Source organism: Pseudarthrobacter sp. TE3704 (genome assembly GCF_056279405.1).
Window position 1 is genome coordinate 1 of sequence record NZ_JBWCCJ010000010.1, and the last position, 54,946, is coordinate 54,946.

Annotated in this window: 54 protein-coding genes and 1 pseudogene (1 of these 55 cut by a window edge); 34 read left to right on the forward strand and 21 right to left on the reverse strand. The window is 66.3% G+C overall.

All coding sequences use genetic code 11. The annotated features are described in order from the left end of the window. Positions 1-315 precede the first annotated feature (315 nt). From ACZ9BC_RS20665 to ACZ9BC_RS20675, 3 genes are all read left to right on the forward strand, one after another. On the forward strand, positions 316-825 hold the full coding sequence (locus ACZ9BC_RS20665; protein ID WP_476247571.1) for a DUF3592 domain-containing protein: 510 nt from the start codon (positions 316-318) through the stop codon (positions 823-825). Between the two features lie 207 nt (positions 826-1,032). Then, entirely contained in the window at positions 1,033-2,433 is a 1,401-nt protein-coding gene (locus tag ACZ9BC_RS20670; RefSeq protein ID WP_476247572.1) for a GmrSD restriction endonuclease domain-containing protein, read from the forward strand. 65 nt (positions 2,434-2,498) lie between these two features. Further along, entirely contained in the window at positions 2,499-3,236 is a 738-nt protein-coding gene (locus ACZ9BC_RS20675) for an excalibur calcium-binding domain-containing protein (RefSeq protein WP_476247573.1), read from the forward strand. A gap of 53 nt (positions 3,237-3,289) precedes the next feature. Here the strand turns inward: ACZ9BC_RS20675 and ACZ9BC_RS20680 are convergent, their stop codons facing one another. After that, complete coding sequence (locus ACZ9BC_RS20680) at positions 3,290-4,630, reverse strand: amidohydrolase family protein (protein WP_476247574.1); 1,341 nt, start codon at positions 4,628-4,630, stop codon at positions 3,290-3,292. 418 nt (positions 4,631-5,048) lie between these two features. Here ACZ9BC_RS20680 and ACZ9BC_RS20685 point away from each other — a divergent pair, with 418 nt between their 5' ends. Continuing rightward, entirely contained in the window at positions 5,049-5,699 is a 651-nt protein-coding gene (locus ACZ9BC_RS20685) for an alpha/beta hydrolase (RefSeq protein ID WP_476247575.1), read from the forward strand. Between the two features lie 8 nt (positions 5,700-5,707). Beyond that, positions 5,708-6,220, forward strand: coding sequence for an N-acetyltransferase family protein (locus tag ACZ9BC_RS20690; RefSeq protein ID WP_476247576.1), 513 nt, complete (start codon positions 5,708-5,710; stop codon positions 6,218-6,220). A gap of 99 nt (positions 6,221-6,319) precedes the next feature. Here ACZ9BC_RS20690 and ACZ9BC_RS20695 read toward each other — a convergent pair. Beyond that, a pseudogene (locus tag ACZ9BC_RS20695) lies at positions 6,320-6,598 on the reverse strand (DUF1801 domain-containing protein); the annotation flags it as partial. 116 nt (positions 6,599-6,714) lie between these two features. Between ACZ9BC_RS20695 and ACZ9BC_RS20700 the strand changes: the two are divergent. From ACZ9BC_RS20700 to ACZ9BC_RS20710, 3 genes are all read left to right on the forward strand, one after another. Then, a complete protein-coding gene (locus ACZ9BC_RS20700) occupies positions 6,715-7,227 on the forward strand; it encodes a mycothiol transferase (protein WP_476247577.1) in 513 nt (170 codons plus the stop codon). Between the two features lie 223 nt (positions 7,228-7,450). Then, on the forward strand, positions 7,451-7,834 hold the full coding sequence (locus ACZ9BC_RS20705; protein ID WP_079598505.1) for a VOC family protein: 384 nt from the start codon (positions 7,451-7,453) through the stop codon (positions 7,832-7,834). A 60-nt stretch (positions 7,835-7,894) separates the two neighbouring features. Continuing rightward, a complete protein-coding gene (locus ACZ9BC_RS20710; protein WP_476247578.1) occupies positions 7,895-9,223 on the forward strand; it encodes an aminotransferase class III-fold pyridoxal phosphate-dependent enzyme in 1,329 nt (442 codons plus the stop codon). Positions 9,224-9,254: 31 nt separating this feature from the next. Here ACZ9BC_RS20710 and ACZ9BC_RS20715 read toward each other — a convergent pair whose 3' ends face one another. After that, a complete protein-coding gene (locus ACZ9BC_RS20715) occupies positions 9,255-9,689 on the reverse strand; it encodes a nuclear transport factor 2 family protein (protein ID WP_476247579.1) in 435 nt (144 codons plus the stop codon). A gap of 20 nt (positions 9,690-9,709) precedes the next feature. Beyond that, positions 9,710-10,108, reverse strand: coding sequence for a DUF1304 family protein (locus ACZ9BC_RS20720; protein ID WP_476247580.1), 399 nt, complete (start codon positions 10,106-10,108; stop codon positions 9,710-9,712). Between the two features lie 120 nt (positions 10,109-10,228). Between ACZ9BC_RS20720 and ACZ9BC_RS20725 the strand changes: the two genes are divergently transcribed. Further along, a complete protein-coding gene (locus ACZ9BC_RS20725; RefSeq protein WP_476247581.1) occupies positions 10,229-11,278 on the forward strand; it encodes a helix-turn-helix transcriptional regulator in 1,050 nt (349 codons plus the stop codon). Positions 11,279-11,287: 9 nt separating this feature from the next. Here the strand turns inward: ACZ9BC_RS20725 and ACZ9BC_RS20730 are convergent, their stop codons facing one another. Beyond that, the gene (locus ACZ9BC_RS20730) at positions 11,288-12,025 is read right to left on the reverse strand and encodes a hypothetical protein (RefSeq protein WP_476247582.1); all 738 of its coding nucleotides are present in this window, start codon (positions 12,023-12,025) and stop codon (positions 11,288-11,290) included. Positions 12,026-12,183: 158 nt separating this feature from the next. On the opposite strand from ACZ9BC_RS20730, the gene ACZ9BC_RS20735 reads away from it, so the two are divergent. Then, on the forward strand, positions 12,184-13,053 hold the full coding sequence (locus tag ACZ9BC_RS20735; protein ID WP_476247583.1) for a DUF1295 domain-containing protein: 870 nt from the start codon (positions 12,184-12,186) through the stop codon (positions 13,051-13,053). A gap of 44 nt (positions 13,054-13,097) precedes the next feature. Here ACZ9BC_RS20735 and ACZ9BC_RS20740 read toward each other — a convergent pair whose 3' ends face one another. Next, on the reverse strand, positions 13,098-14,201 hold the full coding sequence (locus ACZ9BC_RS20740; RefSeq protein ID WP_476247584.1) for an NAD(P)H-dependent flavin oxidoreductase: 1,104 nt from the start codon (positions 14,199-14,201) through the stop codon (positions 13,098-13,100). A gap of 305 nt (positions 14,202-14,506) precedes the next feature. Between ACZ9BC_RS20740 and ACZ9BC_RS20745 the strand changes: the two genes are divergently transcribed. The 3 genes from ACZ9BC_RS20745 (at position 14,507) to ACZ9BC_RS20755 (ending at position 16,462) form a co-directional block, all read left to right on the forward strand. Beyond that, positions 14,507-15,127, forward strand: coding sequence for a hypothetical protein (locus ACZ9BC_RS20745; RefSeq protein WP_476247585.1), 621 nt, complete (start codon positions 14,507-14,509; stop codon positions 15,125-15,127). A gap of 52 nt (positions 15,128-15,179) precedes the next feature. Further along, positions 15,180-16,037, forward strand: coding sequence for a LysR family transcriptional regulator (locus ACZ9BC_RS20750; RefSeq protein WP_476247656.1), 858 nt, complete (start codon positions 15,180-15,182; stop codon positions 16,035-16,037). A gap of 89 nt (positions 16,038-16,126) precedes the next feature. Next, positions 16,127-16,462 carry a cupin domain-containing protein gene (locus ACZ9BC_RS20755; RefSeq protein WP_079598497.1) on the forward strand — a complete coding sequence of 112 codons (336 nt, stop codon included), beginning with the start codon at positions 16,127-16,129 and terminating at the stop codon, positions 16,460-16,462. 79 nt (positions 16,463-16,541) lie between these two features. Here ACZ9BC_RS20755 and ACZ9BC_RS20760 read toward each other — a convergent pair whose 3' ends face one another. Then, on the reverse strand, positions 16,542-17,609 hold the full coding sequence (locus tag ACZ9BC_RS20760; protein ID WP_476247586.1) for a glycerophosphodiester phosphodiesterase family protein: 1,068 nt from the start codon (positions 17,607-17,609) through the stop codon (positions 16,542-16,544). Positions 17,610-17,787: 178 nt separating this feature from the next. Between ACZ9BC_RS20760 and ACZ9BC_RS20765 the strand changes: the two genes are divergently transcribed. The 3 genes from ACZ9BC_RS20765 to ppsA all read left to right on the forward strand — a co-directional run bounded on the left by ACZ9BC_RS20765 (position 17,788) and on the right by ppsA (position 22,429). Next, positions 17,788-18,960, forward strand: coding sequence for a serine hydrolase domain-containing protein (locus tag ACZ9BC_RS20765; protein WP_476247587.1), 1,173 nt, complete (start codon positions 17,788-17,790; stop codon positions 18,958-18,960). A 76-nt stretch (positions 18,961-19,036) separates the two neighbouring features. Further along, a complete protein-coding gene (locus ACZ9BC_RS20770) occupies positions 19,037-19,855 on the forward strand; it encodes a pyruvate, water dikinase regulatory protein (protein WP_275727243.1) in 819 nt (272 codons plus the stop codon). A 144-nt stretch (positions 19,856-19,999) separates the two neighbouring features. Next, entirely contained in the window at positions 20,000-22,429 is a 2,430-nt protein-coding gene (ppsA, locus tag ACZ9BC_RS20775) for a phosphoenolpyruvate synthase (protein WP_476247588.1), read from the forward strand. Between the two features lie 110 nt (positions 22,430-22,539). On the opposite strand, the gene ACZ9BC_RS20780 is transcribed toward ppsA, so the two are convergent. Genes ACZ9BC_RS20780 through ACZ9BC_RS20790 form a run of 3 tightly spaced genes read right to left on the reverse strand, consistent with a single transcriptional unit; the run spans position 22,540 to position 25,100 of the window. Further along, complete coding sequence (locus ACZ9BC_RS20780) at positions 22,540-23,142, reverse strand: TetR/AcrR family transcriptional regulator (protein ID WP_476247589.1); 603 nt, start codon at positions 23,140-23,142, stop codon at positions 22,540-22,542. Positions 23,143-23,197: 55 nt separating this feature from the next. Beyond that, positions 23,198-24,058 carry an alpha/beta fold hydrolase gene (locus tag ACZ9BC_RS20785; RefSeq protein WP_476247590.1) on the reverse strand — a complete coding sequence of 287 codons (861 nt, stop codon included), beginning with the start codon at positions 24,056-24,058 and terminating at the stop codon, positions 23,198-23,200. 49 nt (positions 24,059-24,107) lie between these two features. Then, on the reverse strand, positions 24,108-25,100 hold the full coding sequence (locus ACZ9BC_RS20790) for an NADP-dependent oxidoreductase (protein ID WP_476247591.1): 993 nt from the start codon (positions 25,098-25,100) through the stop codon (positions 24,108-24,110). Positions 25,101-25,360: 260 nt separating this feature from the next. On the opposite strand from ACZ9BC_RS20790, the gene ACZ9BC_RS20795 reads away from it, so the two are divergent. Both ACZ9BC_RS20795 and ACZ9BC_RS20800 read left to right on the forward strand, forming a co-directional pair. After that, positions 25,361-26,200 carry an alpha/beta fold hydrolase gene (locus tag ACZ9BC_RS20795; protein WP_476247592.1) on the forward strand — a complete coding sequence of 280 codons (840 nt, stop codon included), beginning with the start codon at positions 25,361-25,363 and terminating at the stop codon, positions 26,198-26,200. A gap of 47 nt (positions 26,201-26,247) precedes the next feature. Continuing rightward, positions 26,248-27,144 carry a diacylglycerol/lipid kinase family protein gene (locus tag ACZ9BC_RS20800; RefSeq protein WP_476247593.1) on the forward strand — a complete coding sequence of 299 codons (897 nt, stop codon included), beginning with the start codon at positions 26,248-26,250 and terminating at the stop codon, positions 27,142-27,144. A gap of 42 nt (positions 27,145-27,186) precedes the next feature. Here the strand turns inward: ACZ9BC_RS20800 and ACZ9BC_RS20805 are convergent, their stop codons facing one another. Continuing rightward, positions 27,187-27,453 carry a hypothetical protein gene (locus ACZ9BC_RS20805; protein WP_476247594.1) on the reverse strand — a complete coding sequence of 89 codons (267 nt, stop codon included), beginning with the start codon at positions 27,451-27,453 and terminating at the stop codon, positions 27,187-27,189. Positions 27,454-27,567: 114 nt separating this feature from the next. After that, positions 27,568-28,116 carry a hypothetical protein gene (locus ACZ9BC_RS20810; RefSeq protein WP_476247595.1) on the reverse strand — a complete coding sequence of 183 codons (549 nt, stop codon included), beginning with the start codon at positions 28,114-28,116 and terminating at the stop codon, positions 27,568-27,570. 89 nt (positions 28,117-28,205) lie between these two features. Between ACZ9BC_RS20810 and ACZ9BC_RS20815 the strand changes: the two genes are divergently transcribed. From ACZ9BC_RS20815 to ACZ9BC_RS20830, 4 genes are all read left to right on the forward strand, one after another. After that, positions 28,206-28,898, forward strand: a complete 693-nt coding sequence (locus ACZ9BC_RS20815; protein WP_476247596.1) for an LmeA family phospholipid-binding protein — start codon at positions 28,206-28,208, stop codon at positions 28,896-28,898. Between the two features lie 149 nt (positions 28,899-29,047). Then, complete coding sequence (locus ACZ9BC_RS20820; RefSeq protein ID WP_476247597.1) at positions 29,048-30,070, forward strand: 3-oxoacyl-ACP synthase III; 1,023 nt, start codon at positions 29,048-29,050, stop codon at positions 30,068-30,070. After that, positions 30,064-32,796, forward strand: a complete 2,733-nt coding sequence (locus ACZ9BC_RS20825) for an alpha/beta fold hydrolase (protein ID WP_476247598.1) — start codon at positions 30,064-30,066, stop codon at positions 32,794-32,796. The genes ACZ9BC_RS20820 and ACZ9BC_RS20825 overlap by 7 nt, the downstream gene beginning before the upstream one ends. Next, positions 32,793-33,779: an NAD-dependent epimerase/dehydratase family protein gene (locus ACZ9BC_RS20830; RefSeq protein ID WP_476247599.1), complete on the forward strand. Its 987-nt coding sequence runs from the start codon at positions 32,793-32,795 to the stop codon at positions 33,777-33,779. Before ACZ9BC_RS20825 ends, ACZ9BC_RS20830 begins: the two co-directional genes overlap by 4 nt. Here the strand turns inward: ACZ9BC_RS20830 and ACZ9BC_RS20835 are convergent. Continuing rightward, positions 33,694-36,408: a PEP/pyruvate-binding domain-containing protein gene (locus tag ACZ9BC_RS20835; RefSeq protein WP_476247600.1), complete on the reverse strand. Its 2,715-nt coding sequence runs from the start codon at positions 36,406-36,408 to the stop codon at positions 33,694-33,696. The two genes, ACZ9BC_RS20830 and ACZ9BC_RS20835, sit on opposite strands and share 86 nt — an antisense overlap. Positions 36,409-36,506: 98 nt before the next feature. On the opposite strand from ACZ9BC_RS20835, the gene ACZ9BC_RS20840 reads away from it, so the two are divergent. The 3 genes from ACZ9BC_RS20840 (at position 36,507) to ACZ9BC_RS20850 (ending at position 38,998) form a co-directional block, all read left to right on the forward strand. Next, the gene (locus ACZ9BC_RS20840) at positions 36,507-37,352 is read left to right on the forward strand and encodes a hypothetical protein (RefSeq protein ID WP_476247601.1); all 846 of its coding nucleotides are present in this window, start codon (positions 36,507-36,509) and stop codon (positions 37,350-37,352) included. 156 nt (positions 37,353-37,508) lie between these two features. Continuing rightward, on the forward strand, positions 37,509-38,141 hold the full coding sequence (locus ACZ9BC_RS20845) for a dihydrofolate reductase family protein (RefSeq protein ID WP_476247602.1): 633 nt from the start codon (positions 37,509-37,511) through the stop codon (positions 38,139-38,141). Positions 38,142-38,203: 62 nt separating this feature from the next. Then, on the forward strand, positions 38,204-38,998 hold the full coding sequence (locus ACZ9BC_RS20850) for an alpha/beta fold hydrolase (RefSeq protein WP_476247603.1): 795 nt from the start codon (positions 38,204-38,206) through the stop codon (positions 38,996-38,998). A gap of 626 nt (positions 38,999-39,624) precedes the next feature. Here ACZ9BC_RS20850 and ACZ9BC_RS20855 read toward each other — a convergent pair. Together ACZ9BC_RS20855 and ACZ9BC_RS20860 are read right to left on the reverse strand one after the other, a co-directional pair. Then, on the reverse strand, positions 39,625-40,413 hold the full coding sequence (locus tag ACZ9BC_RS20855) for a DUF2382 domain-containing protein (RefSeq protein WP_476247604.1): 789 nt from the start codon (positions 40,411-40,413) through the stop codon (positions 39,625-39,627). An 89-nt stretch (positions 40,414-40,502) separates the two neighbouring features. Further along, the gene (locus ACZ9BC_RS20860; RefSeq protein ID WP_476247605.1) at positions 40,503-40,976 is read right to left on the reverse strand and encodes a hypothetical protein; all 474 of its coding nucleotides are present in this window, start codon (positions 40,974-40,976) and stop codon (positions 40,503-40,505) included. Between the two features lie 495 nt (positions 40,977-41,471). Here ACZ9BC_RS20860 and ACZ9BC_RS20865 point away from each other — a divergent pair, with 495 nt between their 5' ends. Beyond that, a complete protein-coding gene (locus tag ACZ9BC_RS20865) occupies positions 41,472-41,699 on the forward strand; it encodes a hypothetical protein (protein ID WP_476247606.1) in 228 nt (75 codons plus the stop codon). A 243-nt stretch (positions 41,700-41,942) separates the two neighbouring features. Then, complete coding sequence (locus ACZ9BC_RS20870) at positions 41,943-42,263, forward strand: GYD domain-containing protein (RefSeq protein WP_079598516.1); 321 nt, start codon at positions 41,943-41,945, stop codon at positions 42,261-42,263. 77 nt (positions 42,264-42,340) lie between these two features. Here ACZ9BC_RS20870 and ACZ9BC_RS20875 read toward each other — a convergent pair whose 3' ends face one another. From ACZ9BC_RS20875 to ACZ9BC_RS20890, 4 genes are read right to left on the reverse strand one after another with little or no spacing between them, the layout of a single operon-like run. Then, a complete protein-coding gene (locus tag ACZ9BC_RS20875; protein ID WP_476247607.1) occupies positions 42,341-42,853 on the reverse strand; it encodes a methyltransferase family protein in 513 nt (170 codons plus the stop codon). A 4-nt stretch (positions 42,854-42,857) separates the two neighbouring features. Continuing rightward, positions 42,858-44,465: a serine hydrolase domain-containing protein gene (locus ACZ9BC_RS20880; protein WP_476247608.1), complete on the reverse strand. Its 1,608-nt coding sequence runs from the start codon at positions 44,463-44,465 to the stop codon at positions 42,858-42,860. After that, positions 44,462-45,352, reverse strand: coding sequence for a potassium channel family protein (locus ACZ9BC_RS20885; RefSeq protein WP_476247609.1), 891 nt, complete (start codon positions 45,350-45,352; stop codon positions 44,462-44,464). Before ACZ9BC_RS20885 ends, ACZ9BC_RS20880 begins: the two co-directional genes overlap by 4 nt. A gap of 3 nt (positions 45,353-45,355) precedes the next feature. Beyond that, positions 45,356-45,985, reverse strand: coding sequence for a hypothetical protein (locus ACZ9BC_RS20890; protein ID WP_476247610.1), 630 nt, complete (start codon positions 45,983-45,985; stop codon positions 45,356-45,358). Between the two features lie 527 nt (positions 45,986-46,512). Here ACZ9BC_RS20890 and ACZ9BC_RS20895 point away from each other — a divergent pair. Then, a complete protein-coding gene (locus ACZ9BC_RS20895) occupies positions 46,513-47,889 on the forward strand; it encodes an FAD-binding oxidoreductase (RefSeq protein WP_476247611.1) in 1,377 nt (458 codons plus the stop codon). Between the two features lie 200 nt (positions 47,890-48,089). Then, entirely contained in the window at positions 48,090-49,907 is a 1,818-nt protein-coding gene (locus ACZ9BC_RS20900) for a calcineurin-like phosphoesterase C-terminal domain-containing protein (protein ID WP_476247612.1), read from the forward strand. A 70-nt stretch (positions 49,908-49,977) separates the two neighbouring features. On the opposite strand, the gene ACZ9BC_RS20905 is transcribed toward ACZ9BC_RS20900, so the two are convergent. After that, positions 49,978-50,874 carry a ketopantoate reductase family protein gene (locus ACZ9BC_RS20905; protein ID WP_476247613.1) on the reverse strand — a complete coding sequence of 299 codons (897 nt, stop codon included), beginning with the start codon at positions 50,872-50,874 and terminating at the stop codon, positions 49,978-49,980. A 167-nt stretch (positions 50,875-51,041) separates the two neighbouring features. Between ACZ9BC_RS20905 and ACZ9BC_RS20910 the strand changes: the two genes are divergently transcribed. The 5 genes from ACZ9BC_RS20910 (at position 51,042) to ACZ9BC_RS20930 (ending at position 54,279) form a co-directional block, all read left to right on the forward strand. Then, positions 51,042-51,386, forward strand: a complete 345-nt coding sequence (locus ACZ9BC_RS20910; protein WP_476247614.1) for a PadR family transcriptional regulator — start codon at positions 51,042-51,044, stop codon at positions 51,384-51,386. Then, complete coding sequence (locus ACZ9BC_RS20915; protein WP_476247615.1) at positions 51,383-51,787, forward strand: hypothetical protein; 405 nt, start codon at positions 51,383-51,385, stop codon at positions 51,785-51,787. Before ACZ9BC_RS20910 ends, ACZ9BC_RS20915 begins: the two co-directional genes overlap by 4 nt. Positions 51,788-51,897: 110 nt before the next feature. Further along, entirely contained in the window at positions 51,898-52,668 is a 771-nt protein-coding gene (locus ACZ9BC_RS20920; protein WP_476247616.1) for a type 1 glutamine amidotransferase domain-containing protein, read from the forward strand. Positions 52,669-52,887: 219 nt separating this feature from the next. Next, complete coding sequence (locus tag ACZ9BC_RS20925) at positions 52,888-53,484, forward strand: MBL fold metallo-hydrolase (protein WP_476247617.1); 597 nt, start codon at positions 52,888-52,890, stop codon at positions 53,482-53,484. Positions 53,485-53,619: 135 nt separating this feature from the next. Then, a complete protein-coding gene (locus ACZ9BC_RS20930) occupies positions 53,620-54,279 on the forward strand; it encodes a dihydrofolate reductase family protein (protein ID WP_476247618.1) in 660 nt (219 codons plus the stop codon). 434 nt (positions 54,280-54,713) lie between these two features. On the opposite strand, the gene ACZ9BC_RS20935 is transcribed toward ACZ9BC_RS20930, so the two are convergent. Then, on the reverse strand, positions 54,714-54,946 hold the 3' end of the coding sequence (locus ACZ9BC_RS20935) for a hypothetical protein (protein WP_476247619.1). It continues 481 nt past the right edge of the window; only the last 233 of its 714 coding nucleotides appear in the window; the start codon falls outside the window, past its right edge; it ends in the stop codon at positions 54,714-54,716.

The following is a 54,946-nucleotide window of genomic DNA, read 5'->3' on the forward strand; positions in this document are numbered from 1 at the left end:
GGGAGGGTGTGGGAGAGTAGGTCACCGCCGGACAACCATTAAGGTCGAGGCCCCGAACCAGGCAACTGGTCGGGGCCTCCCGCATTTAAACAACAACCCAGACACCCCTCCCACAAACCCGACGCCCCATCACCTCCCGCCCCCAAACCCCGGACGCTCTCTCAGCTCCTGCAGGGAAACCCGGGATGCTCCATCAGGTAACGCGCCCAAACACCCCGCATAGCGACCACCACTGATAGAGCAACGAGGGGCGGGGAGGGTTTTGTACGCGGTTCGTGTGCCATTGGGCTGGTAGTTGTCCGGCAGAATGGTGCAGTGACTGGGCGTAGAACTGCTGAAAACCGTAAGTCGAAGTTGTCGCTGGGGCAAGTGCTGAACCTCGCTGTGACGGTGCTGGTCCTCTGCCTGGGGCCCGCGATGATCGTCTTCGGGCAGCACCTCATCAACATCGACGAGGAATTGGCCCGAACCGGTACCCACACAACGGGGACCATCGTTGAATTTGACGACGTCACGAAGGCTTCCGAGCGCGACATTGAGGTGGAGTTCATGTCCCGGGACGGGACGTACCACGTTACCTGGGCAGCCGTAGACCATGACCAGCACCCCGAGGTCGGCTCGTACGTCACAGTGGTCTACCGGGAAGCGGATCCCAGCCACGCGATAGTGCTCGGCTACGAAAGCGACGGGGTGTGGTTCCGCGGGGCCGGCACTCTGATAACCGCCCTTTTCGTCATGATTGGCGTGATCGTGGCAATTTCCGTTGCTGTTGGCAGAAGCAAACGCCGGAAGAAAGCGGCTGTTGACGGCATGCCCGCTGTGTAAGTGCAATTGTTAAGCCGAAACTGCCCAGCCCGGACAGTTTCCTCAAGGCCTTATCAAGAGCTGCTCAATCTTAGGCGAGGATCACAGTAATCGTGCGTTAACCCCAAAAAAGAGAAATAGGCTCGTCGACGACACATTTGCCGGGCTAAGCAGAAGGCCCGGCAAATTGCCGGGCCTTTTTTGTGGGCCCACTTAATTGGGGAAAGAATGTCCGAATACGAGGCCCTTTTGGGTCCAGCACCATCCGTTCCGTCACCGAGGCCGCCGCGTAAACCGGGCGTCTGCTCGTTTATCGTCGGCGGCATCACCGCACTGTTTATGCTCTTGGGCGCGCTGAGCAGCGGGATTGGGCTCGCACTGGTCTTCGCGGCCATCTCGGCGGCCCTCACCGGTCTTTATGTCCTGCTCACCGGACGCCGATCCTGGGCATGGCTCCCCGCAAAGCGGAAGGCAGGCGCCGTTGCCCTCGCCACCGCTTTCGCGCTTTTCATCGCCGGCGGACTCGCCCTCCCTCGTGTGTCCACGCAGGATCTTGAGACAGCCGCATCTGATACGGCCGTGACAGCCGCATCCTCGAAGGCGAGCCCATCAGCCACAGCCAGCGCAACGCCGTCGTCCGCTCCTACCGCACAGGAAACGGGCGCCCCGCTGGATCCCGAGACGCCATCCCTGGTGGCGCAGGGTGTCTCCGTGACGTCGCCCAACCCGCAGCCCGCCTACGCAACCAAGGCGCTGGACCTGCTGGCCACACTGCCCATCAAGGGACGCGCGCCGAAGACGGGATATGACCGTGCGCTGTTCGGCCAGGCGTGGGCGGACGTTGACCGCAACGGCTGCGACACCCGGAATGACACCCTCAAACGCGACCTGACGGGAATCACGTTCACCAACAGCGTCCCGTGCAAGGTGCAGTCCGGTACGCTGGCGGACCCCTACACGGGCACGAACATCAGCTTCCTGCGGGGGACCGCAACCAGCTCGGCCGTGCAGATCGACCACGTAGTCGCCCTGAGCGACGCCTGGCAGAAGGGCGCACAGCAGCTGACCACTGACCAGCGGACAGCGTTCGCCAACGATCCGATGAACCTCCAGGCGACCGACGGGCCGACGAACATGAAGAAGGGCGACGGCGACGCCGCCACCTGGCTGCCGCCGAACAAGGGATTCCGGTGCGAATATGTCGCCCGGCAGATTTCGGTGAAGGCGACCTACGGGTTGTGGGTGACCCAGGCGGAGCACGACGCCATGGCTCGGATCCTCGCTGACTGCAGCGGACAGCTCGCGCCGACGACTTCCCAGGCTCCTGTAGCCTCACCGGCACCGGTGGCACCTGAGCCGGCACCCGCCGCTGTTGCACCTGCTCCTGCTGTTCAGGCTCCGGCCCCGGTTGCTCCTGCACCCGTGGCGCCTGCCCCGGCGCCTGCAGCGCCTGCTCCCGCCCCCGTGGCACCTGCCCCGGCGCCTGCAGCCCCGGCGCCCGCACCGGCGGCTGCTTATTACGCGAACTGTGCCGCGGCGAAGGCTGCCGGCGCCGCTCCGCTGTATGCCGGACAGGGTGGCTACCGGCCCGCGCTTGACAGGGACTCCGACGGCGTGGCCTGCGAATAGGCGCTCTCTTTACCCGGGTTTCGCACCCATCCGCATCACCCACACAAACATTCCCAGGGGGAAAATTGACACTCAATCCGCAGGCTCCGGGAGGAGCCCTGAAGAAGACGCTGGCAGTTGTTGTGCTCGCTGGCTTGATGCTCACAGGCTGCAGCAGCAAGCAGGAGGCAACGGAACCGGCGTCGGCGGCAACTGCTGTGGCCACCACTGCTTGGGCAAAGGTTGGCGTTCCCGGAGTCGTGGGTCTGACCCTCGATAAGGCGACGGAGCAGCTGGAAGACCTCGGGTTTGAGGTCGAGGCGAAGGACACAGTGGACGGCAAGTCGATCGTCAAGAAGAGCAACTGGCAGGTAATCTCCCAGGACCCGGCTGAGAATACCCAGGCGGAAGAGGGCTCCACCGTGAAACTCGGGGTCAAGTCCCTCGAGCTGATCGAGGCCGAGAAGGTTGCCGCCGAAAAGGCCGCTGCAGAAAAGGCTGCCGCCGAGCTGGCCGCGGCTCAAAAGGCAGCAGCCGAAAAGGCTGCTGCGGAAGCCGCCGCTGCCGCGCAGGCGGCGGCGGATCAGGCTGCACGGGATGCCGCAGCCCGCAAGGCCGTACCGGCACCGGCAGCTCCTGCTGCACCCGCCCCGGCACCGGCTCCCGCGGTTCCCGCGGCTCCGGCTGCCCCCGCTCCGGCTGCCGCCTACTACGCGAACTGCACTGCTGCGCGCGCTGCCGGCGCGGCACCTGTCTACGCAGGTTCACCCGGTTACGGGAAGCACCTGGACCGCGATGGGGACGGCATCGGCTGCGACAAGTAAGCCAAGCCAAAAATGCCGCGGACACCAGCAATGGTGTCCGCGGCATTCCGTCGTTAAAGCCCGTTCCGGACAACCGCTCCCTGCGCCACAACAACGCGGACCTGCTCAAGTGCGGACGCGCTGGCCAGCGGATCCGCGTCCACCACAATGGCGTCGGCGAAGCCGCCTCGGACCAGCCGGCCGGCATCGTCGCCCAGCCCGAGCAGCCGCGCCGCGTGGACGGTGGCTGACTGCAGCGCCTCCAGCGGGGACAGGCCGGCTTCGGCGAGCAGGCGGGCTTCGGTGCCGATCGGGGTGACGTCCGTTCCGAAGGAGTCGGTGCCGGCCACGATGGTCACGCCGGCCTCCTTTGCTGCCCGCACCGCGGCCTGCAGGATGGGGGCGTATTCCTTGCCGCGCGCCGCGAGGATGGGGTTCGGGGAGGCCGCCATGCTGGTGATCGCGTCCATGGTGGGCGTGAAATAGGTCCCCCGACGCACCATCTCCGCGATGGTGCCTTCGGAGACGAAGACGCCGTGTTCGATGCTGCGCACCCCAGCGCGGACCGCGCCGTCGATCCCCTCCGCACTGTAGGCGTGGCAGAGCACGCCCGCGCCCCTGGCAGCCTTCACAACAGCGGACAGCTGCTCCTGGTTGTAGACCAGTTCGCGCGGGTCCTGCTCCGGGATGCCCGCACGCGGGTTGGCGCGGGTCTTGATGACCTGGGCGCCGCGCGAAAGGTTCACGCGGGTGAGGTACGCCAGGTCAGCAGTTTCCCGAACGCCGGAGGACAGCGTGGCCAAGGGTGCCAGGTCCGGATCGGCAAGGAGCGAGTCGCCGAGGTCCGGGGAGATAAACAGTCCGGCAGGCGTCATGCGCGGGGAGACGCCGGGCGCCCAGGCCGGCAGCGCGGCCAGCGCCACGTCCTGGTAGAAACTGCTGGACCCGCTCCGGACGCTGGTGGCGCCGCCCTGCAGAATGGCCCGCGCGTCGGCAAGCGCGTTCGCGTGGACGTGGACGTCCACAAGACCGGGCAACACCCACCGGCCGGACGCATTCAGGACACGGGCACGGCCGGCGACGGCGGCAACGGCCTCGCGCGTCTCGTCGCGCGTTCCGACGGCGGCCACCTTGCCGCCGTCCAGCACCAGGACGCCGTCCTCGATGGCACCGCCGGTCTGGGGATCCACGATGGTGCCACCTTCGATGATCAGCGGCGGATGGGTCAGCGGGCTGCCGTGGTAGTTCGGGCCTGAGGGCTTTTCGCCGGCCTGCGCCGCCGAAGCGCCGCCGAGCTGCGCGGCGATGCTGGCCACGGAAATTCCGGCAAGCGCTGCGGCGCCGGCGAGGATGCCACGGCGCGGGAGGCTGGCCGCCGGTGTAGGGGCGGAGGTGTGGTCATGAAGGCACATCATTGTCTCCTTGGGGATGGCGCCCGGCGGGGAAAACGGGCTTCGTTGATGGTACTTGGTATTCCAAGCGTGGAACAACCCCTACTCCACGGTATCTCGATGCACATTTGGTATTCCAGATGGATATGCGACGACAGACGCGGGAGCTGATGCCATGCTGAAGGTGCTGCGTATCCGCACTTAGGAAGGGACCTGCAATGGCTGCTGAGCTGGAGGCCGTGCTTCACGATGGTTCCACCCTTCCCGTCACGGTCCACGGTCACGGTCCGGCACTGCTGCTGCCCGTCCGGCTGCAGCCGCATCCGCCCGCCGAGGCCGGGATCATCAGCAAGTGGGGCGGCGAGCCGGACCTCGGACCGGCCCTCGTGAACGGTCTGTCGCCGACGAACGGCGTGATCACGCCGACTATGAAGGCCACCGGATGGCTTACCCCGCCCCGGACACCCTCACGCCGGACAACCTCGCCGCCGACCTCCTGGCTATCGCCGACGCCGCCGGCGCGGACGCCTTTGGCTACTACGGCTACTCCTGGCTGGCGCTGGCCGGCCTCCAGCTGTCCCTGCGCACCGACCGTCTCCGGGCCCTTGCCATGGGCGGGTTCCCGCCGATGGACGGCCCGTACCGGAGCATGCTGGCCGTGACCCGGGCCGCGCACACCGCGTCCACCCAAGCCCCGGATCCTGCGTCGGTGCCGGTGGCCGAGGCCGAGCCGGGGGACTGGGACTCTGCTGCCGTCCAGACCACGGAGGCCCAGGCCCGCCAGTTCGTCACCCTCTACGAGGCGCTCCGGGACTTCAACGATTCGACGACGGCGGCCCCGGCTGCCTTGCCGCGCCTCGCCTTCGCCGGCGGAGACGACCAGATCGACTACAGCCCCCAGTGGGGAGGGGTGCAGGTGCGGATCGGCCCGCCGTTGGCTGAGCACCGGAATGAACTCGTGGCAGCCGGCTGGGATGTGCACGTCCTCCCCGGCCTCAACCACCTGAGCGCGATGCACAGTTCAGTGGTGCTGCCCATCCTGGCCGACTGGCTCGGGAGGATCGGATGGGTTGGGCAGGCCGCCACTGGTTAGGCTGGGGGATGGACTACGTTCTTCGCCAGGCTGTTCCTGGCGACGCCGAGGCGCTGGTGGAGATGCACACGCTGGCCCACGAGGAGTGCTACCCGCACCTGTTGTCGGCTGACTTTTTCCGTGCCCGCCGGGACGCCGTCCCGGAACGCGTGGAACGCCGTCGTCGTTTTCTTGCTGATGCCGCCCCGCGGATCGTCGCCGAGGACGCCACCGGCGCGGTGGTGGGATTTGCCGACGCCGGTCCGGGCCGTGACGAGGACGGTCCCGTGCCGCTGGAGCTGTACTCGATCTACACGCTGCGGCGGACGCACGGCACAGGGCTTGGGGCAGCGCTGCTGGCAGCCGCCGTGGGCGAGCAGCCCGCGTACCTGTGGGTGCTGGAAAGCAACCCCCGCGCGCACGCTTTCTACCGCAAGAACGGCTTCCGGCCCGACGGAAGGAGCGCGCTGCTGCCGCCGGAATGGGAAAGCCTGCCCGAGATCCGCATGGTCCGCCCGGGACCGGCTACTGGCCCGAAGTGACCCTCCGCCAGCCGCCGGCACGGTTGGTGGCGATGATCGCCGTGAAATGTCGCCCAAAGCCTGACCGTTGATGGGCTCGCCTTCTTTGATGGCGACGGTGCGGCCGGTCTTGTTGCCGTGCCCGCCGGTGATGATGCCCTGCGGGTCCGGGGAGAGCCCGCCGTCGTACAGGAAAACGTTCACGTGGTCCTTCGCCGCGAGGAGCGCACACACGTTGCCTTCCAGGACGAAGTAGGGCTGGACGGTCCGCTTGATGGTCTCCTCGACGTCGGGGTCGGCCGCGTGGACGAGGTCCCGCACCTGGTGGCAAATGTCCTGCTGCCACGGCGGAAGGGCATCAATGTACTGGTCCACCAGGGGATCCTTCCGGTAGCTCATGGAACCATTGTTCACCTTCCGCAGACCCGCCGCCCCTCAACGAAAAACAGCGCGCATAGGATGGCGCCAGGGTTCCTGATCCAGGGAACGACATGATGGCCGTGAGGGAGCTCAAAATGAAATCCAATGATTTGCTGCTGGACGCCTTCGGCAGGATCCGGGAGACGGTGGAAGGGGTCCTTGACGGGCTCGACGGCGGATCCCTCACCAACAGGCCGGCGGGCACCGGCAACTCGATTGCATGGCTGATCTGGCACCTGGGCCGGGTGGAAGATGCGCAAGTGGCGGACGCGGCAGGGCTCGAACAGGTGTGGACCGGGCAGGACTTCGTGGGCCGCTTCGGCCTTCCGTTGTCCCGGAAGGATACCGGCTACGGCCATTCCAGCGACCAGGTGGACGCGGTGCAGGCGCCGGCGGGCCTGCTGCTGGAGTACTACGACGCGGTCCACCGGCAGACCGTGGGGTTCCTGAAAACACTCGAGGGCGCAGACCTGGACCGCGTGGTGGACACCCGCTGGAACCCGCCCGTCACCCTCGGCGTACGCCTGGTCAGCATCCTCGCGGACTGCCTCCAGCACTTGGGCCAGGCTGCCTACGCCAAGGGTTTGAACCGGGCACCCGGCCACTAGGAATCGCCTATTTCCGTAGCCGCAATTCGGTTCCATAATGGGCCCATAAGCTTCGGGGACTCTTTCGCGCCGATGAAGGCTGGCGTTGCGCAGCAGGGTCCCAGGTGGCCAACCCGGCTTATGGCGGACAGGGTTGCCACGCGCCTCCGGAGTAGGGATATTCCGGGAACGTCAAAGGGGAGAGCATCGCCGCCGACGCGAACAATGCACAAAGGAATTCATCATGCTTAAGGATTCTGCAGTCATGGCCGTCCTCGCTGCGAAGGACATCAACAGGGCGAAGGAATTTTATCGGGACAAGCTCGGCCTTGAATCTTCAGAGGCCATGGAGGAGTACAGCCTCCTGTACCGCTGCGGCAACGGAACGAGTTTCCTCATCTACCAGACCGACAATGCGGGTTCGGCGAAGAACACGCAGATGGGCTGGGAATCGGACAACATCGAACGCGACATGGAGGAACTGAGGGGCAGGGGAGTGGTCTTCGAGGATTACGACATGCCCGGGCTGAAGACGGAGAACGGCCTTGCCACGGATGACTGGGGCAAATCGGCCTGGTTCCTGGACAGCGAGGGCAACATCCTCAACCTCTCCCAGCGCACACAGTAGCCGGTTGACGGGATAGTCACCGGCCACGGGCCGCCCTGCGCTGAAGCAGCAGCGGCCCGCGTGGGTGTGCGGAAGGAACGTGCAATGAACCTCGACGAACTGGTCTTCCATCCATGGGCTGTCCAGGGGCCGCGCGATGTGCCCACCCTGGTGGGCGGATCCGGGAGCCATGTCACCGACGTCAGCGGCAGGCGCTACCTGGACTTCAGCTCCCAGCTGGTGTTCACCAACCTCGGTCACCAGCATCCGAAGATTGTCGCCGCCATCAAGGAGCAGGCCGACCGGCTGTGCACGCTTGCGCCCGGGAACGCGTCCGACATCCGGGGCGAGGCGGCGCGTCTGATTGTGGAGGTAGCGCCCGAGGGGCTCGGGCATGTCCTGTTCACCACCGGCGGCACGGAGGCCATCGAGCACGCGGTCCGGATGGCGCGTCTCTTCACCGGCCGGCCGAAAATCCTTTCCGCCTACCGCTCGTACCATGGCTCCACCACCACATCCATCCATCTCACGGGCGATCCCCGCCGCTGGCCGTCGGACACCGGAGCGGCGGGTGCCGTCCACTTTTTCGGACCTTTCCTGTACCGGACGGCATTCGGATCAAGTACCGCAGAGGAAGAGTGTGAGCGGGCGCTCGCGCATCTGGAGCAGGTGATCCTCCTGGAAGGCCCGTCCACCATCGCCGGGCTGGTCCTGGAATCCGTGACGGGCAGTTCGGGCGTCATCGTGCCGCCGGCCGGCTATCTGCGCGGCGTCCGCGAACTGTGCAGCCGGCACGGCATCGTCTACATCGCCGACGAGGTGATGGTCGGTTTCGGCCGCACGGGAGCCTGGTTCGGCGTCGACCACGACGGCGTGGCACCGGACCTGCTGGTGTTCGCCAAGGGTGTGAACTCGGGCTACGTACCGCTGGGCGGAGTCCTGATTGGTGATGCGATCTACGAGATGTTCACCCAGCGCCCCTACCCGGCTGGCCTGACGTACAGCGGCCACCCGCTCGCCTGCGCGGCAGCGGTCGGTGCCATCACTGCGATGCATGAGGAAGGCACCGTCGCTGCAGCGGCCCGCCTCGGCACTGATATTCTCGGGCCAGGATTGAAGGGGCTGGCCGGGAAGCACGAGGTGATCGGTGACGTGCGCGGCATCGGCGGACTGTGGAGCATGGAACTGGTCCACGACCGGGCCACCAAGGAACCGCTCGTGGCGCCGGGAGCCGTCGGTGCATCGAACGCGCCGATGGCCTCCTTCGCCAAGGCGTGCCTGGAGCGTGGTCTGTTGCCGCTGATCATGGGCAACCGGATCCATGTGGCCCCGCCACTGAACGTGGGCGACGCCGACGCCGCCGCGGGACTGGCGATCCTGGACGAGGCACTTGCGGCGGCAAACTTCTGAGGGACCTGCCCGGTCCCTGCCCGGACACCGGTCAGTGCTCTGACATTTGGCGCATCAGCCCGAGCTGCGCCAGGAACTCCATCTGGTCGAAGTAGAAGTGGTGGGAGGTGATCCCGGCGCCCTCTACCGTGGCCACGTCGCAGCTCCTGATCCGAAGCTGCCGGCCGGTGGCGGGCAGGGTCTCGCCGGAGGGCATGCGCAGGGGCCCGGTGTTGGTGCCCACCACAAATCCCTCGTCGATGGCCACGTTGCCTGCCTCGTGCTTTTCCGTATGCTCATACCGGACATCCGGCATGGCTTCCCAAAAGCCAAAAAGGTACCCGGCGATGGCGTCACGCCCGCGGAGTTCCCCCTGGTCAGGGGTGTAGGCCACTGCGCCGGGGGCGTAGCAGCGTGCCAGCGTCTCCTTGTCTTTTGATCCCATGGCCGCCATCAGGCGGTCCATGACGTCGCGAGCCTGTCCCATTGTTGACCTCCAATATTCGTTCAAAACGGCAGCGCGATCAGCGCTATCAGGGCCGGCAGCGTGGCGCCAAGAGTTCCCGGGATGCTGTCGCCCTTTTTGGGGTAATGGCCCAGCATGTCCGCCAGGAGCATGGCGGGCGCGGTGAGCACCATGTTGGCGCAGCAGTAGATCACCAGGGTGTAGCCCGCCACCAGGTAACCCATGTTCACCGCCACCACTCCGGCCAGAACTCCCAGGCCGATCACCAGGTTGCGGAACCCGGTGGGAACGGCCCACATCATCACGGCCGGCACGTTCTGCGGCGGGGTGCTCAGGAACTTCTGCGCCACCGGGCGGTGCATCAGGAAACTTTCCAGCGGGAACACCACGATGTAGATCAGGCCGGCCAGTACCGCGAAAACCTGGGATACGGCGTTCATGAGGAAAGAGTACGACGGCGGTGCGCGCCTGCCCCATCCCCCGCAAGGGGGTTCCGGGGTGCTTGAAGAACCCCCACTTTGGGGGATTGCGGCGCCGCCCCCCGGGCGGATACTGGAGCTATGTGGGAAGAGCGCGCCGAGCGTGCCCGGCGGGAGATCGCTGCCTTCGCCGCCGGCGGAATGACCCTGGCTGACCTATATCCGTCGGCGCTCGCCGTCGTGCAGCGGGAGGTGCCATTCGAGCAGGGCTGCTGGGCCGCCGTCGACCCCGACTCCATGGTGATGACGTCTATCAGCAACTACCGGCCGTGGCCGGTCGGCAGGGACGAATATGAGGAGTACAGCCTCCGCTTCGCCGAATGCGAATACACGGGCCAGGAACCGAACACGTTCGCTGAGCTGCTGCGGCGGCAGCGTCCGATTGCGAGGATCTCGGATGCGGCGCACCGGGACGTGGTGCGCAGCGTCCGGATCAACGAGCTCCTGAAGCCGCAGGGGCTGGACCACGAACTGCGCGCCGCCTTCCGTATCGACGACGCGTGCTGGGGAGTGGGCAGCATCTTCCGGGCCGGCGGCAAGGATTTCACCGACCGGGAGGTGGAATTCCTGGAGGCCGTGACGGCCACCCTGGCCGCGGCGACCAGGATCGCCGTCCGCGCGGGGCACCCGGCCCGCCCGGCCGCCGTCGGGCCCGTGATTGTGATCGCCGGGCTGCACGGTGAGCTGCGCGCTGCCACGCCGGCCGCGGCCGCCTGGCTGGCCGGAGTGGAGGACGCGGCGCCGGGCCGCTTCACCATGACGCTGCACTCGGTGGTGGCTCAGGCCCACGCTTCCGTTTCCGGCACGGCGCGGGCCAGGATGCGTGACGCCGGGGAAAACTGGGTGGTGCTGCAGGCCAGCCGCCTGATCACCGGCGACGACCCCGAACAGATGGTGGTCACCGTGGAGCCGGCCACCACCCAGGACCTGGCCACCCTGCTGCTGGCGGCCTACGGGGTGACCGCCCGCGAGCGGGACGTCTGCCTGGAGGTGCTGTCCGGAAACGCGACGGCGGACATCGCCAGCCACCTGTTCATCTCCCCGCACACGGTGCACGACCATCTGAAGTCGCTTTTCGGGAAGGTGGGCGTGGGGAGCCGCGGGGAGCTGGTGGCCAAGCTGGTGGCGTAACGGTTGACGCTAAGCAGCCCGGCGCGCGCTGTCCGGAAGATGCCGGACGGGATCAAACCGGTCGTAGGATGACGCGCCGATCAGGAAGATGCCGCGCTGGGGGATCCAGAAATCGCCCAGCCCGGTCTGGATGCGCAGGGGCTGCGGGCTGCCGAAATCCTCGCCGTCCAGGGACGCCGAGCTGCCGGACACAAACCACATCCGGCGTGGTTTGGCGCGGAAGCCCTGCCGGTTGGGCACGGTGCCCGTCAACCCGAGCCGCCCTGCCCGCAGCGCAGGTCCTGCTGCGGCACCCATGACCCGCAGGAACGGATGGCTTTCCAGGAGCGGTGCGGGCAGTGCGCTCATCACCGCTGTCATGGCGCGGGTCACGGGAGTGGGCGTCAGCTCGAGGTCCCAGCGAAGGTCGACGTTTCCGCCCACAGTGACGCTTAAGGCGGCGTCGCCCGTCCAGGTGACGTCAACAGGGCATTCGACGGCTTCATCCAGGGCCGCGCCAAAGTAGCGGGCGCAGGAGAGATCGGGCGGTGCGTCAGCGTAGATGGTCCACGCACCGGTGGGGCGCCGCAACCACAGCGAGGTGTAGCCCGGCCCGACGCTGGTCACGGGGAACCGCCGCATGGCCAGGACATGGCCTGAGCTGAAGGGCAGGCCCATCACGCCGTAGCCGGAAAACCGTTCGTCCTCTCCGGGCCCAACGTCAGCGTTTTGTTCTGCTTCAAGGACCTGCGCCCGGATGCTCTTCATGGCTTCCCGCCTCTGCCGTCAGTGGTGCGCTGAGTCTAAGCCCGGCGGCTCTTCCGCGGGAGTCACGCTGACCCGGGCTACGCGGGCCACCCATACAACGCCGTCCCGGCTCCGAAGACTAAGTGAGCACGGAGTATTGCGTGAAAGGACCACACAGCATGACCGAAAAAAGCCGCAAGGCGCTTATCAGCGTTCCCATCGCGGTGGTGGCCGCGGTCCTCATCGCCCTCGCGGGGAGCCAGGGCGGCTCCTCCGTGGGCGGTTTCCCCGTGTTCGCACTGGGTGTGGCTGCCGCCTTCGTGATCCAGTGGCTCGTGTTCGTTCCCTCCTATAAGGCGCAGACGGAGAAGTTCTACGACCTCACCGGCGCCCTGACGTACATCACCATCACGGTGTTCCTGGTGCTGGCTTCGCCCGGCGTGGATGCCCGCGGCATGCTGCTGGCGGCAATGGTGGTGCTGTGGGCTGCCCGGCTGGGCGGCTACCTTTTCCAACGGGTGATGAAGCACGGCAAGGACGACCGGTTCGATGAGCTCAAGACGGACTTTGCCCGGTTCCTGAACACCTGGACCCTGCAGGGCCTGTGGGTGGTGCTCACCGCGGCGCTGGCATGGGTGGCCATCACGTCGGACCGGAAGGTGGGACTGGACGCGTTCTTCTGGGTGGGCCTGCTGGTTTGGGCGCTGGGGATCACGATTGAGACCGTGGCGGACTTCCAGAAAACCCGCTTCAAGGCCGACCCCGCCAACAAGGGCCGCTTCATCAACACCGGCCTGTGGTCCAGGTCCAGGCATCCCAACTACTTCGGCGAGATCACGCTGTGGGTGGGCGTGGCCATTATTGCCCTGCCGGTGCTGCAGGGCTGGCAGTGGGCTGCCCTGGTATCCCCGGTGTTCGTGGCACTGCTGCTGATCAAGGGCAGCGGCGTGCCCCCGCTGGAGGAGAAAGCGGACAGGAAGTGGGGCGGCCAGTCCGACTATGAGGACTACAAGCTGAACACCCCGGTGCTGGTGCCGAAGCTTACGTAGCGGGCCGGGTATCAGCGAAACTTTCGCGAACAGCAGCCTTGCCGTTAGCTGGCTCCGGCGAGGCGCCGCAGGATATTTGCTGCTGGTTCTTCGGTGGCGTCGCGGTAGCCTGTGCCGGCCCAAATATTGATGCTTTCCGGATCGTTGGCGACCGCAGCTGCTTTACGGATAGGACTGGTCAGGTGATGGATTGCCGGGTACCCACTGGGAGCGACACCGTGAAACTGGTCCACGAAGGCGTTGCGCAGCGCTCTCGCAGGGCGGCCTGAGAACGCCGTGGTGACGATGGTTTCGGTGCGGCTGGTGTCGGCCAGGGCTGCTTTGTAGGGTTTGGAGGCTCCGCTTTCGGGGCTGCGCAGCAACACGCTTCCAACGACGGCAGCCTCGGCACCGTGGGCAAGTGCTTCCCGAACACCGGCCGGCGTTGAGATGCCGCCGGCTGCCCAGATAGGGAGTTGAACCTGTGAACGGACGCGGTCGAGCAGCTCGGCCAAGGCTATTTGCTCTACAGGTGTCGCCGGGGTGAAGGTTCCTGAGTGACCGCCGGCCTTGTACGACTGAACCACGAGACCGTCGACACCTAGCTCCGCAGCTTGTTTCGCCTCGTTCGGGTTCGTCACAGTCTGGAACACCAACGAGCCTGCCTTCCGCAGCCGGCGGACGGCCTCGGCAGGGGGAAGCCCGAAGGTAAAGCTGACCACGGGGACGGGATCACCGACCAGCAAGTCCACCTTGGCTTCCCACTCGTCATCGTCTTCCAAGGCATCTACTTCGTCCAAAGGCAGGTTGTACCTGGCTGCCAGTTCTCGGAGTGATTCGGCGTATTCAACGAAGGCGTCCTTGTCGATCGGCACCGGGTTGGGCGCAAAGAGGTTCACACCGAACAGGTTGACCCCGAAAGTGGAGATCCGGGCACGTACCTCGACGATCTGTTGGGCGAGCTGTTCGGGGGCTTTGTAGCCGCCGGCCAGCAAACCCAACCCGCCCGCTTTGACGGCTGCCGAAACAAGAGAGGGGTTGCTGGGGCCCCCCGCCATGGGCGCGGCAACCAGCGGAATGGTGGCTCCCAGTCCGGCCAGAAGGCCCGACGCTGCCATCGGGGCGGAGTTCTCGGTCCCCGGCTGTCCGGATGCGTTGTGGTCGGTCATGTGTGCCTCGCCCCTTGCTTGGCTCATTGATGCTGATGGATCCCGGAAGGAGGACGACGTTGGCTTGGACGCATTGAGAGGTCCCTCAGCCTGGGAATTAAATCAATGCTAGGCACCCGTAAGGGCACTCAAGAAATGCCCTTCGGGCATCAGCTATGCGTCGTAGGCATAGCTGGGCAAAGTAACCTTCAGCACCCTAGACAGGAGGAACCAACCTCGAGAGTTAGAGTGATGTGTACCGAGGATTGGGGGACCCGGCCCTATCATTCAACCGGCCTGATACGCGATTCAGGGAGGTTTCACCGTTGAACTCAACGCCCGCTGAGCCGGATGCACCTGTTACCACTGAGCCCGTCCTTCTCCTCGAACTGCCAGGAATCCGGTGGAGCACAGCGGACGCGCGTCGGGCACGGCGGCGCATCCCCGATATCGACGTAGACATCCTCACAGCAGTATCGCAGGACGAAACCTGGATGTATTTCCCCTCTCAGGAATTACTCGGACCGGACACATTCGACAATCCGGTCCCACTCCTGGCCGCAATGCTCAAGGGCGACAAGAGAAAGGAACCGGCATTCCGTACGCGCCGCCTGCGCAGGCTAAACACGATGGGCGATCGCGCGGAGGGATCCCGGCAGCGCTGGCACTACACCTCGCAGACGGATATCCCCGCGGATACGGAGGACGAGTTCAACCGGTGGTTCGATGAGGAACACCTCCCGCGATTGGCAGCGGTTCCCGGAACCGTCCACGCCGCCCGTTACCAGACGGACGGCTCTCCCAAATACCTCGCCTGCTATGACTTGAACGAACAAAAGGTTCACGGAGGAGATGCCTGGGGTGCCGCAGTTTCGACCCCTTGGCGCGACCGGATCCACAAAGAGTTCGTCAGCCCTCGTCGGCTCATGCTCATGAGGCTTCACTAGCGGCCATTCGTGCGGAAAAGTGGCGGAGAGCGAGTGTCTATGCTTGGGAAGCATGGATGTGGAAGTGCGGCACCTCAGGGCGTTCGCCGCTGTGGCAGAGGAAGAATCCTTCACCTACGCGGCGCTGAGGCTGCGGATCACCCAGCCGGCACTCTCACGGACAGTGCAGCAACTCGAATCCATCTTGGGCGTCCAGCTGATCCGTCGGACATCAAAGAGCTTCGAGCTCACCGAAGACGGAGCCCTGTTCCTGGGCCACGTGAGAACGACGCTGTCGAGTCTCGACCGGGGCGTCGCCGCCGCGCGAGGGAACACCACCATCACCCTGGGCTTCAGCTGGCTCCTACCCACCCCGTGGGCACAGGACACGGCCCGCTATCTGCAGGAGAACGCAGGCGTCGAGGTTTCCTTCACCCGGGTGGACGCACCAGCGCAGCCTCTGGTCCGCGGCGACGTCGACGCCGCCGTGCTCAGATCCCCGGTACCGCACGGACTTCTTGACAAACCGCGAACAATCAAACTCTTTGAAGAACCCCGTGTCCTGGTGTGCTCGCACCGATCGCCGTTGGCGGTTGGCTTTCCCGTACGTTGGGAGGACGTTCCGCAACGACCCCTGGTCATCAACGTCCTGAACGGGACGACGACACCGGACCTCTGGCCCAATATCACCCCTGAGGTCGTGGAGACCCGGAGCTACGACGAATGGATCGAAACCGTTGCCGCTGATCGGGGAGTTGGAGTCGTCCCGGACATCGCACGCACACGGGGAACCCACCCCGGTATCGTATTCGTGCCCCTGATCGGGGCACCACCGGTCACGGTCTGGCTCAGTATCGCGGACCACGTACCTGACAACCACGCCCGAGCCATACTCGACGCCGCACGCCTCGCCCTTCCTCATAGTTCTTGAGGCACGGAACCCGGACTTCACTCTCCAGCGTCGCAGGTTTCAGAAGATTGGCCCGGCATCTCCGCGTGCCGAGTGGGTACGGTGTCCTCATGCAGAAGATGTCGATTGATGCCCTGGCCCGTCAGCAACTCCAGGCAGCAGTGTCCGGTTCCAGCGGCCGCGCCTCGGACACCGTGTTCGGCGGTCACGAAAAAAGGCTGCGCCAGACCGTGATGGCTTTCCGTGCCGGCACCCAGCTCAGCGAGCACCTGAATCCCGGCGAGGCCACGGTCTTCGTCATCAAGGGCTCCGTCTGGCTGAAGGCGGGCGCCGAAGCCTGGCAGGGCAAAGCCGGCGACCTGCTGATCGTCCCGGACGGCATGCACAGCCTGGAGGCCGAGGAGGATTCAGCAATTCTGTTCACGGCGGTGAAACTGGACCGGTAGGTGATGGACCCATAAACGACGAAGGCCCGGCACCAGCCCAAAGGAGCTGCCGCCGGGCCCCACCCCGTGACTGAAGGGCCTAGCCCTTCACCTCGTACGCCTTCGGCAGCTTCAGTCCGCGGTCCTCCATGAGGGTGCGCAGCCGGGTGGGGTAGTCGGTGATGATGCCGTCCACGCCCAGGTCCATCAGGCGCTCCATGTCCGCGGCGGTGTTCACGGTCCACGGGATGACGGGCAGGCCCAAGTCATGCGCTTCGGCGATCATCTCCGCGGTGACGGAGCGGAACGTGGGGGAGACGACGTCGTACCCCAAAGCGGCTGCCGCCTTGGGAAGGGAACCGTCGTAGTCGTCGATGTCGATGCCACCCAGGTTGGGGCTGGCGCCGGGCTGGCCCACGCCCATCCAGGCGTCACCGCTGGAGAGCGCCACCAGCGGCAGCTCCGGGGCGAGCTCCTTGGTGAGGTTCAGCGAGGACCAGTCGAAGGACTGCAGGGTGGTGCGGTCCGCCATGCCCGAGGCCCGGATCTCGGCCACCACGGCGCGGGTGAGGGACTCCATGCCGGCGCCGCCGATCTGGCTGCTTTCCACCTTGGTCTCCACGTTGAAACGGACCTTGGCGGCGTTCGTGTCGCGGACCAGCTGGTAGACGTCCTTCAGCTCGGCGATCCGGTTGCCCTCGATGACGTCCTGCTCCGGGTAGCCCGCCAGCTGGATGTAGCCGCAGTTGAGCGTCTTGACCTGCGCCAGGGACAGCTCGGCCACGCGGTCGCCGACGTACGGGAACTCCGGGTCACCCGCGGTGGCGGGCGCGGTGTCCATGCACTTGGCGGCCTGGATGGTGTCGTCGTGCCAGACGATCACCTTGCCGTCCTGGGTCAGGTGGGTGTCGAGTTCCAGGGTGGTCACGCCCAGCGCCAGCGAGTTCGTGAACGCGGCCAGGGATTCCTCGGTCCATTCGCCGCGGCCGCCGCGGTGGCTCTGCAGGTCGAAGGAGCCGTTGCGCTCGTTCACCGTGAGTGCGGACGTGGCGGTTCCGGCAGCGTTCGACGACGGCGTGCCGGCCTGCGTCTCCGCGGCGGCGACGGCGGGGCTCGCCATGCCGGCGATCAGGGCGGCGGCTGCCGCGGCAGTCAGGACTGTGCGCATGGGTGGTTTCCTCCAGTGATGACGGGGCCGGCTGGTGGCCGGCGACCTGTCCACGCTAGGGAGGACAGGTGGCGCGTTTGGTGCCAAAAGTTGGAGCGGAGGTTAACATCAAAGGGCCGGGTGCAACTGGCGGTCTCCCCGGAGTCCAGCTGCGGCCGGCGTCTCCTAAGGGGATGAGATGCAGGCAGGCCGTTTGACCCTGTTGCGCGGCCTTGCCGCGGCCGTTGCCGCCCTGGTGATTCCCGCCGTCGCAGGCTGCACCGGCGCGCCGGAGCCACCGGATGGGCAAAGTCCGACGGCGGCCCTCACCGCCACCGCCCCTCCTGTTCCGGCGTACGCCGCAGTCTTGGAAAAGTACAGCGAGGACATGCGCGCCGGGGGAGCCACCGCCGTCGTGATTGAGGTGAAGTCCCGCGTGGGCGGGTGGTCCTCGGCAGAGGGCGTCCGGAGCCTCGACACCAACGAACCCGTGCAAATGACGGACCAGACGCACGCCGGGGACATCACTATGACCATGGTGGCGGTGTCCGTCATGAAGCTCGTGGAGGAAGGGAAAATCCAGCTGGATGACCCCGTTCAGAAGCACCTCCCGGACTTCGAAACCATCATCAAGCCGCCCGGTCCCATCACCGTCGGCAGCCTGCTCAGCCACCGCTCCGGGATGCCGGACTACCGGGTGAGCTTGGTGGAGGTAGGAAACAGGCGCTCCACCCACGAGGAGCGGATTTCCTACGCCGCAGCCATGCCGTGGACGGGCGGCTCAGGCAGCCTGTTCAGTTTCTCCGCCACCAACTATTCGGTGCTGGCCCTGCTCCTCGAGAAGCTGCGGGGACAGAGCCTTTCCACGGTAATCCGCGCCGACAACGTGGAACCGCTCGGGCTGCAGGACACCCTGCTGGCCGGTGACGAGCCGGGGCCGCGGCAGATGATCAGCGGCTACACCAAGACGGCAAGCGGCGAACTGGAGGACAACGCCCTGGCCCCGATCCACAGTGGTTCACCCGATAGCGGAGTGATCTCCACCGTTCCTGAACTCAACACCTACTTCGCCGCCCTGCAGAAAGGGGCGTTGCTGACCCCTCAAAGCGTGGCGGAGATGCATCACCCCAAGTTCCAGACCTATGGCCTCGGTGTGGTGCGGCATTACGATTCCTGCTCCAACAACGACTATTACGGCCACGTGGGAGTGGTGCGGGGCTACGCGGCGCTGGCGCTGATCAGCGCCGACGGCTCGCGGCAGATTGCCATGGCCGTGGCCCGCGCCCCGAAGTCCGATCCGTTTGGTCTCGGCGAATGGGATTCGTACGAGATGGAGGAAGCGGCGGTGGCGGCACTCAACCAGGCGTGTTGAACGGCTCTTTCACGGCTCCTCCCGCCGCACCAGCCGTTCGTCGCTGACCGCCCGCCGCGCCCGCTAAGGTCGTGCCATGGTTAATGACGATCTCCGGCCTGTCTATTTCCTCTCGGACAGCACCGGCATCACGGCGGAAACCCTCGGCAACACGTTGCTGACCCAGTTCCCCGGGAACAACTTCGACCGGATCACCATCCCCTTCATCACCACCGTTGACCAGGCCCGGTCCGTGGTCAGGACCATCGACGGCATCGCCGAGGCGGGGCCTGCCCCCATCGTCTTTTCGACGGCGGTCAGCAGCGACATCCGCCAGACCCTGTCCGGGTGCAAGGGCATCGTGGTGGACCTGATCGGGACGCATGTGGGGCAACTCGAGCACGCCCTCGGCAGCCACGCCAGCGGCGAACCCGGGCGGGCTCACGGCCTGGGGAACGCAGCGCGGTACCAGTCGCGGATGGCCGCCGTCGAATATGCCATGGAGCACGACGACGGCCAGAGCCTGCGCGCGCTGGAGAAGGCCCAGGTCATCCTGGTGGCCCCGTCGCGGTGCGGCAAGACGCCCACCACCATGTACCTGGCTCTCCAGCACGGAATCTTCGCGGCGAACTTTCCGCTGGTGGACGAGGACTTTGAACGGGAGGGGCTGCCCGGGTCCCTGAAGCCCTTCGTGTCGAAATGTTTCGGCCTCACCACCAACGCCCTGCGCCTCAGCCAGGTCCGCACCGAACGGCGCCGCGGCTCGCCCTACGCCTCGCTGCGGCAGTGCGGTTTTGAGCTGCGCAGTGCGGAGCGTTTGTACGAATTCCACGGTATTCCGTACCTCAACTCGGCCAGCGTTTCGGTCGAGGAGATGGCGGCCACCATCCTGCAGAAGATGAACCTGAAGCATTAGGGAAGAGTTTCACAGGCAAAGTGTGGCGTACATCATGTGGCGCACCTCTCCAAGGCCTGCCACTGTGGAGGAGATTTGTGCCCAAGCCGGTTACCGCCCCGGGCACGCCCCTGCACGCCACACTCTGCGAAGGAGCAGTAAATAATGACAACGGACATCCTGTGGTTCTCGGAACTTGGGCTCAAAGACCTGGACCGGGTGGGCGGCAAGAACGCCTCCCTTGGGGAGATGGTGCAGAACCTGACCTCCGCCGGCGTGCAGGTCCCGGACGGTTTCGCCACCACTGCCGATGCCTACCGCCGTTTCCTGGCGGATTCCGGCCTGGACCAGCAGATCGCCGACCGGCTGGTGGGCCTGGACACCGACGACGTGACCGCCCTGGCCGCCGCCGGGCAGGAGATCCGGTCCCTGGTGCGCCAGACGCCGTTCCTGCCGGACTTCGAACAGCAGCTGCGCAGCGCCTACCGGGAGCTCGTGGAAAAGCATGGCGGCTCCGACGACCTTTCCTGGGCTGTGCGGTCCAGCGCGACGGCGGAAGACCTCCCCGACGCGTCCTTCGCCGGCCAGCAGGAAACCTTCCTGAACGTCCGCGGCATTGAGAACATCCTCGCCGCCATCAAGGACGTCTTTGCGTCGCTCTACAACGACCGGGCAATCGCGTACCGCGTGCACCACAAGTTCGAGCACGCCGACGTGGCACTCTCGGCAGGCATCCAGCGGATGGTGCGCTCCGACGTCGGGGCCTCCGGCGTCATGTTCACCATGGACACCGAATCCGGCTTCCAGGACGCCGTGTTCGTCACCTCCTCCTACGGCCTGGGCGAGGCCGTAGTCCAGGGCGCCGTGAACCCGGATGAGTTCTACGTCTACAAGCCGGCGCTGCAGGCCGGCCGGCCCGCCATCCTCAAGCGCGGACTGGGCGAGAAGGCCCTGCAGATGACCTACACGTCCAGCCAGGAGATCGGCCGCACCATCGACTTCGTCCCGGTGGAGGCGTCCCTGCGGAACCGCTTCAGCCTCAGTGACGAGGACGTCGAGCAGCTCGCACGGCACGCGGTGGCCATCGAGAACCACTACGGCCGTCCCATGGACATCGAGTGGGGCAAGGACGGGATCGACGGCGGCCTGTACATCCTGCAAGCCCGCCCGGAAACCGTGCAGTCCCGCCGCGCCCCCGGCAGCCAGAGCCGCTTCCGCCTCAACGAAACCGGCCCGGTGCTCGCCGAAGGGCGGGCGATCGGCCAGCGGATCGGTGCCGGCCGCGTCCGCATCCTCACCGCGATCGACCAGATGGCCGCGTTCCAGACCGGCGACGTGCTGGTGGCCGACATGACCGATCCCGACTGGGAACCGATTATGAAGCGGGCCTCCGCGATCGTCACCAACCGCGGAGGACGGACCTGCCACGCGGCCATCATCGCCCGCGAACTGGGGATCCCCGCCGTCGTGGGAACCGGCCACGCCACCGACTCCCTGTCCGACGGGCAGGAGGTTACCGTCTCCTGCGCCGACGGCGAGACCGGCGTCATCTACGCAGGCCTGCTGGACTTCACCGTGGAGGAAACCGGGATCACCAAGATGCCCGAGGCCCCGGTGAAGGTCATGATGAACGTGGGCACCCCGGAACAGGCGTTCACCTTCGCCCAGCTGCCCAACCATGGTGTGGGCCTGGCCCGGCTCGAGTTCATCATCAACCGCCAGATCGGCATCCACCCCAAGGCCCTGCTGAACCTGGACAGCCAGCCGACGGAGGTGGCGGCTGAAATCCGGGAGCGGATCGCCGCGTACAGCAGCCCGCGGGAGTACTACGTCAAGCGCCTGGCCGAAGGGGTGTCCACCATCGCAGCGGCGTTCGCGCCCGAGCCGGTGATTGTGCGCATGTCCGACTTCAAGTCCAACGAGTACGCCAACCTCCTGGGCGGCCCGGCGTACGAGCCGCACGAAGAGAACCCGATGCTCGGCTTCCGCGGCGCCTCACGCTACCTGGAGCCGTCCTTCCGGGACTGCTTCGACCTCGAGTGCGAGGCCCTGTCCTTCGTCCGCAACGAGATGGGCCTGACCAACGTCAAGCTGATGATCCCGTTCGTGCGCACGCTGGAGGAGGCCCGCGGCGTTATCGAGCTGCTGGCCGAGAACGGGCTGCGCCGCGGCGAGAACGGCCTGGACGTGATCATGATGTGCGAGCTGCCCTCCAACGCGCTGCTCGCCGACGAGTTCCTCGAGTTCTTTGACGGCTTCTCCATCGGCTCCAACGACATGACGCAGCTGGCCCTCGGACTGGACCGGGACTCCGCCATCGTGTCCGGCGGCTTCGATGAACGCGATCCCGCGGTCAAGAAGCTCCTCCGGATGGCCATCAGGGCCTGCCGGGAGCGCGGCAAGTACGTGGGCATCTGCGGGCAGGGCCCCAGCGACCACCCGGACCTCGCCGAGTGGCTGGTCCAGGAGGGCATCGAGTCCGTCTCGCTGAACCCGGACACCGTGGTGGACACCTGGCTCCGGCTGGCCGATGTCGCAGCCGGTGCTCCCGCCGGGGCTGAAGCCGCCGACCTGGCGGCCGCCGGGGTCCGCTGACTTCAGCTGGAGGCCAACGCCCCAGCCTGCCGGGCAACGCACCAAGCCGCGTGCCGCCGTCGTAATGTACGACGGCGGCACGCGGTTTTGGTGCGCTACGGCACACGGCGTCAGCGGGGCACCAGCAGGCCGACCTGGGTCCTGATGTCCTGCACGATCGCCTCGATGCCCGCGCCGGCGTTCACGCTCGCTGCCATGCTGATAAACATGATCGCCGAGACGATGCGTGCCGTGGTGGCGGCCGCATCGGCACCCATTAGCCCATCGCGGGCCAGAACAGCCGCGATGGCCTCCTCGGTCTGCGCCACGATGGACAGCGCTTCACTGTGGTGCGGCTCCGTCGGGTCGCCGAAGACCATTTCCCGCAGGTAGGTGCGGCCGTTGTCCACCTGGCTGCGGTTGCAGTCCACGATGGGCCGCACGATGGCCAGCACCGCTTCCAGTGCATCGGGGATGGTTTCGGCGTCAGCCCGGCCCCGCTCCAGTGCTTCGGCGTAATTCGCATTCTGCACGAGCAGGAGGAGCTCGCCCTTGGTCTTGGCGTAGAGGAACAGGGTTCCGGTGCCGATGTCCGCCTTCTGGGCGATCTGCTGCGTGGTGACATCCTCCACCCCGTTCTCGGCAAACAGCTCGCTGGCGGCGGCAATGATGCGCTCGAGCTTCTGCTGCTTGTTCCGCTCACGGCGTCCGAGCGGCTGGGAAGCGACGGGCATGGCGTTCCTCTCGGTCTAACTGACTGGGCTCAGTAAGGAGTATAGGTCCGGCGCGTCAGCCGGCGAGGAATTCGACGGCGGCGGGTGCGAAGGCGGCGTGGTGCTGGAAGATGCCGCCGTGGCCGGAATCGGGGTAAATGACCAGCTCTGATCCCTTGATGCGGCGGTGCAGGTCCTCGGACAGACCGGAGGGCACCATCCGGTCGTTGTCGCCGTTGGCGATGAGCGTGGGCTGGGTGAGTTTGGACAGGTCCGCCGGGGCAGAGCGGCCGAACTTCTGGATCGCCTTCAGCTGCGCCTGGAACGCGGCCGTGCTGATCGGCTTGTCCCGGTCCATGGTGCGCTCCTGGAGGCGCCGGATGAACGCCTTCGCGGCGGGCTTGCCGGTGGCGTTGCGGTTGAAGAACAGGAACTCTTTGGGGTCGGACCGGGTCAGTGCCGCTCGGAGGATGTCGAAGTACGTAATGCCCACCACCTTGTCCATGTCCTTGCCGCCCCGCGGGCCGGTTCCGGTCAGCACGAGCCTGCGGACAAGCCCGGGGTGCTTGAGGGCAAGGTCCTGGGCGATCATGCCACCCAGCGAGAAGGAGAAGACGTCCACCGTGTCGAACCCGAGGGCCCGGATGAAGGTGTAGGCGTCGTCGGCCATTTCCTCGATACTGCTGGGAACCTGTCCTGTGGAGGCGCCCACGCCGGGCTGGTCGAAGGTGATGACGTGGCGGTTCTGGGCGATGGGGTCGATGATGCGCGGATCCCAGTTGTCCAGGGTGGCGGCGAGGTGCACAAAGAACACCACGGGGATGCCGCCCTTGGGTCCCAGCTCGCGATAGGCGAAGGTGGTGCCCCCGGCGGTGACGGTGCGGGTGGGGGCCTCCGTGTACGAGGTGATGACGGAGTCATTCTCGGGATTGCTCATGACGGTTGCTCTCCTGGATGTTTTGTTGGCTGAAAGGGGTGCGGGGGGTTCACAGCGTAACCACGGCCTTGCCGCGGATCCCGCCGTCGGCGAGGGCCTGCAGTGCCTCCGGGGTGTCGTCGAAGTCGAAGACCTTGCCCACCACCGGGCGCAGCACGCCGTTATCCACCAGTTCGGTGATCCGGCGCAGCTGCTCGCCGCTGGCGCGCATGAACAGGAATTCGTAGCTGACGCCGCGCTTCTTCGCCTGCCGGCGGATCTTGCTGCTGAGTCCGGCGACCGCCAGGCGCATTACGGGGTTGAGGCCAGCCGCGCGGGCGAACGCCGGGTCCGGCGGGCCGGAGATCCCTATTGCCTTGCCGCCGGGCTTCAGGATGCGCAGCGACTTTTCGAGGTTCTCCCCGCCTAAGCTGTCCAGCACCAGGTCGTAGCCGGTGAGGAGCTGCTCGAAGTCCTGCGCGCGGTAATCGATCACCGTGTCCGCGCCCAGGCTGCGGACGAAGTCGGCGTTTGCCGCGCTCGCGGTGGTGGCCACATGGGCGCCGAGGTGCTTGGCGAGTTGGATGGCGATGGAGCCCACCCCGCCGGCGCCGGCATGGATGAGGACCTTCTGTCCGGGCTTCACGTTGCCCTGCTCCACGAGGGCCTGCCATGCCGTCAGTGCCACCAGTGGCAGCGATCCGGCTTCCGCCATGCTGGCCGACACGGGTTTCAGCGCCAGGTCTTCCTCGGCGACGGCGATGCGCTCAGCGAAGGTGCCGATGCGGTCCTTGGCCGGGCGGGCGTAGACCTCGTCGCCAGGCTTGAACTGGCTCACCTTTGCCCCGACGCGCAGGACCGTGCCGGCCACATCGTTGCCGAGGATCAACTGGAGCTTGTAGGGGAGGATCTGCTGGAACTCACCCAGCCGGATCTTCTCGTCCAGCTGGTTAAGGCCGGCTGCGTGGACCTGGACCAGCACGTCGCGCTCGCCGACCGCGGGCTCGGGCACGTCCGCTTCGCGCAGCGGCTCCTTGTATTGGGTGACGACGAACGCTCGCATGGGTGGTGCTCCTTCTGGAATGGGTCGAAGCGAATAACTGATTATACTCAATTATGACTTGACTCAGAAAAAAAGTCAAGGTGTCGCGCCAGGATCCCCGGCGGGGAAGTCCGACGGCGGGCCCAGCTTGGGTGCTTCAGCGGAGGACCAGCAGGCAACGCCGCCGCCGTGAGCGGCCTGTGCATTGACGCGGACATGGCCGTGGAGAAGACTGCATCCCTAGGCTTTACAAACGAAGCAGATACCCCGTGGAGGCGGCCATGCTCCTGGACAGCTCTTCGACCGTGGTTGAGACGAACCTGGGTCCCATCCAGGTCCGCCGGTCCGGCGCGGGAAAGCCGGCCCTGCTGTGGCACAGCCTGTTTATGGACTCCAGCACCTTCGAGGGCGTGGTGGAGGACCTGTCGAAGGAGCGGGAGCTTTTCCTGCTGGACGGGCCTGGCCACGGCGGGAGCCCGGGTCCGCGAAGGCTCTATTCACTCCAGGACTGCGCGAAGGCCGCCGCGGAGGTCCTCGAAGCGCTGGGCGTTTCGGCGCCCGTGGATTGGGTGGGTAACGCGTGGGGCGGGCACGTGGGCATTGTCTTCGCGGACAGCTTCCCGTCGCGCTGCCGGACGCTGACCACCATCGGGACACCCCCGTACCCGCTGTCCAAGGCCGAGCGCCGCCGGTCGTCCCTGCTGGTGTACCTCTTCCGCGTTCTGGGACCCGGGCCGTTCAGTTCGATGGTCGTGGACGCCCTCGCTGGCAAGGGTTCGGCCAAAACCGAGCCGGCTGCTGCGGCGGCCATCACGGAGTCGTTCCGCCGGGGCGACAAGATGGGCAAATACTGGGCCATGCAGTCCGTCATGCTGCACCGTCCGGACCTCCGCCCGGTCCTGCCGCGGCTTCAGGTGCCCGCCCTGGTGCTGGCCAGCAGAAACGACGCCTTGCTCGATATGGCGGAGGCTGAGCGGGCGGCGCACACCATTCCGGACGGCCGGTTCATACAGGTGGCGGGAGGCGGCCACGTGGCGCCGCTCCTCGTGGCACCTGCCGAAGTCACCCGGCACATCCTGGCCTTCTGGTCGGAAACGGGGAGCGGGGACGCCGCACCCTAATTCCGCGGGGCCCACACGGCCGCCGCTACCGTGGGAGGATGGGCGCCATGGCTGATGACCCCGCACCTGCCGGCCCGTTCGACAGGGTAGTCCTGATTTTCAATCCGTCCAGGGCCGGAATGGCCAGCCGGATCGATGCCCTGCAGCAGGATATCGCCGCTGAGCTGCCGGGTCTTCACGTTGAGCTGATGCCAACAGATTTTGCGGGGCATGCCCGTGACCTGGCGCGCTCCGCGGCCGCGGAAGGAGCCCCGCTCATCGTTTCGGTCAGCGGCGACGGCGGGTACAACGAGGTTGTCAACGGCGTCCTGGAGGTCCCCGGCAGCAGGGCGGTGTGCACCGTCCTCCCTGCCGGCAACGCAAATGATCATCACCGGAGCATGCCGGAAAAGTCACTGATGGAGGCCCTCCACGGGAACCGGGTCCGCCGCATCGACCTGCTGCGCATCACCTTTCGCGGTCCGTCTCGGGAGCAGGTTCACTACGCCCACTCCTACATAGGGTTCGGGCTTACGCCGTTGATGGCCATCGGCATCGAGAAGGGCGGCAAGGGGAAAATACTCGAACTCATCTCGGTTGCCCGGACGCTCTCCGGCCTGAGGCCGTTCGAGCTCGTGCGCGACGACGGGGCCACCGCGCGCTTCGACAGCCTGATCCTGGCCAACATTTCACGAATGGCCAAGTATGGAACGGTCAGCGAGTCCCACCACCCGGACGACGGCCGGTTCGAGGTGGTGACCCTGCCCCATGCCGGGCGCTGGAAGATGGCGCTGATGACCCTTCGGGCCGTCACGCTGGGACTGGGGCGTCAACCCAGCGTCAGCAGTTATGCGTTTACAACGCGGAACGCTGTTCCTTGCCAGATCGACGGCGAAGTGGTCCACGTCCAAGCCGGCACCCACGTCCTGGTGGAAAGTGCCAAAGGAGCCCTCGACACACTCTGACGAAACGTCACAGGGCTGGATTGCCGGTACGGCGTCCGGGGTCTAGGGCTGCACAGAGTCGAAGAAGGTGTAATCGGTGTTCGGGTGCCCGGTTTCGGCCTCGCGCGATTTCATCCGGATGAAATCCACGTCCTGTTGCCCGAGCGCGGTTTCGCCGTGGAGATCCTGGTGGAGGGGCTGGCCCGTGGCCGCAACGATCTCCGCGGACAAGGTCCGGGGAAGGATCACGCAGCCGGGGTTATCAATCAGCCACTGGGTAACGGTGGAAGGAAGCCGGTGCCACTGGTCGCGGATGCTGCTCTCGGTCATTGAGGGTGCCTTTCAGGGCTTTCGTGCACGGGCTTTACATGGCGTCCGACGTACCCGGAGTCTACGCCCTCTTGACGCGCTAAAGGGCGGAGAAGCCTAAGTTAATCCAGGCAGCTATGCCCACCCGAGGGCTGCCGGCCCCGGTACCGGGTGCAGGACCGGGACGTCTGCCGGGATCTCCGGCGCTGCGCCGGGTGTGGACGGGGCCGAATCACCGAACAGGGGACGCCGGCCGGAGCGGTAAGCGGAGTCGATGACGGGTTCGAGTTCGTCGAACACGGTGCGGTTCCCCGGGAGAACCACATGTGCCAGGAATTCCGATTCCAGGGTGGTAATGCCTGCCGCCACTGCCGCGAGTTTGGCATCTATTGCCAGGGCCAGGGCGTGCCAACTCCTGCGGTTGGCCCGTTCAAGGATTTTTGCCTTCGCTTCGCGGACAGGGCCCTCCGCTGAGTCCCCCCGGCCGAGGGAAGTCTCGTCGGATTGCGACTGGGAAAGGACGATGCGGAATTGCCTCCCGCCGCCCCTGAAGGCGATGGCGCTCCGGTGCCCGCGTTGACTGAAAAGCACGTCGGTGGCCCCGGAGTCCACGAGCGCCCGTCTGATATGTTCCCGGGAATCTCCGCCGCTGAAGGAGTCGCCCCGGGTATAAGGGATTGTCATGGTCCAACTATGCGCCTTTCGGCTGCCCGATCATACGCCACCATGACGCGGCGCCGTCCGAACGCTGCTCAGCCACCCATACTGTCCTAGTGAAGTGGACACGTGCGAAGGATTGGCTGATCGGCGCCGGCGGGATGGTTTTCCTCCTGGCGGTCGCGGTGGCGATCATGTGGTGGGTGGCGAGCAGTCCGGCCGGCGGGGGTGAGGCGAACCCCGTGCCGCCGTCAACCGGGGGTACCGAGCGTGGGTCAGATGCCGAGCCTCCGGCCGGCCTGGGCGGGGACGAGGTGTGGCTTGCCGACATCGAGCTGGACGCCGGGACAGTGGTGGCTTCGGGCTCAACGCTCCGTGACGTCCGGGCCGTGGGGCAGGACGTGATCACTGGGCCGGACGGGCTGGTGGCCGCACGGCTCGCGGTGGATGCCACGGTACCCTTCGAGGTTGTGGCCGACGAGCTCGGCGGGGGGTCCGTGGTCCGCCCCGCCGGCGGTGGCCAGGCCACTGTGGTCCGCACCGTCGAGGCCCTGGGCCGCGAACTGCGCGTCACCGCCACCGGCAATGTGGAGGTAGAGGGCGGCAAACTCGTTGTCGAGCCCAGCTCAATCGATGTGGGCGGGCCGGACTTCCTCTCCGGCGCCACCGCCGCCGTCGTGCGCACATTCGTCACCATCGAACACAGCATCGAGGGCCTGCCCGAAGGCCTCGTGCTCGAGGACGTCACCGTCCAGGATGACGGCTTCCGTACCAGCCTCCGGGGCGGGAACGTCAGGCTTGTCCCGTGACATCGCACGAACAGCTCTTCCACTCCCGGTTGGCGGCCCGCCGATGCGCCTGTAACATATCCTAAGCATGCTTACCATCGCGTTTCGGGTCAGTCGGCTAACGTACTGTCAGCGCATGGCTGCAGGACGGAAACGAACAGGGGCTTGAATTGGCAGGAAATGCAACCTTCCGGCACAGCAACACAGCGTTGCTTTCGGTGAGCAGTGTCGAAGCTCCACGGATTGTGAGTTCCACGGATTTCGACCGCAGGTTGGCGTCCACCCTGCACCGGCTCAAGTTCCCGCCCCGGCTTCTTGAGCGTGTTGCAGGCGTCACACACCGGCGCTGGTGGGCGGCCGGGACGTCGTTCGATGATGCTGCCACGGAAGCGGGTGCGAAGGCCCTGGCCGAGGCCGGAGTGGAACCGTCCGACGTCGGCCTGCTGATCAACACCTCGGTCACGCGGCGGAACCTTGAGCCGTCCGTCGCGGTGAAGATCCACCACGGGCTGGGGTTGCCGTCGTCGGCCATGAACTTCGACCTGGCCAACGCCTGCCTGGGCTTCGTGAACGGCCTGACGTTGGCGGCCAACATGATCGACTCCGGCCAGATCAAGTACGCCATGATCGTCAACGCCGAGGATGCCGAGGCCACGCAGGAGGCCACGCTGGCCCGTCTCCAGCGGCCCGAGACCACGCGCGAGGACTTCAACCGCGAGTTCGCCACGCTCACCCTGGGCTCCGGAGCTGCCGCCGCCGTCCTGGGCCCGGCGGACCAGCACCCGGGTGCGCACCGGATCGTCGGCGGTGTGATGCGCGCGGGCACCGAACACCATGAGTTGTGCGTGGGCGGCATTGACGGCATGGCCACGGACACGAAGGGCCTGCTCGACGGCGGCCTGCAGCTTGTGGTCGACGCCTGGCACGAAGCGCGTCCGGAGTGGGACTGGACGGACATGGACCGTTACGTCACGCACCAGGTGAGCAACGCCTACACGCAGGCCATCATCGACGCCATCGACCTGGATCCGGCCAAGGTGCCCATCACCTTCCCGCACTGGGGCAACGTGGGCCCGGCGTCGCTCCCCATGACCCTCGCCGCCGAGGCGCAATCCCTTGAAGCGGGGGACCGCGTGCTCTGCATGGGCGTCGGGTCCGGGCTGAACACCGCCATGATGGAAATCGTTTGGTAGCCGCAGGCTGGCCTGGCGTCGATCCGGAGTGGTCGCGCGACGTCGATGTCGTGTCCACGTCCGGGACCGATGCGCCCGGCACGGTGCGCCGCTGGCATCTGCTGGACAACGGCGCACAGCTCGCCCGGCTCGGCCTGGCCCCCGCCGGCACCCTGCTCTGCGTGCATGGCAACCCCACCTGGTCCTACCTGTGGCGGACGCTGCTGGCAGCGGGATCGGATCCGGACCACCCATGGCGCGTTATTGCGGTGGACCAGCTGGATATGGGCTTCTCGGAGCGCACCGGCACCTTCCGCCGCTTGGCGGACCGGATCAACGACCTCGGTGACCTGACGGACGCACTTGGCCTGGACGGGCCTGTGGTGACGGTGGGCCACGACTGGGGCGGGGTGATCAGCCTGGGCTGGGCCCTGGCACACCCGCAGCACCTCGCCGGGGTGGTGCTGACCAACACGGCCGTCCACCAGCCCGCGGGGTCGGACATCCCGCCGGCCCTGCGGCTTGCCCTGCACCCCGCCGTGCACCAGTGGGGAACAACGACGTCGGACGCCTTTCTGCGGGTGACCCACTCCTTGGCACACCCGCCGCTGCCCGCCGACATCCGCAACGCCTACATGGCCCCCTACCGGGGAGCCGACAGACGGGCCGGCGTGGGAAACTTTGTAGCGGACATCCCCGTGGACGCCTCCCACCCCAGCTTCCCGGCGCTCAGCGGCGTGGCGGAAGGGCTCCACGGATTGAAAGTGCCCGCGCTGATGCTCTGGGGTCCCAAGGATCCCATCTTTTCGGACCGGTACCTCAAGGACCTCATCACCCGGCTTCCCCACGCCGACGTGCACCGCTTCGAAGGCGCCGGCCACCTCGTGGCAGAAGACCGGAACATTGCCGCGCCGGTTTTCCAGTGGCTTGCCGGAAACATAGGTGCACACGACAGCAGATCCCCGGAAGCGGAAGCCATTACGGCCGGGAGCCAGTGGCCGAAGGACACAGCCAAGCCGCCGCCGTCGGAATTCCGGCCCCTGTGGGACCTGCTTGAAGAGCAGGCAGCGGGCCCGGCCGGAGCCGATACCGCCGTCGCGGAAATGGCGCCGGACGGCACAGTGGCCCGCTCGCTCAGCTGGCGGCAGCTGGACCGGAACATCCTGGACCTCGCCGCGGGGCTGCGGGACGTCGGAGTGGGAAGCGGCAGCCGGGTCAGCCTGATGGTTCCGCCCGGCGTGGACCTGACCGTAGCCCTGTACGCGTGCCTGCGTCTGGGCGCCGTGGTGGTGGTGGCCGACGCCGGACTGGGAACCAAGGGCCTCAGCCGCGCCGTGAAAGGTGCCACCCCCGACGTCCTCATCGGCATCGACAAGGCGCTGGCGGCGGCCTCGGTGCTCGGCTGGCCGGGACGGCGGATCAGCGTGCGGGACCTCCCGGCCGCCCGCCATCGGATGCTGGGGGTCGAAAACTCCCTTGAGGCCCTGACGCGTTCCGGTGCCGGCCGCAGCAGTCGGCAGTTGGTGGACGGCGTGGATCCGGATGCCCCGGCCGCCGTCCTCTTCACGTCAGGCTCCACCGGCCCCGCCAAAGGCGTGCTCTATACGCACCGGAAGCTGGCTGCGATGCGGGACACGGTGGCAGAAACCTTCGGCATCCCTTCCGGCGCCCGGCTGGTGGCGGGCTTCGCCCCGTTCGCCCTGCTGGGGCCGGCGCTTGGAGCGGTATCGGTGACGCCCGCCATGGACGTTACGGCGCCCCGCACCCTGACGGCCAGCGCCCTCGCCGACGCCGCCGCGGCCATCGACGCCACCGTGGTCTTCGCCTCGCCGGCGGCTTTGCGGAATGTCCTTGCCACCCGGGGTGGTGTGAGTGCCGCAGGTCGAAGAGCGCTGGAAGGTATCGGGTTGCTCCTGTCCGCCGGCGCGCCTGTCCCGCAACCGCTCCTGGCCGAGGTGCAGCGGCTGCTGCCCGGCGCCTCGCTGCATACCCCGTACGGAATGACCGAGGCGCTGCCCGTCACGGACATCAGCCTGGGACAGATCCAAGCCGCCGACGCCGATGCTGCCGCCGGCACTGAGAGTTCTGCTGGTGCTGAGACTTCTGCCAGCGCCGTAGCGGGAGCAGGCAACGGCGTGTGCGTGGGGTGGCCGGTGCACGGCGCCCGGGTGGCCGTCGTCCCGCTGGCAGCGGACGGCACCGCACCCGGGTCCCACCCCGTAACGGAGCCCGGCGTCACCGGCGAGATCCTGGTCAGCGCCCCGCACGTCAAGGAAGCGTACGACAGGCTCTGGCTGACGCAGCAGGAGAGCAACCGCCTGCCCGGATGGCACCGCACCGGCGACGTGGGGCACTTCGACGCCGCCGGCCGGCTCTGGGTGGAGGGACGCCTCGCCCACGTGGTCACTTCGCCCGGAGGAGTGGTGACGCCGGTGGGCGCCGAACAGGCCATCGAACGGCTCGACGGCGTCCGGCTGGCGGCGATCGCCGGGGTGGGACCTGCTGGCACCCAGGCCGTGGTCGCCGTCGTCGAGACCGTTCCTCCCGCACGGAAAGCCGGCCCTGCCGGGACGCAGTTGGCCGGGGATGTGCGGAGGGCAGCCCTTGAGTCCGGCGTCGAGGTCTCGGCCGTGCTCGAGGTCCCCGCCCAGCCCACCGACATCCGGCACAACGCCAAGATCGACAGGACCCGGCTGTCCCGCTGGGCGTCGCGGGTGTTGGCCGGCGGCCGTCCGGGAAAGCCGTGAGGGTCCTCGTCACCGGGGCAAGCGGGCTGCTGGGGGGAAAAGTTGCCCGGCTGCTGGTGCGCCAGGGCCATGACGTGGCCACCTTCCAGCGCCGTCCGTCAGGGGTCGACGGCGCCACAGACGTCAGGGGGTCCGTCACGGACGGTGAAGCGCTCCGGGAAGCAGTCCAGGGCGCCGAAGGGGTCATCCACCTGGCCGCCAAAGTTTCCTTCACGGGCCGTGCCGCTGAGTTCGACGAGGTCAACGTCGAAGGAACCCGCCGCCTGTTCCATGCCGCCCGTGCGGCCGGGGTGCGGGACGTGGTGTTCGTGTCCTCCCCGTCCGTCGCCAACTCCGGCGCCGCCATCGCGGGGCTGGGCGCGGACCCGGCGGACCCGGAGCACGCCCACGGGGACTACTCCCGCACCAAGGCTGAGGCGGAGCTGCTGGCGCTGGCAGCGGACGCACCTGATTTCCGGGTCACAGCGGTGCGCCCCCACATCGTCTGGGGCCCGGGGGACACCCAGCTGGTGGAACGGGTCCTGGCCCGCGCCAGCCGTAAGCGCCTGCCGCTGCTCGATGCCGGCGCGGCCCTGATCGACACCACGTACGTGGACAACGCCGCCGCGGCTATCGTCGCCGCGCTCCACCGCATGGACCACGTCCACGGCAGGGCCCTGGTGGTCAGCAACGGGGAGCCCCGCCCGGTGGGTGAGCTGCTGGCGGGCATCTGCGCCGCGGGAGGCGTCCCCGCGCCGTCGTGGTCCGTGCCCGGTGTTGTGGCGCGGGCGGCGGGAGCGGTGGTGGAAAAACTGTGGACCTGGGCCGGACGGCAACAGGAGCCACCGATGACCAGGTTCCTCGCCGAGCAGCTCTCCACCGCCCACTGGTTCGACCAGCGCGAAACCCGGGAGCTTCTCAGCTGGACCCCCGACGTCTCCATCGATGAGGGCCTGGCGAGGCTGGCCGAGCACTACCGTTCCCGGCCTGCCGCTCGGGGGTGACCGTCCCGGCGTCGCCATCCACCGTGATCCGCTGGCCGGTGGCAAGCCGCTGCGTGGCAACTCCGGTGCCGAGGACGGCGGGGATGCCGTACTCGCGGGCCACGATGGAACTGTGGCTCAGTGGTCCCCCAACGTCGGTCACAACAGCGGAGGCCATCGCGAAGAGTGACGTCCACGCGGGAGTGGTAATGCGGGCCACCAGGACGTCCCCGGGCTCCATCTGACCGAAGTCCTGGGGCCCGGCCAGGACGCGCGCGGGAGCGGTGACCCGGCCCGCGCTGGCCCCGGCGCCCTTGATGACGTCGCCGTGCTGGTGCTGCGAGCCTGCCGGCATCATGGACCCGAAGGCCCGTTCCATCCACCGGCTCTCGGGCAGCATCTGCGGGGCGGCGGCCTTCGCCTGGCCGCGCCAGAGCATCCGGCGTTCCTCGACGGCGGCGGCGCGGACGGGCCGGCCGGCTCCAGAAATGGTCACGCCCGCCCCGGCCGCGGCATCAGCGAGGCCGAATTCGACGGCGCTCCGCAGCTCCTGGTAGCGCAGCCAGAACACGTCGTCCGCCCCCGCGATGACGTCGGAACCCACCAGCCGGGTCCCGAGTTCCAGCAGCATCCGCCGCAGCAGCGGCCAGGCAAGCCCGACGTCGGCCAGTGCGTCTTCGCGGATCGGCGCCGTCTCCTGGGCCCAGCGGAGCAGCCGGAGGAACGCGGCCCGGCGGCGCGGTCCAAGCCGGGCAACCATCTGGCGGGTGAGCTCCTCCCGGCGTTCGGTGGAGAGCCGCTGCCGCTCATGCGGGTCGGTGCCCTGCCCGCGCAGGTAGAACTTCACCGTCTCCAGCAGGGCGGACGGATCGTCGGCTGGCACGGGGCTGGCGAAGTCCAGGTTGTAGACGGCGTGGCCGTAGAGGGCCAGATGCTCCTGGAAGGCGATACGCCATTCCTGCCACAGGACTCCGTCCACACCTTCGGGCGCGGAACCGGTGCGCTGGCGCTCGGCGAGTTCCGCCGTCGGCCGTTCCAGCAAAGCAGTCGTCAGCCCGGGGTCGCTGCGGGCCCAGCCGGCGAGGTCGTACAGGGACTTCTCCGCGCGGATGGGTTCGCTGTCATAGCCGAGGAGGAATGTCTGGGCCGGGGGATCGCCATCACGCCGGACCAGCTTGTCGTAGAACGCCCGGAAGGAGAGCTCGCTGGTGGCGGCGAGCGGAATGATGGACTGCACGGCTGTGTAGTACACGGTGCCGGCATCCAGCAGCGCCTGCACGCCCGCCAGCAGTTCCGCGCCGGTGAGCTGCGCGGGCGGCATCGCGGACCAGTCTTTGATCAGCCGCTCGTACCGGGGATGGGAGAACTCGCGCCAGCCGGCCACTCCCATGTGCGCCTTGCCGCGGGCCAGCGCCCCTACGGCCGCCGGCGCTTTGCCCATCATCCGCCACATGCCGGAGGTGCGGTAATAGTAGTAGGCGTAGCCGTTGATGGTGGGCAGCCCGACGTCGCCGTCGCGGATCACGTTCTTGCCCAGGGCCTCAGCCAGCAGGGCTTTCAGCGACCGCGCCACGGACCCGTCAACCATGTCGGCGAACAGCGGTGAGAGCGGATCGGGCAGCTGTTCCACGATGCTCGCGCGGAAGTAGAGCCCCTTGGCATAGGGCAGGGGCCAGGTCTCCGGGGTGTCGGCCGCCGGGTCCGGCAGCGCCGTGATGGGGCGGGACTGCAGGATGAAGAAACCGTCTGCGGTGCGCGCCCACTCGATGTCCTGCGGCGTCCCGAAATGCTCCGTGATCCGCTGTCCGTACCCGGCCAGCTCGGCCGCCGCGCTGTCATCAAGGACGGGCTCACGACGGCGGGCTGCCGCCACCGGCTGCTCCCGGGTCCCGTTCTCCGCGTAGACGGTCATAACGTCCTTGTCGGCTGTCTGCCGGGAGACCACGGTGCCGGTCCCGGCGTCGACCACCACGTCATCGGTGGTGACCGTCCCGCTCGCCACCGATTCGCCCAGGCCCCACGCGGCACTGATCACCGTCTGGTCCCGCCGCCCGTTGGCGGGGTTGGCGGTGAACATGACCCCGGCGGCCCCGGCCTCCACCTTCAGCTGGATCACGACGGCGAGGCGCACCTCGTCCGGTGCCACGCCTTCGCGGGCACGGTAGGCCATGGCGCGGGCCGTCCAGAGGGAGGCCCAGCAGCGGATCACCGCTTCCGCCAGGGCCTCCGCGCCGCGGACGTTCAGGTAGGTTTCCTGCTGCCCGGCGAAGCTGGCCGAGGCGAGGTCCTCGGCGGTGGCGGAGGAGCGCACCGCCACTGCTGCGTCTTTGCCGTCGAGACGCCCGTAGGCTGCGTTTAATTCTGTTGCGATCCGGGCCGGCATGGCGCCGCTCGTGAAGAGGGCGCGGATCTGATCCGAGGCGTCCTCGTAGTCCTGCGGCGACGCCTGCGGCGGCAGTGCGGCCACGTCTTGGATCGCCGTCGCAAGGTCGTTGTCAGCGACGAAATCAGCGTAGGCGGCGGTGGTCAGGACGAACCCCGGCGGCACCGGAAGCCCGGTCTGGATGAGGCCGCCCAATCCGACGGCCTTGCCGCCGGCCACGGAGAGGTCGTCGGGTCCCACGTCGGCCAAAGCGGTTACATACGTCATGAATCGCGCGTCCTTGCTGCCCGGACGGGGCACCTGGAGTGAACCTGATCCTCCACATACTGGCACTGCCGGAGGCGGCAGGCCATAGACTCGGACCCATGTCAGCTCATGGGGGAGCGCCGGCACGGCGCGGGGGACTTTTGTTCGGTGTGGCCGTTCTGGCGGTTGCCCTTGCCGGCTGTGAGTACGCCGGGCCGGAGGATCAGGCGGCTGCGGCGTCCCCGCCGGCGGCAACACCGCAGCCGCGGTCCTTCGAGGAAAACGTCGATGAAGTGGTGCGCCTGCTCGAGGCTTCCCCGGCGGACCCCGGCATGCCGTCCGAGGCGGAGCCGGCGGGCAAACTGACGCTGGATCTGGCGCCCGGAGACTACATGATTACAGGCGCCTGCGCCGGGGTGCACGGAGCAAAGCTCACCATTGTGGGGGCTGACGGCGTGCCGGAGGCATCGGCCTTTGAGTGCGACTCTGCGCTGGACCGGTTTCACAGGCACCGCGGCGGACCCATCACCATCAGTGCGGTCCCGCCTGTGGGCAAGCCGTCCGCAACGGGGGTCAAGGTGCAGACCAACCCGGACCGCAGGGCTTCGGAGCTGGAGGACTTGTCCGAGTGGTCAGCGGAGCAGCTGCAGCCGCGTTTGCCGGGAGAGTTGCGCGGTACCAGCGGCGGCAACACGACCAGCACGGGAACGCTCATGGCTGAACCGGGCGAGTACGAACTGCACTTCGTCTGCACAGGACCGAGCTTTGCTGAGCTGTCCGTGTCCACGTCGGCGGGTGCTGAAGTCCTTGCCCCCGTGCGGGTCCCGTGCGACGGGCAGGCCGTCATAACGCCCATGCAGCTGCCCACTGAGGGAGCAGACCTCACGATGAGCCCGGATGACGGTGTGCACGGCCGCTTCGCCTACCGGCTCGTGCCAGCCGCCGAGTCCAGGTTTTCGGGATAGAAGCGCGGGCCAGGAGTCCCGCTTGATAAGCACACCTTCATGACGACGGACCGCATAGGTAGCGGTGCCTCAACCGCAGGGTGGAAACTGGTCGGGCTGACACAATCCCGTTTACATCCCGCACCTGTACCTATCGCCGGAGAAAGTGAGCAGGACATGGAATTGAAAGTCACCATGAACGTCACCGTCGATGGCGTCATGCAAGGCCTCGGTAGTCCCGATGAGGATCGTCGGGGCGGCTTCGAACGCGGGGGCTGGGCCGGGCCCCTGCTGGACCCCGAGTCCCGCAACTACCTCAACGAGGTATACGGCAACGCCGCCGCATTCCTCTTCGGCAGGTGGACGTACGAGGTCTTCGCCGGTTCCTGGGGTTCGGGGATGGCCGACGCTACGGAAGATCCGGTCGCTGCGGCGCTGAACAACCGCCCGAAGTACGTCGTATCAACCACGCTTTCCCACCCGCAGTGGGAACCGACGACTGTCCTGACCGGTGACATTGCATCACATGTTCGGAAGCTGAAAGAGGAGGGGGAGGGCGACCTGGTTGTGCCAGGCAGCCTCTCCCTCGTCCGCTGGTTGCTTGCCAACAATTTCGTGGACCAACTCGACCTGACTGTCTATCCCGTGGTCATCGGACAGGGCAACAGGCTGTTCCCGGAGTCCGGGCCGGACTACAGGCTCGAGCTGCTGGAGTCGTCCACTACATCCCGCGGCCTCGTCATCCAGAAGTACCGGCCCGCCGGCCGGCCGGAGTACGGGGTAGCTGCAGCGACCTGGACCGAGACGTAACAGCCCGGAGCGTCGTCTGGGCAGCGTTGCCAGGCTTGGCGGCCGGATGCCAAGCTACGTACATGGGCGCAGTTACCGTGTGCGGCCTCAAAATCAACTATCGGGTTGCGGGATCGGGCGAACCCCTCATCCTTCTTCATGGGGGCTTTGGTTTTGACAGCCGATCCTGGGGCCCGCAGTTCGACGCTCTCGGTGACGAGTTCAATCTCGTCGCCTGGGACGCTCCGGGCAGCGGAGGATCCAATGATCCGCCCGAGTCCTTCTGCATGGACGACTACGCCGACACCCTGGCCGGGTTTGTGAGGGCGCTTGGTCTGCCTCGCCCGCATGTCCTGGGCCTTTCGTTCGGTGGAGCACTCGCCTTGGCGCTCTATGGGCGGCACCCGAGCCTGCCCAGAAGCCTGATCCTGGCGGGGGCGTATGCCGGCTGGGCCGGCTCCCTCCCAGCCGACGAGGTGCAGCGGCGCGTTCAGATGATCAGCGAGGACGTCACACAGCCTCCTGAGGACTGGCTGCCCAAGTACCTGCCCGGCATGCTCACTGAGTCTGCACCGCGGGAAATGGCGGAACAGACACTCGCGCTGATGTCCGGTATTCACCCGCGAGGCAGTCTGACGATGCTTCGGGCGATGGCAAATGCCGACCTTCGCGGCATCCTCCCTGACATCGACATCCCGACGCTGGTGCTGCATGGTGACCTCGACGTGCGGTCGCCGCTGGCGGTCGGGAAGGAGCTTCACGCGAAAATTCCCGCATCGCAGCTCGTCGTACTCCCCGGCGTCGGGCACCTGAGCAACATAGAGGCCGCCGATGCCTTCAATGCCGAGGTGAGGACGTTCCTTCGTTCGCTCGAGTAACCACCACAAACCTTTGGGCAGGTACTTCGGGTTCACGAAACGCGTATCAATTACTCGGGCTCCCCTAAGGCAGGGGCCATATGGTGATGACTGGAGCCGGCGACGTGGGCGTTCGCCTGAGACCACGAACGCCTCCCCCAGCCGTCGCCGGCTCCGCATTCGGTGGCTGATTGCCCGCAGATGCCCCTTTAGCGCAGCGAAGGATCAAGATCGGCACAATAAGTCTCGATGGTGGACATACTCGCTTCCGCACAGTCCTCTGGCTTCCTAAAGTGTTTTTACAGGGCAGCAGAACAACTACGTCGAGGGGGACGTATGGGCATAAATAACTCGGTCGGGGCGAAGGAATCGAGGCCGTCGATGGAGCCGCGAGCGTCAGCTCCTGTTCCAGTTCCGCCTAAGAGCCGCTTGGTAAGGCCGTGCGCGGCGCAACAGACCCCGCCCCGAAGAGGCCGGGAACATGAAGTCCAGCGGCTGATCCGCGACCTCGCCGCCCTTGCAGCCAGAAATCGTCCCTCAGTTCCTTAGGAAGGTTCGTTATCCCAACCGGCGGCGGGAGCCCTGCCGTCTGGCCGGGCACGCCAAAGGCCCGGGCTTACTCCCCGGGCCTTTGAGCGCAGATTTGTTTAGCGGCGGGTGCCGTGGGTTCCGTCGGTGTCGATGTTTTCCTTGCGGACTTCCTCGTTGACGGTGACGTTTTCGGTCACGGTGTCCTTGTCCAGGCGGACCCGTTCGACCGGGACGGTCTCCTTTTCCACCACGGGGCGTTCTTCGTGGAGGATGACTTCGTGTTCTTCCTCGCTGATCGCGGGTCCATCCATCGCGGCGCCCACGTTCGCGTCCGTGATGGGCTCGCGCTCGATCCTGACTTCTTCACGCTGCACCGGTACGGTCTTGGTGACGTTCTCGGTGATGACGTACTTGCGAAGCCGGGCCCGGCCTGCAGCCTGCTTTTCGGTGCCGACGTGGAGCCGCTCTTCGGAGCGGGTCATAGCATCATCAGTCGTTGGGCCAGAGGTGTCATGACCCACGGTGCCCGTCCGTTCGCCGGTGTCGGCTGTGCCGGTCCGGGTGGTGGTGCCGCTGTAGGAGGTACCACCACCGAGGTTGTAGTAGGTGTACAGCCGATCTTCCTCAGTAGGTTCGAGGTGGCCGTCTTCAGCAACGCGCGGCGCATCCTTGACCTGGTCCTTGCCATAAGGCACGACGATGTCGTTGCCCTCGGTGCGTGCACCTTCCAGCGGGACGAACGATTCGGACGAGCCGAAAAGCCCGGTCTTTACAGTGACGAAGGAGGGCTGGCCTGTCTCATCATCGGCGTAGACCTGGCCGATGGAACCGATCTTGTTCCCGTCACCACTCAGGACGTTACCGCCGGCGTTGAGCAGGGTGTCAATGTTTTCCTTGGCGAACATAGTGTCTCCTTGGATTGATTTCAGGGCCTTTGGCTTTTTGCCAGATCAATACTAAGCACGCTTACTATTGATCTGGCAAGCCGCTCACCTCAAATCCGTCCAGCGGCGAGTTCGGGGTCATCATCAGAAGTGGTTTTCCCCGTCTGCACAGTTAGCGAGGGCGCAGACTCTTCCCCTGATGCCTGCAGGGAGCGCCACACGCCCACCCCGGCCCCCGCCGCGAGCAGCATCGCGCCGATCCACCACCATCTCCTGGCTGCCGACTTACCCGCTTCCACCGGGACCTCAGCAGTGGCTTTCGGCCCCACACGCTTCAGCTGTTCCCGCACCCGGGGAGTCAGCGTCTCCACACCGCCTGCAAGCTCGTCCGCCAGCCCGCGCAAAAGCATTTGCAGGCGCGGGGACGCGGTTTCGATGCCGGTATCCAGGCCAGCCACCGCTCTTTGCAGAGCAGCCTGCACACCAGGGGTGGCCCATTCCCTGCCCCTGGCCAGACGGGTGGTGAGGTTTTCCAAAAGATGGTGGAGCTGCTCGGTTTCAGTCATGGGTTCTGCCGTACGCATGGATGCCTCCTGTATGGGATGGATGCCCATAGCCTACGGCCGGCGGCGTGACAGAAGAAAGGGTGTTTGGCCCGGACTGGAAGACCTCCGCAGTAGGTACCAGCGCCGGTATGACGAGTAGTCAGCACTGAGAAAACGGGTAGAGGATGCAGCCCGTTTCGGGCCTAAACTCAGTCATGGGTACGATCCCGTCAGTAGTCCTAATCTTCGGTGCAGCTTTCGCTTGGATGGGATTAACGGTCTTCGTACTCCTACGGTTGCGGCGCCGCCGCAAAGGGTCGTCGCTGGTGGCTTCGGCTGCCCCTCCCGCCGGCCCGGACAGCGAACTCCCCTACAGGCCTTGGCGCGGGGTACACCCCATAACCGGCCACCATCCAGCCCGGCACCGGAGGCCGGGTGTCAGGAAAGTCCGCACATAAAGGGCGGTCCGAGGCGTCGAACCGCCAACAACAACGCAAACTTCCGGTTCACAGTGATCAGTTCTTTGGGGGAGACATGGATACCGGGACAATCCTCGGATTCACTTTCGGATACTTTGCCACCCTTGCCGGCGTGTTCATGCTGTACTTACCCATCGTCGTCCTCATCGTTGTGCTGTTGATTGCAGCAGGTGTTCTCCAATTACTGCTCCTGCCGTTCATCGTCCTGGTGCGCAAGGTTCGCCGGTCAAAGCCCAAGCCGGACATGGACGCAGCATGGCTCTTGACACAGGCTGAGCCGTAGCCGGTCCATCTGCTTCGTCTCCGCAGGAATGGCCGCGGTTTAGGTGCGGGGCATTGGGTATCCCCAGCGTATTGACTGCCCTTAACCGGAGGAATAGCGTCTGCGCTAGCGGGGCAATTTGCCCCGTTTTCACCGAGTGAGGCGCCGCGTCTGTGCCACTTCGGCCGTGCTACAGCGATGTTTTCCGGGTGTGAAGTTCCTGCGGCGACAACCGGGATGAAGATGCAGGAAAGGGAAAAGACCATGCCAAAGTATCTGTTTGAAGCGACGTACGTGGGCCAGGGAATTAAAGGGCTGATGAAGGAGGGCGGCACCGCGCGGCGGGACGCTCTGGTGGAGGCCCTCGGCTCGGTAGGAGGATCATTGGAGAGCTTCTACTACGCTTTTGGTTACTACGACGTCCTGGGTGTTTTTGAGGCGCCGGACGATGCAAGTGCCGCTGCACTATCGCTGCTGATCAACTCGACGGGGAACGTCAACGTCCGCCTGAAGCCGCTCCTGACCGTGGAAGACCTCGACAACGCCGCCAAAAAGACGCCGTCCTACCGGGCGCCGGGGCAGTAGGGGAGCCACACACCGAACCCAGCGGGCCGCCGTCGTGAATTACGACGGCGGCCCGCTGGGTTTGGCGGCGAAGGCGCCTACGCGCGGGGGAGCCCAAGATAGCGTGGAATCCTTTGCGCGTAGCCGGGGTAGGACTGCGGAAAGAGCTCCGCGAGGGCAGCTTCTTCGGCGACGACAAAGCGGTGCTCCACCAGCAGTTCGGCTGGCAGCAGCGCGAGGACCCAGGACGAACCGGCCAGGACTCCCGCGCCGAGTTGAATGAGCCACCAGCCCACATACATGGGATGGCGGGTCACCGCGTAAGGGCCGGTGACCACCAGATCCTCCGGCCGCTCCAGCTCGAAGGGGCCCGCCGAGTGGCGTCGGCGTTCCGCCAGGGCCCAGGCATTGAGGCCGGCGCCGGCAATCAGCAGTCCCGTTCCCGCCAGCCGGTGGATGGAACGGGAACCGGGAAGCGGCCGGGGGCGAAGCCTGGCAAGGAGGAGGTCGAGGGCCATCCCGGCCACGACTGGCGCCGGCAGGGGAAGGTTCTCGTAGGCAGCCTTCAGCCGCGCCGCCAGGGTATGCGCAGAACTGATGTCCGCCGCCATGGTTTCAGGGTACGCCGCGGCGCAGTGCCTGGACGAGCAGCCAGACGGTCCGCGGGACACCCCAGAAGATGGCCAGTCCGAGCACCGGCACCAGCGAGACGCCCACGTCCGGGAACTGGCGGATGATGACCAGCAGGTCGGTGTCGAACCGGGCGGGCGCGTAGATGAAGCAGAGCCACAGGGCGAACGCGTCGAGGGCGAGCGCCGCCAGGCCCGCCGCCAGCAGCGTAAGCCTCCCGCCGCCGTCGTATATCCCACCCCAACGGACCAGCACCCGAAGTGCCAGCCACAGGCTCAGCAGCTCCGCCACCAGCAGTCCCAGCGCGACTGCCCAGCTGTAGCGCTGCAGCCAGTCCTCCTGGACGACGGCGGGGATGGGCTGCTGGCCGTGGAGGATCCGCAGGATGTTCGTGTCGATGGCCTTGAGCCGGGAGGGAGCCGAGGTGTCGTTCGCGTTGATGACCAGGGCAAGGCCGAGGCGGGAGTCCGGAACCATCGCCAGGCACGTATGGCTGTTGCCCCACTCGCCCTGGTGCTCGGCGAGCAAGGGCAAGGAGGCATTGTCGGCGGCCTCCGCGGCAGGGACGGATTCAACAAGCGGGCGGGTGAACCACCCCATCGCGTACATCTTTGCCCCGTCAACCCGGACCCCAGGCTCGAGCATGGCCCGGACGCTGTCGGGCTGAAGGATGCGCGCGTCCCGGAATTGCCCCTCGTCCAGCAGCATGCTGAGCTCCCGGCCCAGGTCATTCGCGGAGGCGTACATGGTGCTCGACGGCATCCCGGTGGTGGGCGCGGGCACCTCCGTCTGCTGCCAGAACGTGCCGAACCACAGCGAGTGGCCGGCGGCGGCACCATCCGCACGGGCAGCAGCGCGGGTCGGATGGCTGTGCTCCATGTCCAGGGGTTCGAAAACATGCTGCCGCATGTAGTCCCCGAATGGCTGCCCGCTCACGCTCTGCACCAGGAGGCCCAGGACGTTGAAGTTGGCGTTGGCGTAGCCGAAGGCAGCACCCGGCACTCCCGACAGTGGGGAATCGGCGAGGTCCCGGACGCCTTCTTCGAGCGCCTCCGGGTCCTGGGCGAAGGAGCCTTCGAAAGCGGTGTCCCGGGACGCCATGCCGCTGGCCTGGTGCAGCAGGTGGCGGACGGTGATGCCTGACGCGCGGCTGTCCTGCAGGGTGAACCACGGCAGGTAGGTCCGGACGGGTTCGTCCAGGCGGAGCCGGCCGGCTTCGACCTGTTGCATCACGGCGATGGCGGTGAGGGACTTGCTGGTGGAGGCCAGCAGCACCGGGGTGTCCGCGGTCATCGGCCGGCCCGAGTTGTCGGCGCTGCCGTAGGCGGCGGTATGCACCGGGATGCCGTTGTGAACGACGACGACGGCGGCGCCCGGGAGCCCGATGGCGGCCATTTGTTCCTGCAGGAAAGCATCCACCGCTTCATACGTTTGTTGGCCAGGGACGACGGCGGGCGGGGCTTTTGAGACGACGGCGGCGGCGTGTGCGAAAGGACTTAAGAGAACGGCAACAGCCAGGAGGCACAGCAGGAAACGACGCGAAAACCGGGAGCTTCTTCGCACGCCTGCAGCTGCCTCGGCTGATGTCGTCACCGGTCCGGTTCCCCGGTCCGCCGGTGGCGGTGGTGCAGCTCGTAGCTGTCGAACACGTCGGAAGAGGTGGTTCCGGCATGGCCGAACTTGCCGCGGAGGACCTCCGCGAGGCCATCCAGGGCCGCGTGCAGCATCCGTCCGGCGAACTGGAGTTCCCGGCTTTCGCTCCGCTCGGCGTCCGATGCCAGCTGCTGGGCGTAGGCAACCGTGGCGGGCAGGGAGCTCCGCTGGTCCATGTCACCGAAATAGTAGGTTTCGTGGAACGCCACCAGGTCTATACCCACGGTGGCTACGTTCCGGGCCAGCGACTCCAGCAGCCCGGCTGCATGGGCGGGTTCCAGTGCCGCTACACCATCAGGGCCGGCCGCCTCCCGGAACAGGTTCAGCTGGTGGGCGAGAGCCCGGCGCCGGTTTAGGGCAGGGTAGGTCTGCAGGATCCAGGAGACCGTGGCGGTCAGCAGCCCGAAGCCGGTCACGGCCTGCAGGGCGGAGACCAGCCGGAGCAGAGGACTGGCAGCCACGATCTCGCCGAACCCCACAGTGGAGAGAGTGACGAGCGAGATGTAGAGGGCTTCGGCAAAATCGGCCCGCTGCGGAACACCGGCCCCGTAGACAAAGCCGTCGGGCAGGTGGGGCAGGTACAGCAGGGCCCAGCCGATGGCAGCCAGGCTTGCCCAGGTGGCGATGACGGTGGCCATGGCCAGGGGCGCTGCGACGGAGGATGCCCGGCCCCGGACTTTCTTCGTCAGCAGCCAGATTCCCCGCATGATCGCGCGCCCGGTGGGACCGGAATCGTGCGGATACAGGAGCGTGCGGAAGACGTCCGCGAGCATCAAGAGAATCAGCCCGGCCCCCAGCACCGTCCAGAGCGTATCCGCGATGTCCATGCCTCATTTTAGGGGCGGCGGTTGGCCCGTATCCGCTGATGGCTGCCGCTGGCCGCCCCGAAGAACCAGCGCAACCCCGGTAGCCAATTCAATGCCATAAATGGTCAGGGGTGGAAGGTCGCCGGTGCCGGCAAGCACGCCGGCGAAGGTTGCTGCGCCGCCAAGATTCAGCCAGCCGGGCCAGCGCGGAAAACCGGCGTGCGTGCGGGACCGCTGGAGAAGGGCGCCGCCAAGGGCCGCCATGCCCGCCAGGCTCACCCACACATACCCTTGGAATGGCCACGCGGGCTGCCGCCCCAGCGCGAAGCCCTCGGGGTCGGTGAACCGGGCTGCCAGGTCCACTGGGAAGAGGGCAGCTCCACCGGCCAGGAGGACTGCGCCGGCTTGGGCGAGCCGCCGCCCGGCCAGTTGCTCCTGTGCGCCACCCGCGCGTCCCAGGTCCCACTCGCGGGCGAGCACCGCCACACCGGCAGGCAGCACAATTGTGCCCGCGGCGAGCAACACGGTCTGCGCCCTCCACTGCACGGGGTTTGCCAGCAAAATCTCCAGTTTGCGTTGCGGTTCCCGTTCCACGTAAACACGCGAGACAGGCATGAAGGCCCCGGCAAGAAAAGTCGCGGACCCTGCAGCCATGACAGCACCCGCAGTTCGGGTCCCTCTACGCAGCAGCCGGCTCATGTAACGACGGTAGGCCCGACCACCAGCAGGTACAAGAGCCCCCTGTAGGGCAGCCAAATGGACGGGCGCCCTGCTTTGTGAGAGGCTTCACAGGTTTTCGTCGGCCACGATGATCCCCGGCCTCTAGACCAGCCTCGGCCGCGCCACCACCCATCGCCTTGCAGGTGGCCATCCTCTTTTCCTACCGCTTCTTGACCTTGAAAACGGGCAGGCGTAGCTTACGGTTAGTCGTCGGCCCAAGGGTGTCCCAAGCTTCGCCCGGCAGCGTCGCCGGCAGGCGCATATTCGAGAATCACGCCGGTGCTGCATGCCACCTACATGCAGCAGCGGCGCATCCGGTCTCCGCCGCTGCTTCAGGGCCGCCAGGCCTGTTCCCGGGCTCATCCCGGGCCTGCAGCGGCTGCATCATTAACGTCCCGCACGGCCGGGGGATGCCGTGCCAAGTCCCCGAGCGGCCACGCTCGGGGCGAATGGAAGTCTCCATGGACAACAACGGATTTCAGGCCCTACAGGAAAAAGTCCGGGGCCACGTCATCACTTCAGACCACCCCCAGTACGACGCATCGCGAACCGTCTATAACGGCATGATCGACAAACGTCCCGCCGCAATCCTGCGGGTTTCGCAGGTCGCGGACGTCATTGCAGGAGTGAACTTCGCCCGCGACAACGGCATGGACCTCGCGCTGCGGGGCGGCGGTCACAGCGCCCCCGGGTTCGGAACCTGCGACGGCGGACTCGTGCTGGACTTCGCCGGCCGCACCGGCGTCCGGGTAGACCCTGCTGCTCAGACTGCCCGGGCTGAAGCAGGCACCACCTGGGCCGACTTCAACCACGCAACAAACGCGTTCGGGCTTGCAACAACCGGCGGCATTATTGGATCCACCGGGGTTGCCGGACTGACGCTTGGCGGCGGCATCGGCTACCTGGCCCGTAAGCACGGCCTGTCCTGCGACAACCTCATATCCGCGGATGTGGTCACCGCAGAGGGAAAGTTCCTCACGGCCAGCGCCACTGAGAATGACGATCTCTTCTGGGCGTTACGCGGCGGCACGGGTAATTTCGGCGTGGTCACGTCCCTGGAATTCACCCTGCATCCGGTGGACGTGGTCTACGGCGGTGTGGTGATCTACCTGCTCGAGCATGCTGAGGCTGTTGGGCAGCTGTACCGGGACTACATTGCCACGGCTCCCGAAGACATGGGGATCTTCTTCGGATTCCACCAGGGCCCACCGGTTCCCTTCCTGCCGGAGGAGCACCACGGCAAACCCGTGGTGGTTGTGGTGGGCGGCTGGACCGGTCCCCACGATGAAGGCGAGCGGCAATGGCAGCAGTTCCTTGATGTCGCCCCAGTCGCCGGGTCGTTTGTCGGCCCGCTCCCATACCCGATGCTCAATACCTTGTTCGACCCGCTGCTCCCGAAAGGCCTTCAGGCATATTGGAAAGCGGAGTTCCTTCCGGAGCTGAGCGACGACGTGATCGATGTTGCCCGGAAATTCGGAGCCGGCGTGCCCAGTCCCCAGACCGCCAATCATTTCTATCCCATCAACGGTGCGGCGCAACGCGTGGGAAAGGATGAGACTGCCTTTCCTTACCGGGATGCCAACTTCTCGGTAGCCATCGCCGGAATGTGGGAGTCGCCTGAGGACAACGCGGCCAACACGAGGTGGGTCAAGGACTACCACCAGGCCCTGCATCCCTATGGAGCCGGCGGGGGCTACGTCAACTTCCTTGATGCTGACGACCAGCCCAGCATCGAGGACAACTACGGCGGCAACTACGCCAGGCTGGCCAGGATCAAGGCGAAGTACGATCCCGGCAACCTGTTCCATGTCAACCAGAACATCAAACCCGCGGCCTGAAACAGGGGAACAGCGTTCCCTCATCTCAGAGCGGGTCCGACGGCGGCAGGCACCTTGGGCGGGTCCTGCCGCTTGATGAGTGGTTACGTGGGCGTCCACTTCCCGTGGCCTACCCGTGGGTAACCGTTTACCTGGTCCTGTGAGGGTGGATGCTGCCGGCTGGAACCGCCGGCAGCATTCACTCGACCCGGAGGACCTTCGTGTACTTGATTGCCAGACCGTCCAAGTTGCATCCCGCCCGGCCTGTGGCCCTGACCGCCAGCACCCTGGCCGTCATTGCGGCAGCGTCCCTGATGAATCCTTCTGCTAGCAACGCCGCCGAGTCCACCGATTGGGCGGCCGCCTACCGCGGAAGCGTGAATGTGGTCGAGGGGCCTGACGAGAACCAGCAGGCCATCGACGGCGTCGCCTTCGTGGACGAGGACCAGGACTCCGTGCAGGACGGAAACGAGCGCGGCCTGGCCGGGGTGACCGTATCCAACGGGCGTGACGTCACGAAGACCGACAGCCAGGGCCGCTACGAGCTGCCGGCCTTCGACAACATGACCGTCTTCGTGACCCAGCCCCGCGGCTACCAGGTTCCGGTGGACGGGGACAACGTGGCCCAGTTCTTCTACCACCACCTGCCGGCCGGTTCGCCGGAGCTGAAGTTCGGCGGCATCGAGCCGACCGGAGAGCTGCCGGACCAGGTAAACTTCCCGCTGGCCCAGAGCGGCCTGACCCAGTCGCCTGAACAGCACTGCGTCATCGGCGGCGACGTCCAGACCTACGACCAGGAAGAAGTGGGATACGCCCGCACCGGCGCCTTCGCTGACCTGGCCGCGCGGACGGACTATGCAGGCTGCGGTGCCCTGTTCATCGGCGACGTGGTGGGCGATGACCTCTCGCTGTACCCGCAGACCCGGGAACTGGCAGGCATGCTGAACGGCCCGGCCCGGTTCCTCCCCGGCAACCACGACCTTGACTTCGATGCCACCAGCAGCGAGCACACCTTCGACACGTTCAAGGCCAACCTGGGTCCGGAGTACTACTCCTACGACGCCGGCAAAGCCCACGTCGTGGCCCTGAACACCGTGGAGTTCCCCACCAAGCTCCCGGCCGCCAAGGGCGACTACACCGGTTCGTTGGATGAGCAGCAGCTGGAATGGCTGCGCAATGACATCGCCCAGGTGCCGCAGAACCAGCTGATCGTCCTGGCAGCACACATCCCGCTGCTCGACTACGCAGACCAGGGCAGCAGCAAGCACCAGGTGGAGCAGGTCAAGGAGATCTACAAGATCCTCGAAGGCCGCGAGGTGGTCGCGCTGGGCGGACACACCCACAGCATCGAGAACCTCCGCGAAGGCGACTCCCTGGCAGGCTGGTCCGAACTGTTCGGCATCGACGCCCTGCCGTTCACCCACATCACCGCCGGCGCCATCTCCGGCGACTGGTACTCCGGACGCCAGACCACCGAGGGCTACCCGCTCGCTTACCAGCGCGACGGCGGCCTTCCGGGCGTGCTGACGCTGGACATCAAGAACACCGAGTTCCAGGAGCGCTTCACCGTCCGCGGCGAGGACGAGTCACTGCAGATGTCCCTGGGACTGAACACGCCGCGCTACCGCGAGTGGTACGCCCAGAACCTGGCCAACAAGGGCAGCGCCCCCGAGTTCACGGACCCGCTGACGGTCTCCCGGGACGAGCTCGCCAACACCACCTGGCTGACCACCAACTTCTGGATGGGCAGCACCGGCTCCACCGTGAAGGTACAGCTCGACGGCGGCCAGGCAGTTGAGGCGGTCCGCACCCAGCAGATGCAGGGCGAAGGCCAGCTGGTGGGCGCTGAATGGTCCGACCCGGTTGCCGTCCAGGAGCAGCTGGTCAATGGCGGAAGCCTGGCCGACCGCATGATGCACCTGTGGCGCCTGGAGCTGCCCGCCGACCTGGCAGCCGGCGAGCACACGGCCACGGTCACCGCCACCGACGTGTACGGCCGGACGTTCACCGAGAACCTGACTTTCACGGTCACCGGATAACGACGTAGTCCCGCTGCACAGCGGTTACGGAAAGCCCTGGTACGGCGTACGTGCCAGGGCTTTTCCGCACTCAGCGGGGGAGGCTGGCCCTGATCTGGATGAGGGTGAGGTCCAGCAGCGGCGTGGGGACGTTGAGGTCACGGGCCCGGCGCGCGAGGTCGCCGAGGATGTGCTCGGCTTCGGAGGGCAGCTCTGCGGTGAGGTCCCGGTACAGGGAGGAAGTGAAGGCCGAGCCCGGCTCGGTGAGTATTCCCACCGCCTGTGCGTGAGCGGCGTCGGAAACGGGATGTCCCGCCGCTGCCGCCACAGCTTCGGTTTCGCTGATGGCCTCCAGGATCCTGGACTGCCCGCCGGCGTCGAGGATCCGTCCCACCGGCGCCCGGAACAGGCAGTTGACGATCCCCGCGGCGGCGATGAAGGCCCATTTGTCCCACAGCGCGCCCCTTACGTCGTCTACTACCGAGAAGTCGACGCCGGGCACGTCCAGAGCTTCGGAAACCTCCGGAGGGACAGCGTTTCCGTTCAGCCCGCCAACCATCAGCGAAGTGAGAGGCACCTGCTGGCGGACCACATCGCCGTCGAGCGTGGCGACGATCCGGGCCAGGCCGCCGAGCACCTGCCCCGGGTACTGCTGCTCCAGCAGGTCCACATGGGCCATGCCGTTGAGGATGGGAATGATGCTGGTTCCAGGCCCGACGAAAGCGCCGATTTCGCCAAGTACGCCCTCGAACGCGGTGGCTTTGACCGTGACGAGGATCAGGTCGAAGGCCTGTGACCCGTCCGGGGCGGTGATGGTTTTTACCGGATGCGTCCGGTCAGCGGTGGGGGAGACGAAGCGCAGCCCGTCGCGGCGGAGGACCTCCTGCTTGCGCGGCCGCACCAGGTACGTGATGTCCCGTCCCGCTTCCTGCAGGAGGGTACCGAACGCCCCGCCTGTTGCTCCGGCTCCGACGACGAGTATCCGCATGGGTGCATCCCTTCCGCGTAGTTTTCAAGATTATTGACCTGGCCCAGAAGGCACCACCTGCTGCGCTCTATATCCGGTGTTCCAAGGCTAGGCGGTTCAGCGGACATCGAGTACCGATGTTTGGACCGTTGGTTGCGAAACTACCTAGTTAGTGACACTATCCATTTGTGGAAGATCTCGACCTTGACCAAGAGCTGACCCGCGCCGCACTTTCGCAGGCTGTGCTCGCGGTGCTCAGCCACGGAGAAACCCATGGTTATGCCATCGCGGAGGTCCTCCGGCAGCACGGCTTTGCACGGATCAAGGGGGGAACTTTGTATCCGCTGCTGAAGCGACTGGAAGACCAAGGCTTTGTTGAGCACACCTGGCAGCACCACCAGGCGGGTCCGGGCCGCAAGCAATTTACCCTTACTGACCCCGGCCGCCACGAGCTGGGCCGTATGGCAGATGCTTGGCACAGAATGAGCCGGGCCCTCACCGAACTCCGAACAAACCGACAGGAAATGCCATGAGCTATGAGCGAAATCTAGCCTTCAACCTCAGAGTTCGCGGCTTGTCCGAAACTGAAATCACAGAAGTTCTCGACGACGTGCGAGCTCATCAGGCGGCATCAGGAGCCCCTGCGGCAGCGGAATTCGGCCCCGCAGATGAGTACGCAAAACAGTTCGCCAAGACGAAACGCAGGACGTTGGGGAAGACCATCACAACTGTCGGAGTAGCGTTGGCAATTGCCTATGTTCTCCTCGCGGTACTCCTGATGCTCCTGTTCAAAATCGACATTCGGGATTTAGTTGGTCGAGACACGCTTCTACCGGCCGTGGTACTGGTTCTGGCCAGCATCCTGGCCGGATTCCTGACCGACTACTTCAGGCCGCCACAACGCTCACGCGCCGCGGCGGAGCACAGCCTCTGAGAATTCTCCCCATCTGCGAGCACCAGAATGCCCAGCCACCTATGCCCCGAAGCCTGGGTAGCCCGAAAAGGGCTGGGCGTAGGGTGGGAGTCGGACGAAAGGAGCACTTCATGAAGAAAATCCTCATGGTACTGACCAGCGTTTCCGAGATCGGCGATACGGGAGAGAAGACCGGCTACAACGTGGCCGAGGCTGCACATCCCTGGAAGGTGTTCAAGGATTCCGGGCATTTCGTCGACTTTGCGTCCATCCAGGGCGGCCAGCCGCCGCGCGACGAGGTAGACAGGAAAGACCCCATCCAGGTGGCCTTCACGGAGGATGAAACCACGCGCGCAGGCCTTTATAACACTGCCCGTGTCGACGTCGTTGATCCGGACCAGTACGACGCCGTCTACCTCGTGGGCGGCCACGGCACCATGTGGGACTTCCCGGACAGCGAAGGCCTGCAGAGCCTGGTGGCCCGCGTCTACAACAACGGCGGCTTGGTGGGCGCGGTCTGCCACGGACCGGCCGGCCTGCTGAACGTGGAACTGGAGAATGGACTTCGCCTCGTCGAGGGCCGGAGGGTGGCCGCCTTCACCAACGACGAGGAGGTCGCCGCAGGCAAGGACAAGGTCATTCCGTTCTTCCTGGCAGACCGGCTTGAGGAACAGGGCGCCACCCACGTCTCCTCCGGTGTCTTCGAGGAAAGGGTCGTGGTTGACGACCGCCTGGTGACCGGCCAGAACCCGGCGTCAGCTGCCGGTGTGGCCAAGGAGATGGAGAAGCTCTTCGCGGCGGTCATCCACCAGGAAAAGGCCGAGGAACAGCATGACGCGGAGGCTCTGCGCGCCGAGAAGGACGCGATTAAGGCGGCTGCTGCTGCCGAAGCGGAGCAGTAACCCGACGCTCACTGAGACTGGCGGACACGCTGCAAGGACGGGAGCTGCCGAAAAGCAGCTCCCGTCCTTCCCGGTGGCACCTCCCACCCACACCAGGTAGCTTCCAGCTTTCGAGTGTGACGCCTTGAAGATGTGACGAAGGCGGCTCATCCTTGCAAGTAACGCTAACCGAGGCTGCCGAGGTGACCTATGTTGGAGCTTGCCCCTGGGGTTCATCAATTGACCGGGTTTCCCCGCCACAAGATCAACGTCTACATCGTTGAGGACATCCTGGTGGATGCCGGCACGGTACTGGCGAGAGGGCGCATCCTGCGCCAAACGCGCGGACTGAATTTGAGGGCGAACCTCGTTACTCACGCCCACCCTGACCATTTTGGCTCCTCTCGGGCTATCTGCACCAAACTCAACCTTCCGCTGTGGGCGGGTGCGTTGGATGCCCCGTCCGTCCAATCAGGCAGACCAGTCACAGGGCCGGGCCGGCTGTCCCGGCTCTTGGGAAAGTGCAAGATGGCGCCTGGACGAACGGTGGACCGGTTACTCAAGGAAGGCGACGAGGTTGGCGGTTTCACCGTGCTTGATGTCCCCGGACACACACCAGGGCATATCGCGTTGTGGCGCGAATCTGACAGGGTGCTGATCTGCGGGGACGTCTTCTTCAACCTCCGTCGCCTGTCCCAGCCTCCCGGCATCCTCACGTGGTCGCCGGAGCGCAACAGAGAGTCCATGCGCCGCCTCGCAGACCTTCAGCCACGACTCGTTTTGTTCGGCCACGGCAAACCGGCTGCATACGGCCCGTCAGAACGCATGGCATTTTGACGGGGTGCTGGCCGGTCAGTTGTTGTCACGGTTCCCTGCCCCGGGCCACGCTCAGGTACGCCTGGCATAGGCCCCTTGAGCGGTTGGGACCGATCGCCATACAGTGACTGCCAACGACACTTCAGGAGAGACGACATGTCCCTTGTCCGCGTGCATAACTTCTCGGTCTCCCTCGACGGCTTCGGCACCGGTGAGGGCCAGCAACTGGACGCTCCGTTCGGCCACGCAGGCACCCGGCTGCTGGAGTGGGCCTTCGAGACGCGGACCTTCCGCGCGATGGGCATCCATGGGGAATCGGAAGGATCCTTCGGCATCGACGAGGCGTTCGCCAGCCAGTGGGGACCCGGGGTCGGCGTCGAAATTATGGGGCGCAACAAGTTCGGCCCTCAACGCGGTCCGTGGGAGAACGAGGACTGGAAGGGGTGGTGGGGCGATAACCCTGTATTCCACACCCCTGTGGTTGTCCTGACACACCATCCCCGGCCGGTCCTCGAGATGGAAGGCGGAACAACCTTCCATTTTGTTGACGCGGACCCCGTCTCCGCGCTGGAGAAGGCCCGCGCCCTGGCCGGGGGACTGGACGTCAGGATCGGCGGCGGCGCCAGCACTGTGCGGCAGTTCCTGGAGGCCGACCTGATCGACCACATGCATATTGTCCTCGTGCCGATCCTTTTGGGCCGGGGCGAACGGCTCTGGGACGGGCTCGAAGGACTCGAAGAACGCTTTGACATTGAAGCGACCCCTTCTACCCAAGGCGTGGTGCACCTGGTCTTTACCCGTCGCCCGGCCCGTTGACCCGTCACGCTGGGGAGGGCATGAGAACGCGTCCAGGATTCCCTCGGTCCCCCTCTCAGTCGCGGTAGTGCTATTGCAGGTGAACGAGGCGTTGTGCTCGTTCACCTTCAAAGGCCAGGTTGCGGCTCCGGCAGCGTTCAACGATGGCGCCCACGTTCGGTTCTCGGGCTATGCCATTACCCGTGTCAGGGGAGGCGGTCCGGCCGTGACGCCCGTAAGGTCGATTTAGGGGCACCAACCGAGACGGCGAGCTGGAAGGGCAAAGCTCGATCAACGAGCTGCTCGACAAGCCCATCGGCGACAAGCCAATCCAGCTGCCGTTGCCGTTCCATCTCCAGGTCCGGCCGGGGGAATTCCGCCGCGCGTCCTGAGGCGCGGCCAAGGTATGACGACGGCGGGGCTCGCCTTCCCGCCGTCGTCTCGGAACTTTGTGTTCAGAGGTCGTGCGGGCAAATTTCGGTGCCCGCCAACCCAGGCCTTCCCTGCCCGAATGAGGGTTCGTCGTCGCTTCCCGCCCAGATGACACCGCCTCCGGGGCAGGGCATCACGTCGAACGCGCGGCCATCAAGCTGCGCCCGCAGGTGGCTTCCGTCATCCTCGACCACTTCCCAGCCCGCCGCCGGCAGCGCTCCCCGATAGTGCTGCAACACGTCGGCGCCTCCTGAGA

Excerpts from the sequence above, each read along its gene's own strand:
- ACZ9BC_RS20870 (WP_079598516.1), top strand. The coding sequence starts at position 41,943 with ATGCCAAAGTATCTGTTTGAAGCGACGTACGTGGGCCAGGGAATTAAA.
- ACZ9BC_RS20885 (WP_476247609.1), bottom strand. The coding sequence starts at position 45,352 with ATGGACATCGCGGATACGCTCTGGACGGTGCTGGGGGCCGGGCTGATT.
- ACZ9BC_RS20750 (WP_476247656.1), top strand. The coding sequence starts at position 15,180 with ATGGATGTGGAAGTGCGGCACCTCAGGGCGTTCGCCGCTGTGGCAGAG.
- ACZ9BC_RS20785 (WP_476247590.1), bottom strand. The coding sequence starts at position 24,058 with ATGAGCAATCCCGAGAATGACTCCGTCATCACCTCGTACACGGAGGCC.
- ACZ9BC_RS20855 (WP_476247604.1), bottom strand. The coding sequence starts at position 40,413 with ATGTTCGCCAAGGAAAACATTGACACCCTGCTCAACGCCGGCGGTAAC.
- ACZ9BC_RS20670 (WP_476247572.1), top strand. The coding sequence starts at position 1,033 with ATGTCCGAATACGAGGCCCTTTTGGGTCCAGCACCATCCGTTCCGTCA.
- ACZ9BC_RS20875 (WP_476247607.1), bottom strand. The coding sequence starts at position 42,853 with ATGGCGGCGGACATCAGTTCTGCGCATACCCTGGCGGCGCGGCTGAAG.
- ACZ9BC_RS20895 (WP_476247611.1), top strand. The coding sequence starts at position 46,513 with ATGGACAACAACGGATTTCAGGCCCTACAGGAAAAAGTCCGGGGCCAC.
- ACZ9BC_RS20845 (WP_476247602.1), top strand. The coding sequence starts at position 37,509 with ATGGAATTGAAAGTCACCATGAACGTCACCGTCGATGGCGTCATGCAA.
- ACZ9BC_RS20850 (WP_476247603.1), top strand. The coding sequence starts at position 38,204 with ATGGGCGCAGTTACCGTGTGCGGCCTCAAAATCAACTATCGGGTTGCG.
- ACZ9BC_RS20865 (WP_476247606.1), top strand. The coding sequence starts at position 41,472 with ATGGATACCGGGACAATCCTCGGATTCACTTTCGGATACTTTGCCACC.
- ACZ9BC_RS20725 (WP_476247581.1), top strand. The coding sequence starts at position 10,229 with ATGTGGGAAGAGCGCGCCGAGCGTGCCCGGCGGGAGATCGCTGCCTTC.
- ACZ9BC_RS20840 (WP_476247601.1), top strand. The coding sequence starts at position 36,507 with ATGTCAGCTCATGGGGGAGCGCCGGCACGGCGCGGGGGACTTTTGTTC.
- ACZ9BC_RS20685 (WP_476247575.1), top strand. The coding sequence starts at position 5,049 with ATGGCTTACCCCGCCCCGGACACCCTCACGCCGGACAACCTCGCCGCC.
- ACZ9BC_RS20715 (WP_476247579.1), bottom strand. The coding sequence starts at position 9,689 with ATGGGACAGGCTCGCGACGTCATGGACCGCCTGATGGCGGCCATGGGA.
- ACZ9BC_RS20720 (WP_476247580.1), bottom strand. The coding sequence starts at position 10,108 with ATGAACGCCGTATCCCAGGTTTTCGCGGTACTGGCCGGCCTGATCTAC.
- ACZ9BC_RS20930 (WP_476247618.1), top strand. The coding sequence starts at position 53,620 with ATGTCCCTTGTCCGCGTGCATAACTTCTCGGTCTCCCTCGACGGCTTC.
- ACZ9BC_RS20690 (WP_476247576.1), top strand. The coding sequence starts at position 5,708 with ATGGACTACGTTCTTCGCCAGGCTGTTCCTGGCGACGCCGAGGCGCTG.
- ACZ9BC_RS20800 (WP_476247593.1), top strand. The coding sequence starts at position 26,248 with ATGGCTGATGACCCCGCACCTGCCGGCCCGTTCGACAGGGTAGTCCTG.
- ACZ9BC_RS20760 (WP_476247586.1), bottom strand. The coding sequence starts at position 17,609 with ATGCGCACAGTCCTGACTGCCGCGGCAGCCGCCGCCCTGATCGCCGGC.
- ppsA (WP_476247588.1), top strand. The coding sequence starts at position 20,000 with ATGACAACGGACATCCTGTGGTTCTCGGAACTTGGGCTCAAAGACCTG.
- ACZ9BC_RS20790 (WP_476247591.1), bottom strand. The coding sequence starts at position 25,100 with ATGCGAGCGTTCGTCGTCACCCAATACAAGGAGCCGCTGCGCGAAGCG.
- ACZ9BC_RS20795 (WP_476247592.1), top strand. The coding sequence starts at position 25,361 with ATGCTCCTGGACAGCTCTTCGACCGTGGTTGAGACGAACCTGGGTCCC.
- ACZ9BC_RS20740 (WP_476247584.1), bottom strand. The coding sequence starts at position 14,201 with ATGACCGACCACAACGCATCCGGACAGCCGGGGACCGAGAACTCCGCC.
- ACZ9BC_RS20700 (WP_476247577.1), top strand. The coding sequence starts at position 6,715 with ATGAAATCCAATGATTTGCTGCTGGACGCCTTCGGCAGGATCCGGGAG.
- ACZ9BC_RS20755 (WP_079598497.1), top strand. The coding sequence starts at position 16,127 with ATGCAGAAGATGTCGATTGATGCCCTGGCCCGTCAGCAACTCCAGGCA.
- ACZ9BC_RS20770 (WP_275727243.1), top strand. The coding sequence starts at position 19,037 with ATGGTTAATGACGATCTCCGGCCTGTCTATTTCCTCTCGGACAGCACC.
- ACZ9BC_RS20705 (WP_079598505.1), top strand. The coding sequence starts at position 7,451 with ATGCTTAAGGATTCTGCAGTCATGGCCGTCCTCGCTGCGAAGGACATC.
- ACZ9BC_RS20890 (WP_476247610.1), bottom strand. The coding sequence starts at position 45,985 with ATGGCTGCAGGGTCCGCGACTTTTCTTGCCGGGGCCTTCATGCCTGTC.
- ACZ9BC_RS20780 (WP_476247589.1), bottom strand. The coding sequence starts at position 23,142 with ATGCCCGTCGCTTCCCAGCCGCTCGGACGCCGTGAGCGGAACAAGCAG.
- ACZ9BC_RS20835 (WP_476247600.1), bottom strand. The coding sequence starts at position 36,408 with ATGACGTATGTAACCGCTTTGGCCGACGTGGGACCCGACGACCTCTCC.
- ACZ9BC_RS20920 (WP_476247616.1), top strand. The coding sequence starts at position 51,898 with ATGAAGAAAATCCTCATGGTACTGACCAGCGTTTCCGAGATCGGCGAT.
- ACZ9BC_RS20680 (WP_476247574.1), bottom strand. The coding sequence starts at position 4,630 with ATGATGTGCCTTCATGACCACACCTCCGCCCCTACACCGGCGGCCAGC.
- ACZ9BC_RS20765 (WP_476247587.1), top strand. The coding sequence starts at position 17,788 with ATGCAGGCAGGCCGTTTGACCCTGTTGCGCGGCCTTGCCGCGGCCGTT.
- ACZ9BC_RS20805 (WP_476247594.1), bottom strand. The coding sequence starts at position 27,453 with ATGACCGAGAGCAGCATCCGCGACCAGTGGCACCGGCTTCCTTCCACC.
- ACZ9BC_RS20810 (WP_476247595.1), bottom strand. The coding sequence starts at position 28,116 with ATGACAATCCCTTATACCCGGGGCGACTCCTTCAGCGGCGGAGATTCC.
- ACZ9BC_RS20735 (WP_476247583.1), top strand. The coding sequence starts at position 12,184 with ATGACCGAAAAAAGCCGCAAGGCGCTTATCAGCGTTCCCATCGCGGTG.
- ACZ9BC_RS20915 (WP_476247615.1), top strand. The coding sequence starts at position 51,383 with ATGAGCTATGAGCGAAATCTAGCCTTCAACCTCAGAGTTCGCGGCTTG.
- ACZ9BC_RS20730 (WP_476247582.1), bottom strand. The coding sequence starts at position 12,025 with ATGAAGAGCATCCGGGCGCAGGTCCTTGAAGCAGAACAAAACGCTGAC.
- ACZ9BC_RS20860 (WP_476247605.1), bottom strand. The coding sequence starts at position 40,976 with ATGCGTACGGCAGAACCCATGACTGAAACCGAGCAGCTCCACCATCTT.
- ACZ9BC_RS20905 (WP_476247613.1), bottom strand. The coding sequence starts at position 50,874 with ATGCGGATACTCGTCGTCGGAGCCGGAGCAACAGGCGGGGCGTTCGGT.